We start from the raw sequence: 48,370 nt of genomic DNA, 5'->3' as shown, positions 1-48,370 counted from the left end.
ATCGACCGGTTGAATCCGCAGCTGATCTCGGACGTCTCCCGGACGTCAAAGGCGAGCATGGCGCTCGCCCGTCCGCTCAGCACCGAAGATCACATGCGAGTTTATATTTCCAGACTGCACGCACGCTGGCGTTGGAGTGGTGGACGACTTATACGGAAAGGTCGATTTTTTGAGATGGCGAAGTCAAGCGTACCTCATCTGGCGCAACGGCGGCAGACTCATATCGGTGCGCGCCGGCACGCTCAATGGGGAATTCGGCCATCGGCAACAATCGACCCTAAACGGTGCTTGCTGGCCGCCCGGAGCAGTCGTTCGCTATCGTTACATAAGCTTCCCCGGATCGCTTCGACTCACTCGAACTTGCCGAAATCCGCGTCTTCTTTGACGAATTTCCCTGTCGACAGGAGTGCCTGTTCGATGTCCGCGACGATGGACGCGTTGTTGATCGACGCGGTGACGAACAGCCCCCAGATATCGTCGTCTATTTCATAGTGGCCCCGAGCATACGCCCAATAGCTGAAATAGCGGTCCTGAGACAAGGCGCCCCGGGGATCGTCGAGGCCGTCCGGATGCGGGACCTGGACAGCATGCAGTGCATCTTGCAGGATCGCGGCGACGCTTGGGAAATCAACGGCGCGATGATCTTCAAGTACCTCGACCAGAAGATCGCTACCGTGAAATACCGGCCGAACGCGGAATCGAATCAGATTTGTCATGGCTCGTTTGTCTGTATCCGTGCGCCGGGGTCAAACGACCGCTGCTAGCCGCGCCCTGACGCTGGGGCATGTAACGGTCGCGAGCTCCAGTTGTCCATGCGCATCATGAAGCGTAGCCACACCGGGGAGTCTCTTTCCGTTTAGCCCGGTGGGTTCAGAAAGTCAGCGGGTAAGCTATCCGAAAACCCGAGCCCATGCCGCCCGAAGGCGTCGCGCGCGGTCTTCGAAGAGATATGAGGCCGCCAGCGTCAAGAGACCTGAAATTGCCCCCGTCACGATGTGCTCGACGTAGGGGATACGGTAGTGACTCGTGTGCGAGTAGGCGTCGCCCAACGTTGTCAGGAGGCCAACGACCAGCGCATTGCCGTATCGATGCGCGTAGAGTTTCGCAGCAGGCGTGAAAGTCAAAAATACAGCCAGGAGTCCAGTAAGCAGACCTGTATGAAATGCAATGGTCCAGTGGGCAAGGCTCATGATATTGCCCCAGCTCCCCGGCATGCAGGTCATGCACGCACTGGTCGGCTGCCAAAAACGCTGGATAAACAGTCTGACGCGATGCTTCCACTCGGTTGACATGATGCGTTCCCATCAATGCCGTCGTCACGGCCGACGCTGCCACACGTATCGTTGAAGCAGTTTCCAAACCCTTTGGCGAGCTTGCCGCCCTCGTCACGGATGGGTCGGCTATGCGCCGGAGAGACCGAGCAAAACTTGGACATGGGGGAATACTACTCCACGATCAGGCAGCCGCTGTTTCGACCAAGACCGGAATCAACTCTTGCGTTTATCGGTGCGGTCCCGCCCATAACGGGTTGAATCCGCAACCCAAAACTGCCTTTGGGACCTGGAGAAAGCAGCCCTTTAACGTCGGAGATGACCAGCGGACAGTAGGTGGGCGAAGCCCGCCGATAAGACGTCCGCGTCGATCGACCTGCTAGGTAGCCGGGCGCGGTCGCCTCATAGGGTCTCATCAGACGGATCATGCTACTGGTGCGCGAAACGACAATCCGAACTCGTTTTCATAGATAGCCCGCAGGTAGTTCGAGACTGTCCTCGTTTGTTCCGCAAGAAGAATGTCAAGGTCAGACGGTCTCCCCTCGTGCAGCAATTCACTTCTCAACCCGTACGCGTGATCGAGACTCTTCCAAGCGTCGAGATCGTCGGGAAACCACCGGCGGCAATGCCTTTTCAAAGCTTGCCGTACCGATTCACGCTTCAGTTGAAGCAGCCTTCCTTTCAGAGAGTCCTTGAGATCTGCCGGGATACTTGCGTTCGTAGAAAGCTCAATAGCTAGCGCATCAACGACGTCCGACACCTCAGGCCCAAGAGAATCCTGGACCGCAAGCGGCTCGAGTGCCGATACGGTCATCACAAACCGGGCACGGTCGTTTGACTCCAATGCGGCTGATGCAAAGAGCTCCACCGATAGCAACAACCTTCGATCCCGTAGTGGCGTCTCAATCGCCTTCCAGAACTCAGAAAGCACCACGTCTTGCGGCCAGTTGGTGTACCCAGTGGCAAGACCGAACATACCCGCGGAAAGCGTTCTATCAAAGACCGTCGGCGGCTCATGAGACATGTAGCTAAGGCGCAGGCCGAAATCCAGGCTGACCGCACACAGCAACAGCGCTTGCGCCATCTGCATTCCCGCCGCTTCCGCATCGCTCGCTGTGGGAAAACCTTCAACCGTCAGGTCGTAGGACTTGCCACCTTCAACTTCGAAGTCGAATGCATCGTCGGGCTGAATGGTCGCCACTGATCCATCAGGCAGAAGCAGCGTGACTCTCTCAAGCTCGCCGATGTGAGCCGCGCGCCGAACTTGAAACGTGAGCCGCACGCCGTACTTTCGTCGATGATCCTTCGCGAGGATCAGTTTCCGCTCAACAGCGGGTGGCTTTCGCGACATCGCAACCCCTCCCCCAGAAGTAGCGCGCATCACTAGTCATTGATCGTATGAGTCCAGCGAGGCACACCCGCTTTAGAGAGATATTCGACCAGCTTCCTGTCGCCAAAGAACTTGATCCGTCCGGCCTCTTGGAAAGCCAGTGCGGATTGGTCAATTTTCTGACCCGCGGCTCTTGCCTTAGCTGTCAACCGTGCGAGTACTTCTGAATTGGCAGAATCAGTTCCGCTGGTTGAACGTGCCTCAAAGACAGCAAAATCGATCCAACCACCTGAGGTGGACCGCTCGCGCAAGTGTGCATAGTTGATTTGCATCGTGTTGTCCGGTTCAAGTTACAGCCTTACGTCGCCTGTGAACTATGCTGTGTAAAAAACCACAACATTAACATTCCATGAAACCAGTATTGAACCTCTGCCACCGTTGCGCTCGGTCAAGGTTTTGGACCAATTGCGTGAGCGCCTCCGGTACCAACGCTACAGCTTAAGCACAGAGCAAGTATATGTCTATTGGGTACGCTCTTTTATTCGCTTTCACGAACCGGCACATTGCAGCACACGGGCATTAGCTGACCGCTATCGGGTAGCAAGCTGAGTTGACCGCTTTTGGCCATCTCGGACGTCAAAGGTGGCGTGGCGCTCGCCCGTCCGGTCTGTACCGAAGGAATCACATGAGAGTTTATATTTCCAGAGCGCGAGCGTTCAGGCGCCTGAGCAACTGACAACGTACACTAGTCGCTCGATATTCTGACCCGACCAGCATTGGTTTAAATACTCGGAGCGCAGGGACCTTGGCCTAGGAATGGTTGACGACTTATTCGGGCCGGTCGATTTTCTGAAGCAGCGGGCTCGGGCACGACCGCAGGTCGAAATCGGCGCGCGCCGGCACGCTCAATGGACAGTTCGCCCTTCCCATCCTCGCGCTTATTACCCATCGCGCTCACGGATATCTGACGATGCATTTGAATTTGCTGACGCTGACTCGTGGTGTTCAAGCGGGTGTGCAGATCCGGCCACGCTGGCCCGCGCGGCACGTCCGCGTGGATGCGCGCGTCCTCGGTAAGCTGCAGGCGATCCAGGCCGAGTTGCCCGCGCAGATCAACCTGATCCTGACGCGAGGCTACGAGCCGCAAGCGTCCAGTCTTGGTTTTGCCCGTCGCCGGTTTCGCGCCCTGGGAATCGGCGTGTTCCGCTTACTCTATCCCGCCCGATGCGACGAGTTGGCCGATATTTTCGGCAGCAATGGACACGATGTCGATGGAACGCATATCGACGTTTCATTTAGTTTGAACGGTCGTCGCGTACGGATGTTGCCGCTGGGCGTATTCACGCCGCCTTTCTGGCAGCGGCGCCGCGTACGGCGATGCGCTTCGGCCCTTGCAGAGCTCCATGCCGCGCTGATACGGCAAGGGTTTCAGATTCACCGCAACGCAACGGAAAGCCTGCAGATTCATTGTGATCTGATGCACTAGCGCAGATGATCACAGGCGCCACCGCAAACGCTCCGTAAAACGATCGAACTGCCGACCTTCCGTAAATCGGGCGCTCGAAACATTCACGCACCGCCTTCGCGTGCAGGAGCCGAGCGCCCAGCGCCTGCCGCTCCGCTACCCGTGCCAACAAGCAAGGCCTGCCCGATCGCTCGATCATGCAGCCGGGACATGAGAATTGAACACGGTTGCCGATGCGAGTTCGAGCGTCGTCGGATCTTCGAATTCCTTTTCCATGAAGTCGAACATGGCAGGCGAAACCTCAAACGAAAACGTATCGCCCTTTTCTGAATTCCTTGTCAGAACACGACCGCGCCGGATGTCATGCGGCGCGGTGACATAGTGCAGCTCACTCGAAATACCGGCGTCCCTGGCTCGATCAGCAAACGCCGAACGACTTCGCGCCTTCATGAAACCGAGATCCAGAATGACGTTCCCGCCATTTTTCGCGATCTGCTCGGCAGTGCGCCAGATTTGACTCTCGCAGCGCTGCACTCGCTCCATGAGCCAGTTCAATTCAACCGGCTCCGGAAGATCCGGGCCGTACAGCTGTGCCATCCACTCATCGATCGAGAAACGCGTCGCGCCGGACGAGACTGCGAGCGTACGCGCGTAAGTAGACTTGCCGGCACCTTGCGGCCCAAAAACGATATGTACCACTGCCATGAAATTCCCTGCCTCCAGGTCGAGCGCCGAAGTGGCGCTGGTTAATTGGCCCGGCGTTGTCGCGGCAGCGCGACCCGATCGCCGGATGTCATTGATTTCGATGCCGCGGTCGAACCGCCCACGTCAGCCCCGGCGCAAACCCAACGCGGGATGCGTCACTCGAAGGCAAACGCCCGGCGCGCTCATTCGGCTTGCGCGAAATTCAACTCGACGCCATTGCCTGCCGGATCGCGGCAAAAAATCTGAATCTGGCCCGTGAGCGGAACGTACTCACGCGTGAATTCCACGTTGGCCTCGGTCAGATGAAGCGCCATTTCGCTGGGACCGTCGCAGGAAAACGCTACGTGATCAAACGTATTGGCAACGTTTGACGGGCGCGACTCGCCCGGCCACGCTTCCGTCAGATGCAGCACGGTCTGCGTGCCCGCATACAACCAATACCCGAAGCTCTTGAACGGCGGGCGAAACCCTTCCTGCAAGCCGACGATGTCGACATAGAAATCGCGGAGCACATCGAGTGTCGACCGATCTGCCCGCAGATTGTAGTGATTGAATCCGGTAACTGGCATGACGTGTGGCTCGTGTTGGCGCAACGTGACATGAAATGGCATCGCGCCGGGCATTGTCGCTTCGGGCACGATCCGCGCGAAAACGGCAAGCCGGCAGCGGCGAGCAGTCGCAGCCGACCATCGACATCGGCGTCGCACTACCGCAACCGACCGTTGGTCGATAAAGCGCATGCCAGTATATTGCGGCCGTGCGGAAACCGGGCACCGGTATGACAGAGGCCACCGCGCGACGCGGCAAAATGCCCCTACGAAAATCGCATCGGCGGCCGACCCGATTTTCAGGTACAAATCGGGGACGCTGAAATTCCCCGCAGGCTATCGGAGACCCTCGCTCATGACTCGGCAAAACGCACCGGATATCGCAACGGCAACCCTCACGAACCCCGGCGACAACCCATCCGCGCCGATTCGCGCCATCGTGCCGTCAAGCACCGCGTTGCTCGTCATGCATTACCAGACCGACATCCTCGGACTCTTTCCGTCGGCCGCACCCGAATTGCTCGCCAATACGCGCCGGCTATGCGACGCGGCGCGGGCCGGCGGCGTCGGCGTCTGGTTCGCCAATCTCCGGTTCAGCCCCGGTTATCCGGAAGTCAGCCCGCGCAACAAGAACGGGCAAGGCATCAAGCAGCTCGGCCTCTTCATCGACGACGGCCCGTCGCCGGAGCTGGGCCGGCGGGCCGACGAGCCGCTGATCGTCGCGCACCGCGCCAGCGTGTTTTTCGGCACCGATCTGCAGGCACGGCTGGTCGCGCAAGGCGTCGATTCGCTGATCATGGTCGGCATCGCGTCGACCGGCGTGATGCTGTCGTCGATCGGCTACGCGAGCGACGCGGACTTCCGCCTGTATACGGTCAAGGACTGCTGCTACGACCCGGACCCGGTCGTCCACGAGCACCTGTTCTCCACCGCGTTCGAATCGCGCACGACGGTACTGTCGCTCGCGGACGCGTTGCGGCTGCTCGGGTAACGAACCCGCAGCATCTCCCGGAACCGCCCGCACAAAAACGGCTTACCGGGCGGTTCCAATGCCCGCCAGAATGAAATCGATGCCGGCCAGGAACTGCTCGCGCTCGTCGCCCGAAACCGGTGTATATTGCCGACCGATATGCCTGCATGCGCGCCGTCGACGGCGCGCCCGACCTCACCGAATGCCCAGCCCATCCGCCCTGCCGACGCCTGCCGAGTTGAACCGCACGCTACCGTTCGCGGCCGGCGCGCGGCCGTGGCGGCTCGTCCGTTATGCGTGCGTCGACTGGCTCGGCATCCTGCTGTGCTGGGCCGCGATCCGCTTCGTGCCGAATCCGTTCGTCTATGTCGCCGCCGTGCTGCTGATCGCGGGCCGGCTGCAGGCATTCGGCGTGATCCTGCACGACGCGTGCCATATTCCCGCGCGGCGCATGACGCTGCCGCTCGCGCTCGTCGAGGCGCTCGCCGGCTGGACGATCGGCTCGTCGATCGCCGCGATGCGCTATCACCACCTGCGCCATCACCGCGCGGTCGGCACCGCCGAAGATCCGTACCTGCACCGGCTGGCCGCACGCGGCGGCTGGGCGCAACGCGCGATGATGCTGCGCGGCGCGCTGCTGCCGGTCTGGTGGCCGCTGCGCGCGCTGATGGCGCCGCTCGCGCTCGCATGGCCCGCGTTCCGGCCGTGGTACGCACGCGGCTTCATGCAGGACCGCTCGCGTCAGGATCTGCGTCGTCACCCCGAAGTCATCGCATGCGCGCGCGCCGACCTGCCGCATTGCGCGGGTTATCTGCTCGCGATCGCCGCCGTCGTGCACTGGGACCTGCCGTTCTTCACGTACTACGGACTGCCGTGGATCGTCGGCGGCATCATGAACGCGAACCGCGTGCTGCTCGAACACGACCACGTCGAGATCGACGAACGCTCGCCGGAATCGATCTGGCGGATGACGCGCACGATGACGTTCGGCTGGATCGGCAAGCTCGTGCTGTATCCGCGCAACATCGGCTATCACCAGGTGCATCACGCGTATCCGGCACTCGCGCTCGAGCATCTGCCGGCCGTGCACCGCCATCTGACGGACGGCATCGCGTTCGCGCCGCCCCGGCCGGACCCGGCTGGCCCCGCGCTCTAGACGCTCTCACCACGCGGCCCCGCATGCCGCGCCTACAGCTCGAACCGCATCACTTTCTCGCCGCACTGTTCGGCCGGCAGCGGCTCGCCGCGTTTCACCGCGTCGAGCAGCCGGTCGATCGCGACATGCACGATATCGGCGCGCACGTTGTGCGGGCGGAACCCCGACGCGTTGTCGAGGCCCTGCCGGTGCGCGCGCATGATCCGCACGTCCTGCTGGATCACGAGGTGCGTATACAGATTCAGCAGCGGCCGCAGCGCGCGCAGCAGCCAGTGCGGCAGCCGGAAGCGATACGCGATATAGGTGTAGACGCGCGAGCGGCGCGCATCGATCGGCGTGATCTGGCTGACGATCAGGAACCCGGAACGCTCGCCCCACAGGTAGTCGCAGCGCGTCACGTTCGGCGCGATGAAGCGGTCGACGTGCGCGAGCGGCACGCGATCGGGGTTCGTGAGCCAGTCGAGGCAGAAGCCGATCTTGTCGTCGCCGTCGTGGTAGGTGACGGCGACGCTGTCCGGCATCGCCGCGACCGTCGCTTCCATCGCCTGGCCGCGGCTGCTGCGGAAGATCCCGTCGTGAACGAACACCGTATGCGGCACGTCCATGAAGTTCTGCGCGAGCATCGCGATGTCGCCGTCGAACGTGTTGACCATGTAGTACGACTGCCACGGCGCGGCGTCGCGGAACGGCATCCGGAAGATCGCGCGCGCCGACGGGTCGCCAGCGCCGAGATACACCCAGACTAGCCCGTCGAGCAGCTGCACGGGCAACGTGCGCTGCCGGAACGGATAACGGCCGGGCGTGCCGGTCGGCCGCGTGCCGTCGATGCTCGGCACATGGACGACCTGCCCTTCGCCGTCGTAGCGCCAGCCGTGATACGGGCAAACGAGCGCATCGCCGTCGACCTTGCCGGCCGACAGGCGCGTGCCGCGATGCACGCACTGGTCGATCAGCGCGGCGATCCGGCCGTCGCGCTGCCGGAACAGCACGATGCCGGTATCGAGAATCCGGACGCCGAGCGGCTTGTCGCGCGGAAGCTCACGTTCGGTGCATGCGACGAACCATTGCTCGTGCAGGCCGTCGGCCGGCGGCACAGGTTCGTGCGCGTGCGCCGCGTCGCGCGACGGGCAATCCTGCCCGCATCCGCTTGGTTCGATCATGTCGTTCATCGGGTCATTCATCCGTCATCGCGAGCAGCGCGTCGGCCACCGGCAGCCGCGTCACGAGCACGCACGGCTTCACGTCGCCCGCGCGGATGCCGGCGCGTTCGGCCGCATGCTGCAGCAAGTCGCCGAGCCGCGTCGGCGATTCGCCCAGCCGTCGCACGCGCAGCGGGCCAAGCTGGCCGATGCGGCGTGCATGCGCGTAATGGAACGCCTGCGCCAGCGCCGCTTCGACGGCCGCGCATAACGCGTCGGCTGCGTCATCGCCAATCTCGCCTGCGATACACAACACATAGTGCGGCTGCGCTTCCCGCGTAGTGCATGGCACGATGCACGCGCCGAGTTCGCCGTGCTGCGCGCGCGCCTCATTCAGCGCATCGGCCGCAATCTGCTCGTCGAGCTTCTCGCCGACGAGATCGACGCTCGCCGCCGCGCGCCCGACGAACGCAATGCGCGGCGTGCGCGCGGTCATGCCGACCACGCGGACACGATCGCCGAGCGCATAGCGCATGAGCCCGCCACCCGTGGTCAGCAGAACCTGTACTTCATCGCCGGATTGCAGCCCTTCAGCGTCGCACACGCTGCCGTCGTCGCGCACGAACTCAAGGTAGTGGCTGCCGATCGCGAGCGGGCAGCCGTCGCCCGCGCCGAACGGAATGCTGGCGACGCCTTCGGTCGCGAACAGCCCCTTCGGTAGCCATTGCACACCCGGGAACCGCAGACGCAACGCATCGGCGTAGTGCTTGCTCGGGCCGTCCAGCCAGCAGCTCACGGCAGCCAAACGCGGCCACAGCGCGCGGCAATCGCCATCCGCGATCGCACGGCGCAGCGCCGCGCGGCGCGCGGCCGGCAACGATGCATCGACCCATGCAAGGTCGCGCGCGCCGTCGGCATCGTCGCGATCGAACAGTGGACGCAGCACGCTCGTCAGGAACGTCGGGCTCCACACGCTGATGAGCGCGAGCGTTTCGTCGGCGACCAGCGCGCGCAGCGTCTCGCGCCGCCACGTCGACACGTCGCCGGTCAGCGGCGGCACCAGCAGCGTCGACGCGAGCGCGGCCGCGCTGCTGTCGCCGAGGTAATCGAGATCGCTCGCCGAGCCGACCGGAATGCCGTTCGGCGCAACGCCGGGCCCCTGCAACGGTGGCGACATCGACCAGTACGCACGCCCTTCCCCGAGCGCCGGGCACGCGCGATGCATGTCGGCCAGCCACACGATCATCGCGGCCTGCAATTCGCGCAGGAACGCGGGGGTGTACGGAATCAGCTTCTGGCGCGCAGTGCTGCCGCTCGTCCGTTCGAGGAACACCGGGCGCTCGGCGGTCAGCACCGGTTCCGGTTCGTGCGACACACGTTCGAGCCACGGCAGGAAATCGGCGGCCGCATGCACCGGCACGCGCTCGCGGAACTGCGCGGGGCTGTCGATCCGGTCGAAGCCGAAGCGGCGTCCGAACGCCGTATCGCGGTTCGCGGCGAGCAGCGCCATCAGCCGTTGCGCCTGCGCGTCGCCCGGCGCCTCGAGGCTCGCCAGCCAGCGGTCGACGTCCGGCTGCGCGGCGCGCGCGAACGTGCGCCATGCGTCGGCCGGGCTGCGGGCGGAGGCGTCCATCAGAAATAGGTCTTGTCGAGTTGCGCGAGATCGTCGGGCAGCCGGCGCGGCGGCGCGAAGATCGTGAGCCAGCCGTACCACAGCGGTCGCGTCTCGCGCTGGTCCGACGCCGCATGCATGTCCTGCCAGCGCAGCGCGGGCCGGCGATGGTGCGTCAGGTTGTAGTTGAAGTTCAGCAGCAGCCAGCGCACGGGCGTCGGCGCGCGCATGTTGTACGTGCCTTCGACGACGTCGAGCGGTGTGCGCATGTGGTACACCCACTGCAGCGACGACCACGAGAACGCGAACGCGACATACGCGATCAGCACCGCCGACGCCGACCAGTCGAGCAACCAGCCGGCCAGCAGCCACGCGCCGACGGCGGCCAGCGTTTCGTAGCGGATGCGGCGGAAGTCGGCCGTCGTGAATTCCTTGAAGGCGGCCGCGTAGGTGTTGTCGTCGCCGCGCGCGGCAAGCTGCTGCATCGTGCGGCCGGGCACCAGCGCGAGCACGAAGCTGCCGACGAAACTGCCGAGCCAGATGCCGCCGAGGATCGCCGCGTAGTATTCGATACGCTTGCGCAGCAGCGATTCGTCCGCCGTCGCGAAATCAGCGCGCTCGGCGCGCGTGCGGTTGCGCACGTGATGGCCGAGATGGTTCACGTGAATGAGCGTCGCGGCTGCACCGAACATCGTGGACGCCCACCACATCATCATATAATTCGCGATCGGCCGGCGATGCCCGAACCCGTGAAAGGTTTCGTGCATCATCGAGAATACGCCCTGCATCACGAGGCAGAACGGGATGAGCACGAGCCACTTGATCGCACCGGCACTCGTATGCGAAAGCCAGGTGAGCGTGCCGGCCCACACCATGCTCTGCAGCGCGAGCACCCACAGGTTCGCGCGATCGTAACGTCGGGTCTGCGCCGCAGCGGCCTGCGCGCTCGGTCGGTTCATGGCTCGGAATGGCGGTTGTTTGCACGGGAGGATACAACAGATGCGTCAGCCGCCGAAAACGGCTCGCGCCCCGTCCCCGACGGGGCCGAACTAGCATGCGTCCGTTTCGCCGCGCCCCCGCCGCCAACGCCGCGTCGCGCATGCCGCCGCGCGACGTGCACTTCGCGATCGACGCACGCATTCCGCGCTTCTGGTATCGCGGCACCTGCCATGTCACGCGCTTCTTCGACGCGTTTTCCGTGATGTTCCCGCTCGGCGAGCGCTTCTTCATCGAAAGCGTGCGGCCGTTTCGCGACCGCGTCGGCGGCGATGCGTCGCTCGCGGCCGACGTCGACGCGTTCGTGCGGCAGGAGGCGTCGCATATACGCGTGCACCGGCTCTACAACGCGCGCCTCGCGTCGCAGCGCGTGCCGGTCGACGCGCTCGAAGCGCTGCTCGAAAAACGCCAGCGCAACGCCGCGCGCCAGGTGTCGCCCGTCACGCGGCTCGCGCTGACGGCGTGCCTCGAACACTACACGACGATCCTCGCGCACCGCCTGCTGAGTGACCCGGCGATCCTCGACGGCGCCGATCCGACGATGGCGGCCGTGTGGCGCTGGCATGCGATCGAGGAAACCGAACACAAGACCGTCGCGTTCGACGTGTTCACGGCGGCGATGCCGAACGCGGCGCGGCGCTATGTCGTGCGCTGCGCGGCGATGCTCGGGATCTCGGTCTACTTCGTGGTCGACCTGATCTTTTTCGTGCACCGGCTCGTCGCGGTCGACGGTCAGACGTGGAATGTGCGCGGCTGGCTGCAATTGCTGCGCTGGCTGTTCGTCGCGCCGGGCATCTTCACGCGCGTGATGCCGCTGTGGCTGGCCTGGTTCTCGCCGCGCTTCCATCCCGATCGCATCGATAGCGACGCGGCGCTGCGCGCGGCGCGCATCGCGCTCGAACCGTATCTGGCCACCTCCGAACGCGAACCGGAGTCGCACGCATGACGCGCGCGCCGTGGACGCCCGACGGGTTCGACGACTGGCGCCGCCACTATCCTGCGACGCCGTTCGCACGAGCTGAAGCGCCGCTCGACCGGACCGACGCGTTCATCGACGGCTGGACGCGACGCACCGCCCGGCTGCCACTGACGACGACGATCGTGCTCGTCGCCGGCCTGTATTCGGAATGGCTGCCCGGCTGCAATCGCGGCGCGCGGCAGACGCTCGGCGCGGCCGGCTATCGCGTGCTGACGGTGCCGGTGCGTTCCGCGCGCGGCGTGTTCGATCAAGGTGCGCATATCGGACCGTACCTGCGCACGCACCTGCCGGCCGGCGGCGAATTCGTCGCGCTCGCGCACAGCAAGGGCGGCATCGATACGCTCGCCGCGCTGGTCGGCGATCCGGCGCTGTCGGCGCGTTGCGCGGGCATCGCGCTCGTGCAGCCGCCGTGCGGCCCGTCCGCGATCGTCGACACGATCTTCCGTCACGGCGTGCCGCTGCACGTGGCCGCGCCGTGGCCCGACCGCATCGCGCAGCGCCTGCTGCGCACGCGCTGGGCGAACGCCGGCACGCGCGACATCAGCAGCCGGCGCGATCCTCGTGTCGGCGCGATGCTCGCGGCGCTGCCGCGCGACCTGCATCTCGTGCATGGCGTGAGCTGGTCCGTCGAAGCGTCCACGCGTTTCGATTCGCACCATGGGCGGCTGAACGGCCATCGTCCCGGCTGCGCGCACGACGGGCAGTTTTATCTCGAACATCAGGTGATGGCCGGCATCCCGCAAATCTGCCTGCCGCGGCTCGATCACGGCCAGCCCGTGCTCGGCGGGCTCGGCTTCGACGCCGGCCGCTTCTGGCTCGCGCTCGCCGACCTGCTGCACGTCACGCGCGGTCAGACGAGGTAGATCTCGAAGCCCGGCACGCGGCCGGCCAGCAGGCCGTCGATCGGCTCGGCCGGCTCGCCGGTCGACAGCGTATAGAGATCCATCGGCGTACGCGCCGCGCGATAGCGCGCGAGCGCGGGCCATAGCGGATCGTCGTCGTACAGGCACAGCTGCATCAGCGCATGACCGTTGCGCACGCGCAGCCACGCGGCATCGAGCAGCGCCGCGAACACGGACGGATCGCGGTCGCGCACCTGCAGGTGCGTCAGGTAGACATCGCGCAGCGGCTCGCCGGGTGCCGCGATGCGCGGGCGGCGCAACGCGGGCGCAAGCGCGTTGAATGCGACACGGATCGCCTGCAGCGGCAACGGCAGCCGTTCGAGCACGATCCGCTTGATGTCGCCGGCATCCCACGGCGCGACGCAGCCGAGCACGTTGCCGCGCGCGTCGAGCGCCAGCAGGAATGAACCGATGCCGAACGCCGGCCACGTGTCGAGCCGGCGCGCGAACTCGTCCGCGGAAAACACGCTACCGAACGGCTGGCGACGCGATTCGGCATCGAGAAACGCGCGCAGCGCGTCCGCGTGATGCGGCTGCGCGTCGACGATCCGGACGCCGAGCGCGTTGTGCGGCGCGGACGACAACCCGCGCTGCGCGTAGACCGACACATTCTCGTAGCCGTGCCAATGAGAAAAGCGCAACCGGTTCTCGCGCCGCGACCGCGCAAGCGACTGCACCGCGAGCCGGTTGTCGCGAATCATGCAGCAGTACGCGTGCTGCACGCCGGCTTCGGCGCGCAGCGTCGCGAAGCGGTCGCGCACCGAGTCGGTCCACTCGCGCGACAGGTGCCGGTCGGGCATCAGGCGCAGATCGCCCAGATAGGCGACCGGCTGCGCGCGCTCGCCGAGATAACCGTCGCGCACGACGAGGCTCGCGAGCCCCTTCAGCGCCGCCTGCTCGCCCTCCGCGAGCCATACCTCATGATGCGGCGCGTGGCAGCGATGCAGCGCGAAGTAGTCGGGTGCGCGATCGAAGCGCAGCGGCAGGCTGCCCTGCATCGCATGGCGCGCCTGGAAATCGAGGATGCGCGCGTTGTCGGCCGGTTGCGCGAGACGGATCCGCATGCGTGCGGCTCACGCGCCGTCGAACAGCCGGCGCGCGAGCGGCCGCAGGTTCGACGCGGACAGTTCGCACAGGCACACGAGTTCGTTGCCCTGCGCATAGCCGGGGTTGCGGGCAAGGAAGTAGTCGACGTCGGCGAGCCGCCGGTGCGCGACCGGCACCTCCGCGAGCGTGGGTGTCAGCCGGCCCTGCGGCATGTCGAAAGACAGGAGACCGGTGGCCGGATCGTACGCGTGCCCGTAGCGGCTGGCGGCCAGGTAATCCATCAGGTCCTGCGTCGCCGGTGCGGTCAAATTGTCGGCGCGCGGCGCGTAGTCGCGCGCGAACGCGCGCAGGTAGCGATAGGTGCGATGCCCCTTGCAGATCAGGAACCAGTACAGCGGCACGGCCGGCGCCTGCCGCCACACGTCGCCCGCGTGGCGGATCCACGCGAACGCGAGATGCTGCGTGCCCCAGTGAGCGGGATCGATGATCGTATCGCCGGAAAAGATCACGCGGATCGACGCGTCGCGCCAGTGCGTCTCGTACTGCTTCAGCGTCGAGAAGCCCTGGATCGCGCCGCCGCTGTCGCGCAGCACGATGCAGTGCGTCTTGTCGCCGAGGTCGCGGTCGAACTGCGCACGCACCGTGTCGCAATACGATGCCGCATACAACGAGAACATCCGGTCGATGTCGTCCGGGCCCAAGGCCGCACGTTCGACGGCAGTGGCACGCAACTCCATCGGGGCACTCCTGCAAGACTGAACACCTTGCTATGATAGCCCGTTACCCGCCCGCTCCCGCCATGTCCCAGGTCCTTGCCCGCCAGGATGCGAACGACACGCCGATCGCCCGGCCATGGCTGCTGCTCATCGCCTATCTCGTCGTGACGGGTGCGCTCTACCGCTTCGTCACGCACATGCCGCTCGGGCCGGTTACGGCGATTTCGGCGAGCGCATTCGATCGCGCGATTCCGGTGCTGCCCGGCACCGTACCGCTCTACCTGAGCTACCTCTTCGTGATGCCCGCGCTGGTATGGCTCGGACGCGGCCGCGCATGGCTGCTGCCGGCGTTCTTCGCCGGCGCGCTCGCGGCGGGCCTTTGCCTCGTATCCCATCTGTTGCATCCGACCGCCGTCGCATGGCCGGCCGCCGACAGCGACTGGATCGCGTGGCTGCAACGAATCGACACGCCGCTTGCCGCGTCGCCGAGCGGGCACGTCGCGCTGCCGGTCGCGATCGCAATCGTGCTGCTGGCGCTGCGACGGCGAACCGCCGTGCTTTTCGTCGCATGGAGCGCGCTGCTGATGGTGACGGTGCTGACCACCGGCCAGCATCGCGCCGTGGAGGTCGCATGGGGCGGCGCGGTCGGCATCGCGGCCGGCGCGGCGACGCTCGCTTTGCGTCGCGCGAACGCCGACCTGCGCACGATGGCAGCCGCGCTGCTCGAATGGGCGTGCATCGTCGTTGCGATCCGCGTGGCCGTCGCGCTCGGCGCGTGGTACCTGTATGCGCTTGCCGTGCTCGTCGTCGCGACGCGGCAGCACGCGCTGTTCATCCTGTATCACGACGCGGCCCACTATCACGTCACGCGCCGCCGCGGTGTCAACGATTTCCTGATCAACCTGGCGATCGGCGTGCCGGGGCTCGTACCCGTCGAGTTCTACCGGCCGCTGCATCTCGCGCATCACCGCCATCTCGGCACCGCGCAGGATCCCGAGCGCCAGTTCCTCTATCACGACCAGCCGTGGCGATTCCGGCCGCTCGATGCGTGGCCGCTCGCGCGGCAGTTCCTCGGCGATCTGTTCGTGCTGAACATGGTGCGCAACATGGCGGCATTCCGGCGCGCGGGCGGGCAGAACACGCGGCTCGGCCAGCCGTTTCAGTTGGCCGCGGCCGGTTGGGTGGCGATCGTCGTGCTGCTCGTGTGGGCCTGTTCCGCGCGGACGATCCTGCTGGTCGCGGCGCTGTGGTTCGCGCCGCTGCTCACGCTGTCGGTGCTGCTGCAGAAGATCCGCAGCATGGCCGAGCACAGCGGCGGCCCGCATGCGACACCGGGCTGGGCCGACTGGACGTATTCATGGCGAACCGGATGGATCGGCCGCGTGTTCGTGTGGCCGTATCACATCAACCTGCATCTGCAGCATCACCGCAACCCGGCGGTGCCATGGCATGCGTTGCCCGACACGGTCGCGGGCGACGAGCATCAGCTCGACGCACCGGAACTGGCCGGGCTGCTGTGGTCGGGCATTCCGCCGAAGCGGTGACCGACGACGACGTGCGCGATGTCGCGCACGCCGATGCAGGTTGGACAGCGCCGACCACCTTCCCCGTTACTTCGCGATATACACACCCGACGTCGGGCACGTGCCCTGCGTATTGCCGTCCGTCACGAGCGACGCGGCACTCGGGAACTGTGTGGTCGCGCTCGTCTTCACCGCGATCCACGCTTCGGTGAAATAGCTGACGCCATTCGTCTTCGTGCACTTCAGCGACACCGCGCTGCGCGTATTGCTGCCGAACGCGCCTTCGAACGCGGACAGCAACTGGTTGCGCGTCACCGTCTTGCCCGCGTTCGCCTGCAGGTACGCGTTGAACGACGTGTTGCCGAGGCGGCTGATCATGCCGGCCGCCTGGTTCCAGTATGCATCGGGCGACGCCGAGTCCGAACAGGTGCCGTGCTTGAACCATTCGTGCTTGTCGAGGCACGACGCGACGCCCGGCATGTACGTCGACAGCGTGTTGCGCGTCGCGCTGCTGAGCGGGTACGCATCCATGCTGCACCACTGGTGCGCGTTGTCGAGGTCGATGTCGCTCTGCGGCACGCCGCAGTAGAACGGCTGGTTGCCGTCATAGCGGTTCGGCCACAGCCCATGCAGCGACAGGCTCGTCGCCGCATACGAGCCGGCGAGGTTCGTGCATTCGGGCGTGTCGTGCGACGCGCAGAAGCCGGGCTCCCACGAGGCGGCGAGCAGCAAGTAGTCGTAGCTGGACTGCGCGGTGGCGTGCAGCGAGGCGGATGCGACAGCGAGTGCGGCAGCGGCGCGGGCGAGCGTCTTGAGCATGGCGTTTCCTCGGAAAAGGCTTGCGGTCGCGGGATGCGCCGCAAGATTGTCGAATGTCTGCCCGCGATTGTTGCAACCGCAACATGGCACGAATGTGAAGGTGGCCGAATTATGTGCTGTGGCGCGGTCACACGCTGGCGTTCCGCTCGATACCCGAGCGGAACGCCAGCGCAGGAACCGATTCCGCGTCCTGCCCGATACGGCACACCGTTGACGCGTGCCGCCGTTCAGGCAGCACGCCGTCGCTCACGATCCGGCGCCCAGTTGCGTGCACGCACGCGCCGAGGATTCGGGGCCTTCGAGCGCGAGGATCTGCCATACGCCGACGCTGACGCGCTGGCGCGCCGCCGGCGACGCATCGGCCAGCAACGCCTCGACGCGCGGCGCCGCGTCCGGTGCCTTCTGCTTCAGCGCCGCATGATGCCGTGCGCGCGACGCCGGCTCGGATTCGTAGACGTCGCACAAGCGCACCATGCCGGCCAGGCCCGCGAGATCGTCGTCCTTGTCGATCGCGGCGGGCTCGACGGGCACGAGGCCCTTGCGCTCCGCCGCGGGCAGCCTGTCGCGCGCGCCTTCGTCGATCGACGTGGCGGCGGCCGGCGGCAGGCCGCCGATCGCCGCGACGATCCGGCTGCCCGCGGCGATCATGTCGCCCTGGCACTCGATCTTGTCGTCGGCCGCGACGTTCGAGCAGAACGACACCGACGTCCGGTACACGTCGTTGCTCATGCGCGGCACCTCGTCTTCGGCCGCATGCGCGAGGCCGGCGCTCGCCAGCGCCAGCGAAACGGGAATCAGGATGCGGAAAGCTCTCGTCTTGTTCATTTTTGTTCGTCTGTGGGTTTTTATAACGGGCAACATCGCCGGGCCGTAAAGTGGCTAGCCCTGCGGCGCCGGGCCCTCGTCCGGCGCCACGCGATCACTTCATCGACGCCGCCTCCGATCCGCCGGACGACAGCGCCGCGCTGTCCTGCTCGCGCCACGCGCGGCGCGACGCCATGATCGCCTTCACCGCCGAGCGTGCAACCTTCCACCACGCGAACGGCCGCGGGTCGGCGAGCATGCTGAGCGCGCGCGCATAGTCGAGCGTGAGCCCGGGCGTCCATGCCATCGTCACCGCGCGCTTGCGGATCTGTGCGGCGACCCACAGCTCGGGCGTGAGCAGCAGCCGCACGAACGCGCCCCACCCGGCACCCGCACCCTTCAGCCGCCACACCGCGCCGTCGAGCGCCGCTTCGAGCGCGTTCGACACGGTGCTCGAGCAGTTGCGGTAAGTGAGGTTGTACGTCACGTTCTGCCGGTACGACGACCAGAATGCGTCCAGCTTCGCCGGATCGTAGTTGCGGATGCGCACGCGCACGGTGGACGGGCACCACGCGTTCGACTCGGTCGCGTAGTCGGGCTGGAACAGGCCCGGCACGTCGTTTTCACGGGTTGCGCGCAGGATACGCGTGAATTCGTCCGGAGAACGATCGATCTCGACGCCCGGATACAGGCTGATGTAGATGCCCTCCGGCGACTCCAGCGCCGCATGTCCGGTCGAGATCACGCCGTTGACGTCCACCGCCGCGATGTAGCGGTCGATCACCGGATAGCGCTGCGCTTCGGCCTTCGACGTGCCGGCCGGCGTCCACACGTGCACGGTGAGCGCATGCTCGCCGTCGGCCGGCGGGCCGTCCCATTCCGATTGCGCGAAACGCGGCCGGTCGCGCGCATCGTCGAGGTCGGGTGCAAGCGCCGGCGCGGGCGACGTCGCGAATGCGGGATTGCGCGTCAGCCGCCGCACGCGCGCGGCGAGACTCAGCATGTGCATCCCGCCGAATATCAGCAGCAGTCCGAGGCAGTACGGCACGGTGCCCACGTAGTGCGTCGGGTACGGCTGGAAGAAGAACACGGCCAGCAGGATCTCGACCACACCCCACGCAAACGCGACGTTCCAGCGGCGGTAGCGCACCATCCATGCGGATGTGCACTGCAGCAATCCGTCGACGAGGAACAGCGTGCCGAAGATCATCGACAGCAGGAAGTGGCCGTGGTGATGCCCCGCGAACACGAGCCCCGCGGCCACCACGACCACGATCCCCTTCACGTAGCGCAGGATGCGCTGCCCGCCGACGCCGCTGCCGGCCACCGCGAGCGTCGCGAGCCCCTCGATCAGGAACAGCCATGCAAACAGCTCGATCGGGAAATGCAGCGCGCCGTCGAGCGCGTCGACGAAGATGACGACGCCGGCGACGACCCACAGCCAACCGAGCACGGTCAGCCCGCGCCAGCGGGTGCGCAGATATTCGATGCCCAGCAGCAGCAGGATCAGTCGTACCATCGCGCCCTCGTCTCATTTTTCAGGAAACGCGCGGCCTCGCGTTTCCTGTCGTGTCGATCGCGCGCCGTGCAACGCATCGCTCGAAAGGCGGCAATACGGGCCGGCGCGTCATGCCATCGACATGACCGATGGCGGCCGGCACGTGCCGCTCTCGCCGAATAATAAGATATGGCGGAGCCGGTTGAAAGCCTGAAGAAAACGTTTTCGGCGGGCCTGCAGCGCCTGATACGGTGCAATCGGCAATGCTGCCGTGGCAGATTTCCCGTTCGACAATGCACGGCGGATACGCGAGAATCCGGCTTCCGAGGGCGAAAGCCACTGAACCGAGCCGCACCGGACGGGACAACAAGAAATGAGCACATCGATCACGCGCCGGCGCCTGCTGGCCGCCAGCGTCGCCGCGAGCAGCCTTGCGCTGTCGGGCTGTTTCACGCCGAAGCTGTACAAGGACGACGCATACAGCGAATACGTATCCGGATTCATGATTTCCGAGGACGGCAAGAAACTGGTCGTCCTCGGCATGCGCTACCACTACATCTTTGATCTGCCGGCCCAATTGCGGCCAGTACTGCTGTCTGGCTACCGGAAATCGGTGCACACGACGTTTGCCGGCTTTCATGCGACCGGCGGCAGCGTCACCGGCCACTACCGGATCGTGTTGCCGAAGGACGCGTCGGACGACGATCGACAGGCGGCCGCCGCCGACGGATTCGTCGCCGAACCAGCCGGTCTCGTGCTCGAAGGCGACATCGACGGCAAACGCTACTCGACGGAAGGCTTCGCCACGAAGGACAAGGGAGTCACGCAGCCGTTCAACAAGCAGTACTCGGTATCCATCAAGGAATCGCCATCCGTCGTCGGCATGGGCCTGCGAATTCTCGCCACGCCGATCACCGTTGCCGCCGACGGCGTGCTCGTGCTGGGCGGGATCGTGCTCGTGCCGTTCGCGGCCATCGCGATCCACGCAAACGGCGGCCTCCGGATCATGTAACGGCGCGCGCGGCGCTCCTGCCGTGCCGACGTCGACAGCCCGCGGCACGCGAGCGCACACAACGACCGCAACCGGAGCATCGCCATGACCGCAGCACCGCTTCACGCGCCCTTGCTCGGCCCGCAACTGAAACGCTGGCGCCTGCTGCACCGCGTGAAGCAGAACCACGCAGCCGAGTTGTTCGGCGTCGCGCAATCGACGATCTCGCGCTGGGAGGCCGGCATCCAGCAGATGTCGCCCGACGAGCGCGCGACGGCCGAGCGGCTGCTCGCCGCGCGCCTCGATTCCGCGGGCGACCACGCGCTTGCGCGGCTCATCGCGGGCAGCACGGGCCGCATGCATCTCGTGTGCGACCTCACGCATCGCCTGCTCGCCTCTTCACCCGCGCGCGCGGCCGAGTTCTCGCAGCCGCTGCCGATGCTGCTCGGCACGTCGCTGTGGCGCTACGCGACGCCGGAGATCGTCCACATGGAGGCCGCGCTCGACACGCTCGGCTGGCACGACCACGCGGGGCCGCCAAGCGTCGAGTTCGACACCGGCGCGAATGCGTCGCGCGTCGTGCCGATCCGCGGCAGCCTGTGCCGCTGGACGCGGATGACGCTGTCGGATGGTTCGGCCGCGCGGCTCGTCGAGACGCTCTAGCGCGCCGCGCATATTTCATGCGTGGACGAATTGCGCGCGGCCGGCTTACGCTTGCGTGCTCATCGCAAGGACTCCGATCATGAATCCCAATACGATCCACGCGCGGCTCGCTTTCCTGCGCGAAGCCGAACGCTTGAAGGATGTGCTGCGCAGCGGCCACACGTCGGCCGGACGCGCGGAAAGCACGGCCGAGCACAGCTGGCGGCTGTGCCTGATGGCACTCGTGTTCGCCGACGCGCTGCCCGGCATCGATACGCTGAAGCTGCTGAAGCTGTGCGTCGTCCACGATCTCGGCGAGGCGCTGCACGGCGACATCCCCGCGATCGAGCAAGCCGCGCACCCCGACAAAAGCGCGCAAGAACGCGATGATCTGCTGACGCTGACGGCGCCGCTCGATCGCGTGCTACGCGACGAGATCGTCGCGCTGTGGGACGAATACGAGGCGGCCGCGTCGCCGGAAGCGCGCGCGGCGAAGGCGCTCGACAAGCTGGAAACGATCCTGCAGCACAACCAGGGCAGCAATCCGCCCGATTTCGACTACGCGTTCAATCTCGGCTACGGCCGGCGCTATACCGACGCCGCGCCGCTGTTCAGTGCGATCCGCGACATCGTCGACGCCGATACGCAACGCAGGATCGACGCGGGCAGGCACCCCGCGTAAGCTCGCGGTATCGGGCGCGCGACACCGCGCGTCCTGCTCGCCCGAGGCCCTCCGCATGACGCAGAATATCTACGACGACCCGGCCTTCTTCGAAGGCTACAGCCGCCTGAACCGCTCGATCCACGGCCTCGACGGCGCGCCCGAATGGCCCGCGCTGCGTGCGCTGCTGCCGGACCTGCGCGGCCGCAACGTCCTCGATCTCGGTTGCGGCTACGGGTGGTTCAGCCGCTGGGCAGCCGACCAGGGCGCGGCGAGCGTGCTCGGCGTCGACGTGTCCGAACGCATGCTCGAACGCGCGGCGTCGACCGCATCGCACCCGGCGATCACGTACCGCCGCGCCGACCTCGAAACGCTCGCGCTGCCGGATGCCGCGTTCGATCTCGCGTACAGCTCGCTCGCGTTCCACTACATCGCGCACCTCGACACGCTGCTGCGCACGATCCGTCGCGCGCTCGTGCCGGGCGGACGGCTCGTGTTCTCGATCGAGCATCCGGTCTACACGGCGCCGCGCCGGCCCGGCTTCGTCGTCGATGCGCAGGGCAACCGGTGCTGGCCGCTCGACGGCTACCAGCGCGAAGGCGAACGCGTGACCGACTGGCTCGCGCCGGGCGTCGTCAAGCAGCACCGTACGCTCGGCACGCTCGTGAACCTGCTGATCGGCAGCGGCTTCACGCTCACGCACCTGGACGAATGGGGGCCGACGCCGGAACAGGTCGCAGCGATGCCCGCGCTCGACGAGGAACGCGACCGGCCGATGATGGCGATCGTCGCCGCGCAGCGGTAACGCGGAGCGCGGTACGCGCGCGGGCCTTCGCTCGCTGCCTTCACTGATCGCAACTATGACGCCGCCCGGCCCCTGCTCCGTGGCGGTATTCGCACAATTCAGCACAACTCCCACACGACTTAAGCGCCGTGATGCTCTTGAGTCGGCGCGTCTTCCCGAACCATTGTGATAAAACAAAAAATCAATCTCAAATTAATTTAACAAAATTTGCAATTTGACGCTTAGAAACAATTCATCAATCTCAAAAAAATAATTGATTGAAAAACCACCTAACATTCTTCAAATTAAAAAAATCACACCCGAGGCACCTCCATGAGCCCCAACACATCTCATACAAAAGTACTTCACGTGACATTTTCAGAGGCTGCCTTCGACGCCGCCTCATCTGTAGTTTCAACAAAAAAACAAACTGATTCATGCATTCTCATTAATGGGGACTGGCACTTCGGGCCACTCAAGAACCGCAGCACCCAAACGTTTACATCGTGGTTTATCGAACATTTTGGCTATACGCCCAAAAATCCAATAACTGACAACCCGCCTACTTCCCTCGATGAGCCCAAGGAAATTTACGCGTGGATACACGCATCTTCATCCGATGAGTATGCAAATTTTCTACACTGGGTGAGCACAAGCAGGCCGCGTCAATTCTCCTTGATTCCGCACAACAGCACTCACTTTACGTCGACATCACCGAGCTCCGAGAATCCTATCGAATCCCTCGATCACGCCGTTATAAATGGGGCGAGAGAAATTGACGCGTACATTCAAGAATGGAATACGTTGATCAATGAAAATTCCGATTTCAGGTTAATCAACCCTACTGGAAAACTCCAGTCCTTCGCGTCATCAAGTTTCGACAAATACATCATCGATTCCGTTGCAATCGACTGGGAGCCCTCTCCGTTACCAGTACTGCGCGCAATGGAACACCTCCATGCCGAGCGCCGGCAATTTCCAGGCGACATTTTTCTGTACCAGCGACTTGAGCAGCTAGCCACGAAAGGCATCATAGAAAAACAGACTGACTCAGACATTACACAAACCCAGATACGGCTGGCGCCCCCGTAAATCACACTTCCGCGCAATCGCACGGACCACGATAGTCAACTACCATGCCAGGAAATTCGAAATTACAGGCAGCGTTGCTTCTGGCCACCGTCCTCGCCGTCATGCACAGCGCTTCATTTGCTGATCAAGAAGCGAAATCGAAGCAGGTCCTGCAAGAGAAATTTCCCGATCTAAAAATAGAAGGCGTTCGCAAATCTCCAATCATTGGCCTATACGAAGTAATCGCCAACTCTCGAGTTTTCTACAGTGACCAGATGGGCAGGCGCGTGATACTTGAACTCGCTCGCCAATTCCACCCATTGCACCGATGACAGCGCTCAGCATTCGATCCGACAGTGCCGTTCGCACAATTCAGCACAATTTCCACACGATTTGTCGTGAATTCCTCGCTTACCATGAGCGCCTGATTCGAATCGGCACGCCCGCGCGATGCGTACGCGGCTGCCGTCGCGGGCAACGCGCCCGACATGCGACGCCGACCGGATCGTCCCGGTCGGCCGCACGCATCGCCGGCGCCCGCTTCATCCTCGCTGCGCTCTCATGATCCAGAAGACCCATCGCCGCCGGCGCATCGTGCTGGCTTCCCTCGCCGTCATCGCGATCGCCGTCGGTGTCACGCTGAAGGCCTGCGCGCCCGACAAGCATCCGCAATACCTGTCCGCGCCCGTCACGCGCGGCGATCTCGAGAACGCGGTGCTCGCGACCGGCGCGCTGCAGGCATTCAAGCAGGTCGACGTCGGCGCGCAGGTATCGGGGCAGTTGAAGACGCTGAAGGTGAAGCTCGGCGACAAGGTCGCGAAGGGCCAGTGGCTCGCCGAAATCGACCCGGTGATCTCGGAAAACGCGCTGCGCCAGGCGCGCGCCAGCGAAGAAAGCCTGCGCGCGCAGCAGCAATCGACCGCCGCGCAATTGACACAGGCGGAACTCGCGTTCCGGCGCCAGCAGGCGATGCTGCCCGACGATGCGACGTCGCGCGAATCGTTCGAGGCCGCGCGCGCGACGCTCGACGTGCAGCGCGCGACCCTCGCGTCGCTCGCCGCGCAGATCCGCTCGGCCCGCATCCAGATCGAAACCGCGCAGGCCAACCTCGGCTACACGCGCATCGTCGCGCCGATCGACGGCGAAGTCGTCGCGATCGTCACGCAGGAAGGCCAGACCGTGATCGCGCAGCAGCAGGCGCCGGTGATCCTGAAGCTCGCGGATCTCGACACGATGACCGTGAAGGCGCAGGTGTCGGAAGCCGACGTGATCCGCGTGAGTGCCGGCCAGACCGCGTATTTCACGATCCTCGGCGAACCGGACAAGCGCCACTACGGCAAGCTGCGCGCGATCGAGCCGGCGCCGCAGAACTTCGCCGACGCGCAGAGCGCGCTCGGCGGCGGCGCGGGCGGCGGCTCGAAACCGAACGCCGCCGTGTTCTACAACGCGCTGTTCGAAGTGCCGAATCCCGAGCATCGGCTGCGCATCTCGATGACCGCGCAGATCAGCATCGTGCTCGGCAACGCGCGCAATGCGCTCAGCATCCCGGCCGCCGCACTCGGCGAGAAGCACAAGGACGGCACCTATGCAGTGCGCGTGCTGCGCGCCGACGGCAGCACGGAAACGCGCAAGGTTCGCATCGGCATCAACAACAACGTGCGCGTCGAAGTGCTGGCCGGCCTGAAGGACGGCGAGCGCGTCGTGATCGGCGAAGCTGCCGCGGACGAACACGCGCCGCTGGCGGACGTGGTGTGACGATGAGCCAGCCCCTGCTGAAACTCTCGAGCGTCACGCGGCGCTTTCCGGCCGGCGACAAGGACGTCGTCGTCCTGAACAACGTCAACCTGTCGATCCACGCGGGCGAGATCGTCGCGATCGTCGGCGCGTCCGGTTCCGGCAAGTCGACGCTGATGAACATCCTCGGCTGCCTCGATCATCCGAGCGAAGGCACCTACACGGTCGGCGGACGCGACACGCACATGCTCGACAGCGACGAGCTCGCGCAGCTGCGCCGCGAGCACTTCGGTTTCGTGTTCCAGCGCTATCACCTGCTGCCGCACGTCGACGCGGTCGCGAACCTCGAAATGCCCGCGATCTATGCGGGCACCACGCGCACGCAGCGGCACGAACGCGCACGCGAGCTGCTCGCGCGCCTCGGACTCGCGGATCGCGCGCACCACCGGCCCGGGCAACTGTCCGGCGGCCAGCAGCAGCGCGTGAGCATCGCGCGCGCGCTGATGAACGGCGGCCAGGTGATCCTCGCCGACGAACCGACCGGCGCGCTCGACACGAAAAGCGGCCAGGACGTGATCCGCATCCTGCACGAGCTGAACGCGCTCGGCCATACGATCGTCATCGTCACGCACGACAAGGACGTTGCACGCCACGCGCGGCGCGTCATCGAGATCAGCGACGGCGAGATCGTCGCCGACCGGCCGAATCGCCACTATGCGGAAGCCCTCGCGGAAGCCGGCATCGGTGCGGACGAAGCGACGGTCGGCACGCCGTCCGCAGGCGCAAGCTACGACACACCGCCGCCCGCCGACGCCGAAACCGGCGCGCGCACGCGCCGTTTCGCGGCCGGCACCGGCCGCTTCGCCGAAGCCTGCCGGATGGCGTGGATCGCGCTCGTGTCGCACCGGCTGCGCACGCTGCTGACGATGCTCGGCATCATCATCGGCATCACGTCGGTCGTGTCGATCGTCGCGATCGGCGAAGGCGCGAAGCGTTACATGCTCGACGAGATCGGCAGCATCGGCACGAACACGATCAACATCTATCCGGGCACCGACTGGGGCGACAGCCGCGCCGACACGATCCAGACGCTCGTGCCCGCCGACGTCGCCGCGCTCACCGAGCAGCCGTACGTCGACAGCGCGACGCCCGAAACGTCGCGCACGCTGCTGCTGCGCTACCGCAACATCGACGTCAACGCGCTCGTGAGCGGCGTCGGCGACCGCTTCTTCCAGGCGCGCGGGATGCGTTTCGCGCTGGGCGTCGCGTTCGACGAGGACTCCGTGCGCCGCCAGGCGCAGGTCGCCGTGATCGACCAGAACACGCGCCGCAAGCTGTTCGGCGCGACGCGCAATCCGGTCGGCGAAGTGATCCTGGTCGACAACGTGCCGTGCGTCGTGATCGGTGTCACGGCCGACAAGAAGAGCGCGTTCGGCAGCGTGAAGAGCCTGAACGTGTGGGTGCCGTACACGACCGCGAGCGGGCGCCTGTTCGGCCAGCGCTATCTCGACAGCATCACGGTGCGCGTGCGCGACGGGCAGCCGAGCGCCGCCGCCGAGAAAAGCCTCGAGAAACTGATGACCCAGCGCCACGGCCGCAAGGACTTCTTCACGTACAACATGGACAGCGTGGTCAAGACCGTCGAGAAAACCGGCCAGTCGCTGACGCTGCTGCTGTCGCTGATCGCCGTGATCTCGCTCGTCGTCGGCGGGATCGGCGTGATGAACATCATGCTGGTGTCGGTCACCGAGCGCACGCGCGAAATCGGCATCCGGATGGCGGTCGGCGCGCGCCAGTCCGACATCCTGCAGCAGTTCCTCGTCGAGGCCGTGCTCGTCTGCCTGCTCGGCGGCACGATCGGCATCGCGTTGTCGTTCGGGCTCGGCGCCGTGTTCTCGATGTTCGTCGCGCAATGGAAGATGGTGTTCTCCGCCGGCGCGATCGTGACGGCGTTCGTCTGCTCGACGCTCACCGGTGTGATATTCGGCTTCATGCCCGCGCGCAACGCGTCGCGGCTCGATCCGATCGATGCGCTCGCGCGCGACTGACGGAGCCCTGCCATGACGCATTCCTCACCGCTTCGCCGCCTCGGCGCATTCGCATGCGCCGCCGCGCTGCTGGCCGGCTGCACGGGCGCCCGCCACGCACCGCTGCCCGCCGTCGCGATGCCCGCGAACTGGGCGGCGCCGGTCGCGGCCGATGCACCGGTCACGACGCGCGACTGGTGGCGCAGCTTCGGCGATCCGCAACTCGACCGGCTGATCGACGACGCGCTGCGCGCCAACAACGACCTGTCGATCGCGGCGATCCGCGTGTATCGCGCGCAACTGCAGGCCGGGCTCGTCGATACGAACCTGACGCCCACCGTATCGCTCGGTGCGAACGGCGCCGTGTCGCGCACGCTCGACACGCACCAGATGAGCCGGTCGAGCGGCGTCAACGGTTCGCTGAGCTATGAAATCGACCTGTGGGGCCGGCTGGCCGCGCTGCGCGACGCCGCGCGCTGGGAAGCCGAAGCGACGGCCGCCGATCTCGAGGCCGCGCGGTTGTCGCTGATCGGCACAACGGCGTCGCTGTACTGGCAGATCGGCTATCTGAACCGGCAGATCGCACTCGGCGACGCAAACATCGCGTATGCGGCACGCACGCTCTCGATCGTCCGGTCGCGTCACACGGCCGGCGCCGTGTCGGGGCTCGATCTCGCGCAGGCCGAACAGAGCCTGTCCGCGCAACGCGCCGCGCAGACGCAACTGATCCAGCAGCGCACCGAGAACCGCCACGCGCTCGCGATCCTGTTCGACCGGCCGCCGCAACAGCTCGCCGCCGAACCGGCGGCGCTGCCCGACGCGTCGCCGCCGGAAGTGGCCGCCGGGCTGCCGGCCAGCCTGCTCGGCCGGCGCCCCGACCTGCGTGCGGCGGAATTCCGGCTGCGCGAATCGCTCGCGCAGGTCGACGCGACGCGCACGAGCTTCTACCCGACCTTCACGCTCACCGGCAGCGCCGGCACGACGAGCACGAGCCTCGAGCGCGTGCTCGCGAATCCGGTCGGCACGCTCGGGCTCGGCCTCGCCTTGCCGTTCATCCAGTGGAACACGATGCAGCTGCAGATCAAGGTGTCGAAGTCGCAATACGAGGAAGCGGTGGTCGGGTTCCGTCAGCGGCTCTACACGGCGCTCGCGGAAGTCGAGAATGCGTTGTCTGCGCGCGTGCAGCTCGAACGCGAGGCCGAGCAGCGCGCGCTGTCGCTGGCGCAGGCGCAGCGCGCGGAGCAACTGGCCGCCGCACGGTTCGCGGCCGGCGCGACCGCTGTGCAGCCGTGGCTCGACCAGCAGCAGGTACTGAGGAACGCGCAAAGCGCCGACGAACTGACACGCCTGAACCGGCTCAACAACCAGATGACGCTCTATCGCGCGCTCGGCGGCGGGACGTCCTGACCGGCGGGCAAGCGCGCCGGCCAGGGCACCTCATTCGCACACGGCCGCCCCGCGCCGCGCCGGCGCGAACGCCACCGCACTCGCGGTCGCGAGCACGGCCACGCCCGCCGCGCCGTACACCATCACCCAGCCGAACCCGTGCACGAGCGCCGCGTGCAGCGCCGCGCCGGTCGGGTCGGCCTGCGCGAGCGCCGGCGCGATCTGCTGCAGCCCGTCGGTGCGGCCCGACGCGATCTCTTGCGCGAGCCTGCGCAGCGCCGCGTCGCCGATCGTGCCCGCGACACCGGCCTTCAGGCTCGCGACGATCCCCGCGACCAGCACGAAGCCCATCGCCGCGATATTCAGCGCGAGCGAGATCATCCGCGCGCTCATGTCGATACCCGATGCCATCCCGGCCCGCGAACTCGGCACCGCACCCGTCGTCGTGTTGGTGACGGGTGTATTCGTGAGCCCGAGCCCGATGCCGGCGATCACGCAGCCGGGCAGCATCGTGAGCCAGCTCGCGTGATCGGCCGCGCTGCCGAGCCGCATCAGCGCGAAGCCGGCCGCGATCGTGAACAGCCCGCCCGGAATCACGACGCCCGGCCCGTAGCGCAGCGCGAGCCGTTCGCCGAACGGCGGCGCGACCAGCGTCGGCAGCGTATACGCCAGCAGCGCGAGGCCGGCCGTTACGCTGTCGTAGCCGAGCGCGACCTGGAACCAGATCGGCAGGTAGATCATGAACGGCCAGAAGCTGAAGTTCATCCCCATCGAGCCGAAAATCGCGCCGGTGAATGCGCGGATCCGGAACACCGAGAAGTCGAACATCGGCCGCGCGCTCGCGCGTTCCGCGACGAAGAAGCCCGCGAGCGCCAGCACGGTCGCGCCGAGCACACCGAGGCCGGCCGCGCTCGTCAGCCCGAGCGCTGCGCTCTGCGTGATATAGAACGCCAGGCCGAGCACCGCGAGCGACAGCGTGACGATGCCCGCGACGTCGAGCGTGCCCGCATGCGGATCGCGCGATTCCTGCACCGCGCCGCCGATCAGCACGAGCGCGATCGCCGCGAGCGGCGCATGGACGAGGAACATCCACGGCCAGCTTGCCAGCGCGACGATCGCGCCGCCGACGATCGGCCCGAAGCCGAGCCCGATCCCGAACACGATCCCCCAGATCCCGAACGCGCGGCCGCGCTCGCGGCCCTCGCGGAACTGGTGCGACAGCACGGCAATCTGGCAGATCAGCATCGCGCCGCCGCTGGCGCCCTGCAGCAGCCGGCCCGCGACGAGCACCGGCACGTTCGGCGCGAGCCCGCACAGCAGCGACGTCGCGCCGAACAGCACGGTGCCGATCACGTACACACGCTTGCGGCCGAACCGGTCCGCGAGCGTGCCGGCCGCCATCAGCACCGTCGTGCACGCGATCGTGTACGCGTTCATGATCCACTGCATGCTGTTGAAATCGCCATGCAGCACGTGTTCGAGCGTCGGCAGGATCACCGGCACGCTCGAGATTTCGAGGCCGAACATCAGCGACGTGAGACAGACAGCCGCGAGCGCGACCGCATTCCTGCGGGAGTCGGATAGCGTCATGCGTATTGCGCCGCGGCCCGGCGACAGGCCGCGCGCCTCCAGTGAGAGGGGTTTGTTGCGTGCGGCCGGCAACGCACGCTGAACGGGAATCGGTACTATAGTGAGAATTTCCCTCCCCATTGACGCACGCATTTCTCGGAACTGGGGAATCACAGGACCCAATCAGCGCAGACTTGCGATGACCGACAGACTCGACGGCGTGACGACCTTCGTCCAGGTGGTGGAATCGGGCAGCTTCGCGCTCGCCGCGGGGCGGCTCGACATGACGCGTTCGGCGGTCGGCAAGGCGATCGCGCGGCTCGAGAAGCGGCTCGGCGCGCGGCTGCTGCAGCGCACGACGCGCAGCCAGAGCCTGACCGACGACGGCCAGGCGTACTACGACCGCTGCGTGCGCGCGCTGTCGGAACTGGAAGCGGCGGAAGCCGATCTCGACTGCGGCCGCAACGAGGCGCGCGGCAAGCTGCGGCTGAGCGTGCCGCTCGCGTTCGGGCACCACTGCGTGACGCCCATCGTGCTCGACCTCGCGCGCACCTATCCGCACCTGCGGATCGACGTGTCGATCACCGACCGCTTCGTCGATCTCGTCGAGGAAGGCATCGATCTCGCGGTGCGGATCGGCACGCTCGCGGACAGCACGAGCCTCACGGTGCGCCGGCTCGGCACCCAATACGGCAGCCTCGGCGCGGCGCCGTCGTATCTCGCGCGCTACGGGATGCCGAAGTCGCTCGACGATCTGAAGAACCACCGGACGATCGCGTATTCACGCTCGGGCGTGCCGCAGCCGTGGGACCTGCGCGCGCCGGACGGCTCGACGGTGCGCGTCGACATGCAGCACCAGCTGAGTTTCGACGACGTGCAGGCGATCGCGGCGGCCGGCGCATCGGGGTTCGGGATCGCATGGCTGCCGAGCTGGCTACTCGATCACTACGTGCAGCGCGGCGAGATGGCGGTCGTGCTCGACCGCTGCTTCGTCTGCGAAGGCGACATCCACGCAATCTGGCCGAAGACGCGTTACCTGCCGCGCAAGACGCGCTGCGTGATCGACGCGCTCGCGCAGGCGGTGCCGCCGATGATCGAGCGCCGGGATGACATCAGTGCAATGAAATGAAATCGACGCGCCGAACGGCGCGTCGGTTTATTACGCCCCGCCGAGATCGACGAGCGGATGCGCGAACAACTTCCACGGCGACGTCAGGAAATGCCGCACGCGTTCGGCACGCACCTCGACGAGCGACGCGGGCGCCCAGCGCGGCTTGCGATCCTTGTCGACGAGATGCGCGCGCACGCCCTCGCAGAAATCGCCCTCCTCGATCGCGCGCGCGACGATGCCGAGCTCCATCCGGAACGATTCGGCGAGCGTCATCTGGCGGCCGCGCAGCAGCGCCTCGCGCGTCACGGACAGCATCGTCGGCGAGTGGCCGGACAGCGCATCGAGCGTCGCCTGCAACCATTGACGGTGCTCGCGCGTCAGCTCGTCGCGTGCGAGGTCCTGGGTCAGCGCCGCGACGATCCGCTCGACGGTCGAGCGCTTGTCGAAATGACGGACGATCCACGGCATCTGGCTGTCGAGCGCCGCATGCGGCACGACGTTGCACGGCGGCTCGAACACCTTGCGCAGCGCCGGCAACGCATCGCCGTCCCACTTGACGGACTCGATGCGCGTCTCGAACGTGTCGAGCCACGCGGACGGCACGCACAGATCCGCGAGCTTCGCGCTCAGCGCGTCGGCCCCCGACAGCATCGCGCCGGTCAGCCCCACGTACAGTTCGATCTCGACCGGCATGCGCGACAGGAAATGCGTCGCGCCGACGTCCGGCACGAGACCGATGCGCGTCTCGGGCATCGCGATCTTGCTGCGCTCGGTCGCGACCCGCAGCGTTGCACCTTGCGCGAGCCCCATGCCGCCGCCCATCGTCACGCCGTCCATCAGCGCGACCACCGGCTTCGGGAACGTGTGGATCGCATAGTCGAGCCGGTATTCGTCGACGAAAAACGGCAGCCAGGTCTCGCGCTGCGCGACCATCCGGTACAGCGCGCGCACGTCGCCGCCCGCGCAGAAGCCCTTCTCGCCCGCGCCGCGCAGCACGACTGCGACGATCTGGTCGTCATGACGGCAGCGCTCGAGGAGCGCGGCCAGCTCGCCGATCATCGCGTACGACAGCGCGTTGAGCGCGGCCGGCCGGTTCAGCGTGATCAACGCCACGCGATTCACCACGCGGAACAGCACCTCGGGCGCGGCTTTCGCGAACGCGTCGGGATTCGTGACCGGCGTGCTCATCGTTGCGGCTCTCCGTCGGTATTCCACTGCGGCGCGCGCTTGCCGAGAAACGCGGCCACGCCTTCGCGCGGATCGTTCGTGTCGAACAGGTCGACGAAGCGTTCGCGCTCGACCGCGAGCGCCGCGCCGCGCGGCACGCCGCGGCGCGCGAGGCCGATCAGTTCCTTGCTGTATGCGACCGCATGCGGGCTCTGCCGCGCGACGTTTCGCGCCAGCGCCAGCGCCGCGTCGCGCGCCGCGCCGCTGTCGACCACGTCCTCAACGAGGCCAATCCTGAGCGCCGTCGCCGCGTCGACGCGCGCACCGGTCAGGATGATCTTCTTCGCCCAGCCTTCGCCGACGAGCCAAGGCAGCGTCTGCGTGCCGAGCCCGCACGGCAGAAGGCCGACCGACGGCTCGGGCAACGCCATCTGCGCATGCGTCTCGGCGATCCGCAGGTCGCACGCGAGCGCGCATTCGAGGCCGCCGCCCATCGCATAACCGTTGATCGCCGCGATCGTCACGATGCGTGCATCGTGCAGCGCCTCGAACGCCGCGCCGAAGCGCGACGCCATCGCACGCGCGACCGCGCGATCGCCGTCGGCGAACGTGTTGAGGTCGGCGCCCGCGCTGAAGAACTTCGGGCCGTCGCCGGTGATCACCAGCGCGCGCACGCGCGGGTTCGCATTCAGTTCGGCGACGGTTTCCTGCAGTTGCTGCAGGCCGTCAGCGGTAAAGGCGTTCGCGGGCGGACGCTTGAGCGTCGCGCACGCGATCGCGCCGTCGTCGACGTAGTCCAGTTCGATCATCACGCGTCCTTCTTCGTTGCCGGTTGGTACAGGCGGATCACCGCCGAGAAATCGAGCTGCCCGTCGCCGCGGCTGCTCATCGTCTGGTACAGCTGCTGCGCGAGCGCGCCGAGATAGACGGGCTGGCGCGCCTGCTTCGCGGCGTCGTTCGCGAGGCCGAGATCCTTCAGCATCAGGTCGGTGCCGAAGCCGCCCGAGTAACCGCGCGACGACGGCGCGGTGTCGATCACGCCCGGATACGGGTTGTAGGTGTCCGAGCTCCAGCAGCGGCCCGTCGACGTGTTGACGATGCCGGCCAGCACCTTCGGATCGATGCCGAGCGCGACGCCGAGCGACATCGCCTCCGACACGGCCGCCATCGAGATGCCGAGCACGAGGTTGTTGCAGACCTTCGCGACCTGCCCCATGCCGGTCGCGCCGCAATGGACGATGTTCTTGCCCATGCCCGCGAGCACCGGCTTCACGCGTTCGAAATCGGCATCGCTGCCGCCGACCATGAAGGTCAGCGTGCCGGCCGCCGCGCCGCCGGTGCCGCCCGATACCGGCGCATCGACGAACGCGCCGCCGTGCTCGCGCACCAGCGCGCCGAACGCCTGCGCGCTCGCCGGGTCGATCGTGCTCGAATCGATCACGGTCGCGCCCGCGCCGAGGCCGGCCAGCACGCCGTTCTCGCCGGACAGCACCGAGCGCACGTGCGGCGCGGCCGGCAGCATCGTGATCACGAACGTTGCGCCCGATGCCGCGTCGCGCGGCGACGCCGCTACCTGTGCGCCGGCGTCCTGCAACGCGCGCAATGCGTCCGCGCTGAGGTCGAACGCGTGCACTTCATGGCCCGCTTTCAGCAGGTTCAGCGCCATCGGCGCGCCCATGTGGCCGAGGCCGATAAAACCGATTTTCATGTTCGTGTCCTCCCGGCTCAATGCAGCCGGATCGTCGTGTTCACCGGGCCGGCCGTCGTGTCGTCGTCGAACCAGCGCGCGGTGACCGTCTTCGTCTGCGTGTAGAACTGCACGACCTGCTTGCCGTACGGGCCGAGATCGCCGAGCTTCGAACCGCGCGAACCCGTGAAGCTGAAGAACGGCACGGGCACCGGAATCGGGATGTTGATACCGACCTGGCCGATGTCGATCTCGCTCTGGAACTTGCGCGCGGCCGCGCCGCTCTGCGTGAACAGGCCCACGCCGTTGCCGAACGGGTTCGCGTTGACGAGCGCGATCGCGTCGTCGAGCGTGTCGGCTTCGAGCACGACCAGCACCGGGCCGAAGATTTCATGTGTGTAGACCGACATGCTGGTCTTCACGCCGGAGAAGATCGTCGGGCCGATGAAATTGCCGTGCTCGTAGCCGGGCACCGCCACGCCCCGGCCGTCGAGTTCGAGCTTCGCGCCTTCCTCCACGCCCGCTTCGATCAGCGACAGGATGCGTTCCTTCGCGGTCTTCGACACGACCGGGCCGACGTCGGTGCCGGTTTCCGCGCCCGCATTCACCTTCAGAAGCTTCGCCTTCGCGACGAGATCGGGCAGCCAGTCGCGCGCTTCGCCCACCAGCACCGCGACCGACGTCGCCATACAACGCTGCCCCGCCGCGCCGAAACCGGCGCCGACGAGCGCATTGATCGTCTGCTCGCGGTTCGCATCGGGCAGCACCACCGCATGATTCTTCGCGCCCATCATCGACTGCACGCGCTTGCCGTGCGCGCTGCCGAGGTTGTACACGTGCGTGCCGACCGCGGTCGAGCCAACGAACGAGATCGCCTTCACGAGCGGATGCGTGCAGATCGCGTCGACGACTTCCTTGCCGCCGTGCACGACGTTCAGCACACCTTTGGGTACACCGGCCTCGATCGCGAGCTCGACGAGCTCCATCGTCGACATCGGATCCTGCTCGGACGGCTTCAGCACGAACGTGTTGCCGCACACGATCGCCATCGGGAACATCCACAGCGGGATCATCGCGGGGAAGTTGAACGGCGTGATGCCCGCGCACACGCCGAGCGGCTGGCGCAGCGTGTAGGTGTCGACGCCGCCCGCGACGTTCTCCGCGAATTCGCCGAGCTGCAGCGAGCCGATCGAACACGCGTGCTCGACCACTTCGAGGCCGCGGAAGATGTCGCCTTCGGCATCGGGAATCGTCTTGCCCTGCTCGGCCGTCAGCGTCTTCGCGATGCGCTGCTGGTTCGTGCGCACGAGATCCTGGAACTTCAGCATGATGCGCATGCGCGCGGCGATCGGCGTGTTCTTCCACGCCGCATAGGCGGCGTGCGCGGCCTGCACGGCCGCGTCGACTTCGGCGACGGTCGCGAACGGCACGCGCGCGAGCACCTGCTGCGTCGCCGGGTTGACGATGTCGCGCCACTCGTTCGTGGCGGACTCGACGAAGGCGCCGTCGATCAGCAGCTTGACCGTCGGCACGTCTTGCCCCGTACGGGGCGTCGGATTCGCGTTCATCGATCCCATCTCCTTGCAGAAGGCCGCGATGCGGAATCCCGCGCGGCGGCCGGTTCGGTTCAATTCGGCTGCGGGCAACGGCCGCGGCATGCGGCGCGCGGCCCGCGGTCGGTCATTTCAATTCGGCGGCGAAATCTTCTTCCCAGTATTCGCCGGGCATCCGCGCGGTCGCGTCGTCACCGCGCTCGATCTCGCGGCGACGCAGCTCGACGCGGCGGATCTTCCCCGAGATCGTCTTCGGCAGTTCCGCGAACTGCAGGCGGCGGATGCGCTTGTACGGCGCGAGTTTCTCGCGCGAGAAACGAAAGATCTCCAGCGCGAGCGCCGGGCTTTCCTCGTAGCCCTGCCGCAACGTGATGAAGGTCTTCGGCACCGACAGCCGCACGGGGTCGGGGCTCGGCACGACGGCCGCCTCGGCGATCGCCGGATGCTCGATCAGCACGCTCTCGAGTTCGAACGGGCTCAGCCGGTAGTCGGACGACTTGAACACGTCGTCCGCGCGGCCGATATACACGTAATAACCGTCGTCGCGGCGCATCGCGATGTCCGACGTGCGGTAGTGGCCGTCGCGCATCGCGTAGGCCGTCGCGTCGGGGTTGTTCGCGTAGCCGGTCATCAGCCCGACCGGGCGCGTGACGTCGGCGCCGATCGGCAGCGCGACCTCGCCCTCTTCGACAGGCGCACCGTCCGGGTCGAGCAGCGTGATGCGGTAACCGGGCAGCGGCCGGCCCATCGAGCCCGCGACGACCGGCTGGCCCGGCGAGTTGCCGATCAGGCAGGTCGTCTCGGTCTGGCCGTAGCCGTCGCGGATCGCGATGCCCCACGCCTTCTTCACGCGCTCGATGATCTCGGGATTCAGCGGCTCGCCCGCGCCGACGATCTCGCGCAGCTTCACGTCGAACGACGCGAGCGGCTGCTGGACGAGCATGCGCCACACGGTCGGCGGCGCGCACAGCGTCGTCACCTGGTATTTGACGAGCGCATCGAGCACGACCTTCGGCTCGAAGCGCGCGTAGTTGAAGGCGAACACGCACGCCTGCGCATTCCACGGCGCGAAGAAGCAGCTCCACGCATGCTTCGCCCAGCCCGGCGAGCTGATGTTCCAGTGGATGTCGCCCGGCTGCAGGCCGACCCAGTACATCGTCGACAGATGGCCGACCGGATAGGTGCGGTGCGTATGCTCGACGAGCTTCGGCTTCGACGTCGTGCCCGACGTGAAGTACAGCAGCATCGGATCGCCCGCATGCGTGACGGCGTCCGGCTCGAACGCGGCGCTCGCCGCATAACCGTCGTTCATCGCGAGCCAGCCCGCGCGCGGCGCGCCGGCGACGATCTTCTGCGCGAGGCCGAGGTCGGGTTGTTCGAATTTCGCGGTTTCGTTCTCGTCGACGATCGCGTATTTCGCGCCGCCGATCTGCACGCGGTCGCGCACGTCGTCGGGCGACAGTTGCGTGGTCGCGGGCAGCACGATCGCGCCGAGCTTCATCGCGGCGAGCATCGCGTCCCACAGCTCGACACGGTTCGGCAGCATCAGCAGGATCCGGTCGCCGCGCACGACGCCGATCGAGCGCAACCAGTTCGCGATCCGCGACGAGCGCTCGGACATCTGCGCGAACGAATACGGATCGCCCGTGCCGGTCGCCGCGTCGACGATCCACAGCGCGGGCTGGTCGTTGCCGCGCGCCATCGGGTCGAAGTAGTCGAGCGCCCAGTTGAACGCATCGAGCACCGGCCACTCGAAATCGCGGTAGGCGGTTTCGTAGTCGGTGCGATGGCGCAGCAGAAAGTCGCGTGCGTCCAGGAATGCCTGTACCGTCATCGTGTCGTCTCCAGTCTCCATGCCTCGCGGTCAACCGGCGCACGCGCTGCAGCGCATGCCCGATTCCCTCTTGCGCGGCGCACGGTCACGTCGTTGCGTGCCGCGTTCACCGCCTTGCCCTCGTGCCCTTCGCGATACTGACGCCGGGATAGCCAGCACGGCTCACAGCTGCCGCGCGATCACCATCCGCTGCACTTCGCTGGTGCCTTCGTAAATCTGCGTGATGCGCGCGTCGCGATAGTGACGCTCGACTTCGTAATCGACCAGGTAGCCGTAGCCGCCGTGGATCTGGATCGCGTCGGTGCACACGCGCTCGGCCATCTCGGACGCGAACAGCTTCGCCTGCGACGCTTCCGACAGGCACGGCAGCCCGGCCGTACGCAGCTTCGCCGCGTGATGCACGAGCAGGCGCGCGGCGTTGATCTGCGTGGCCATGTCGGCGAGCTTCTGCTGGATCGCCTGATGCTCGGCGATCGGCTTGCCGAACTGCACGCGCTCGCCCGCATAACGACGCGCCTTGTCGAACGCCGCGCGCGCGATGCCGAGCGCCTGCGCGGCGATGCCGATGCGCCCGCCCTCGAGGTTCGACAGCGCGATCTTCAGCCCTTCGCCGCGATTGCCGAGCAGGTTCTCTTCCGGAATCGCGCAATTCTCGAACGTGATCGGGCACGTATCCGACGCGCGGATGCCCATCTTCTTCTCGGGCTTGCCGACGATGAAGCCCGGCGTGTCGGTCGGCACCAGGAACGCGGAAATGCCGCGCTTGCCGGCCTCCGGGTCGGTCATGGCAAAAACGATCGCGACACCCGCACGCTGGCCGTTGGTCACGAACTGCTTCGCGCCGTTCAGCACCCATTTCCCGTCGCGCAGCTCCGCACGCGTGCGCAGGTTGTTCGCCTCGGAGCCGGCCTGCGGCTCAGTCAGGCAGAACGCGCCGATCACGCGGCCGCACGCCATGTCGGCCAGCCAGCGATCCTTCTGCGCCGGCGTGCCGAAACCGAGGATCGGCCCGCAGCCGACCGAGTTGTGCACGCTCATAAGCGTCGCGCACGCGGCGTCGCCGGCGGCGATCTCCTCCATCGCCAGCGCATACGCGACGTAGTCGGTATACGAGCCGCCCAGCTCCTGCGGCACGATCATCCCGAGCAGGCCGAGCTCGCCGAGCTGCGCGACGACGGCGTCGGGCAGCTGCGCGTCGTGGTCCCACTGCGCGGCGTTCGGCGCCAGCACCTCGGTGGCAAAAGCGCGCGCGGCGTCGCGGATCATCCGCTGGTCTTCGGTGTAAAGCTCGTCCATGGTGCTGCTGTCTCCCGCGGCCGCCGGGCGCGACCGTCCTTGCGTTTCGATGCAACAAGTGTAGGCAAGCGCGCGCGACTGTTCGATGCTCGCGTCGCTCATTTACACTGAGCGTTTTTGCCACACCGGCGGCACGATGAAGCAGGAAGACAAGGGAACCGTCGCGATCAGCCTCGTCGCTTACAGCGTCGCGCTCGCCACCCGGCGCGGCGTCGCGGCCGAGCCGCTGCTCGCGCAGGCCGGCATCGCGCCCGCGCTGCTCGGGCAGCCGCGCGCACGCGTGTCCGCGCAGCAATACGGCGCGCTGTGGAACGCGATCGCGCGCGCGCTCGACGACGAGTTTTTCGGGCAGGATCGCCACCCGATGCGCAGCGGCAGCTTCATCGCGATGAGCCAGGCCGCGCTGTCCGCGCGCGACGGGCTGCACGCGATGGCGCGCGCGGTGAATTTCATGCACTGCGTGCTCGACGACCTGCACGCGGAACTCGACGCGAACCCGCAGCGCGTGCGGCTGCGCTTCGTGCACCGCAACAACGGCGCGACGCCCGCGATGTTCACGTACGCGACCTATTTCATCATCGTCTACGGGCTCACCTGCTGGCTGATCGGGCGGCGCATCCCGCTGCTGCACGCGAGCTTCCGCTGCGACACGCCGCCGGCCGACCACGAATACCCGTCGATGTTCTGCGACGACATGCGCTTCAACGAGCCCGACTCGTATGTCGATTTCGATCCCGAATTCGCGACGCTGCCGGTCGTGCAGAACGCGAAGACGCTGAAGACGTTCCTGCGCAACGCGCCGGCGAGCTTCATCGTCAAGTACCGCAACCCGAACGCGCTCGCGCAGCGGGTGCGCACGGTGCTGCGCGGGATGCCGCCCGCCGCGTGGCCGGGCGCGGGCGGGATGGCCGCGCGGCTGCACGTGGCCGAGGCCACGCTGCGCCGCAAGCTGCACCAGGAAGGCCACGCGTACCAGTCGATCAAGGACACGCTGCGGCGCGATCTCGCGTTCGAGGCGCTGGCCGACCCCGCGCGCACGATCGCCGACGTCGCGGCTGCAACCGGTTTCGCGGAGCCGAGCGCGTTCTACCGCGCGTTTCGCAAATGGAGCGGGCGCAGTCCGGCCGACTATCGCGACGAGGTGCTCGCGCGGGGCGGCGGCGCGGGCTGAAACCGGCCGCAGCAGCCCCGGTTTCGCGCTTTGCGCCGAAACCGCCTAATCTTTAAGCATCGGGCCAACGCCCTTTCCGCGAGCCAGGCGGCGCGCGGCCGCGCGCCGCCCGGACGCCCCGATGCGCTTTCACCGTCCTGAGCCGCCGCTGGCGCTTGCCGCGCCCGGCGGCCGCCCCCGTCACCCGCTGTCCGCGCGGGTCGCACGCGCCGCGCTGTTCGCGGCGCTGCTCGTCGTATGCGCGGCCGTCGCCGCGCCGCCGCCCGCCGCGGCCCAGGCAGTTGCTCGCCCGGTCGTCGTGATTCCGATCAACGGCGCAATCGGGCCGGCCAGCGCCGATTTCATCGTGCGCTCGCTGGAACGCGCGGCACGCGAGCACGCGCCGCTCGCGATCCTGCAGCTCGACACGCCCGGCGGCCTCGACACGTCGATGCGGCAGATCATCAAGGCCATCCTCGGCTCGCCGGTGCCGGTCGCAGCGTTCGTCGCGCCCGGCGGTGCACGGGCCGCCAGCGCCGGCACCTACATCGTCTACGCCAGCCACTTCGCGGCGATGGCGCCCGGCACCAATCTCGGCGCGGCGTCGCCCGTACAGTTCGGCATCGGCGGCGGCGCGCCGGGCGCGAACCCGGCTACGCCGCGACCGCCGACGGGCGGCTCGGGGGCATCGAACCCGTCCGCTACGCCCGCCACGCCGGTCGCGCTGCCGAACGACACGCAGTCGACCGAAATCCGCAAGGCGACCCAGGACGCCGCCGCGTATATCCGCGGCCTCGCGCAGTTGCGCGGGCGCAATGCCGAATGGGCCGAGCGCGCGGTGCGCGAAGCCGTCAGCCTGTCGGCGAACGAGGCGCGCGCGCAGCACGTCGTCGACCTGATCGCGCTGGACCCGGCCGACCTCGCGCGCCAGCTCGACGGCCGCAGCGCGACGACCACCGCCGGCACGCTGCGGCTCGCGACCGCGCATGCGCCGCTCGTCGTGGTCGAACCCGACTGGCGCAGCCGCTTCCTGTCGATCATCACCGATCCGAATGTCGCGCTGATCCTGCTGACGATCGGCATCTACGGGCTGTTCTTCGAATTCGCGAACCCCGGCTTCGTGCTGCCGGGCGTCGTCGGCACGATCTGCCTGCTGGTCGGACTGTTCGCGATGCAGTTGCTGCCGATCAGCTATGCGGGCCTCGGCCTCGTGCTGCTCGGTCTCGGCTGCCTCGTCGCCGAGGCGTTCCTGCCGACCTTCGGCGTGCTCGGTTTCGGCGGGATCGTGTCGTTCACGATCGGCGCGCTGATGCTGATCGACACCGACGTACCCGGCTACGGCATTCCGTGGCCCGTGATCGCGAGCCTTGCGCTCGGCGGCGGGCTGCTCGTCGCGGGCGTGTCGAGCGTCGCGCTGCGCGCGCGGCGGCGCCCGGTCGTGACCGGCGCCGAAGCGATGGTCGGCAGCATCGGCGAAGTGCTCGACGACGGCTTGCTCGCCGACCAGCCGCACGGTGCGGCCGGCCCTGCGCCATCGGCTGCGGGCTGGGCGCGCGTGCATGGCGAGCGCTGGCGCGTCGCGAGCAGCGTGCCGCTCGCCGCGGGCTGCCGCGTGCGCGTCACCGGCCGCCACGGCCTGCTGCTCACCGTCGCACCGCTCTACGACGTGCCCGCGCCAGAACAACAACACCAGGGAGCATCAACATGATGGGCTACACCTTCGGCTTCAGCAGCGTCCTGATCGTCTTCGTCGTGGTGCTCGTCGCGTCGTCGATCCGTATCTTCCGCGAGTACGAGCGCGGCGTCGTGTTCATGCTCGGCCGGTTCTGGAAAGTGAAGGGCCCGGGGCTCGTGCTGATCATCCCGATCGTCCAGCAGGTCGTACGGATCGACCTGCGCACCGTCGTGTTCGACGTGCCGCCGCAGGACGTGATCACGCGCGACAACGTGTCGGTGAAGGTCAATGCGGTCGTGTATTTCCGTGTCGTCGATCCGGAGAAGGCCGTGATCCAGGTCGCGCGCTTCTTCGACGCGACGAGCCAGCTGTCGCAGACGACGCTGCGATCGGTGCTCGGCAAGCACGAGCTCGATGCGCTGCTGGCCGAGCGCGAACAATTGAACGCCGATATCCAGAAGACGCTCGACGCGCAGACCGACGCATGGGGGATCAAGGTGTCGACGGTCGAGATCAAGCACGTCGACCTGAACGAGACGATGGTGCGCGCGATCGCGCGGCAGGCCGAGGCCGAGCGCGAACGGCGTGCGAAGGTGATTCATGCGGAAGGCGAACTGCAGGCGTCCGAGAAGCTGCTGCAAGCCGCGCAAAAACTCGCGCAGGAGCCGCAGGCGATGCAGCTGCGCTACCTGCAGACGCTGACGACGATCGCGGCGGACAAGAATTCGACGATCGTGTTTCCGCTGCCGATCGATCTGCTGGGCGCGTTGCTGGATCGGCTGGGCAAGCCGCGCGAACACTGAGACGCTCGTTCTCAGGCCCGCGCGACGCCGCCATCGCTCCCGCCGGGCGCCGTGCCGCGATGGCCCGGCGCCCGACACACGTCAGGCCAGCAGCTTGCGCTCGGTCTTGCCGTACTTGATCGACTTCTCGTCCGGGATCATCAGGCCCGTGTGCTCGTCGCGGCCCTGCAGCAGGAAACGCGCGTCCGATTTACCGATCTGCTCGGCCGCGAGCTTGCTGTCCGCGCCGATCTCGCCCTTCTTCATCCGGTTCACGATCACGCCGGCCGCGGTGTCCTTGAAGTCGCGCAGCATCCACGCGTCGCCGTCGCTGTCGCCGAACACCAGCAGCGGGCCATAGCCCTTCTTCGATTCGAGCACGTTGCGGATCCCCACCGTCTTGCCGGGCCCCCAGTTGAAATGCCAGCCGGCAGGATAGGTGCTCGTGTACTTGCCGTCGCGCATGTCGAGACGCAGGCCGATCACGTTTTCGGGCGGCACGCCGTAGCCATAGTTCGGATTACCGGCGAACACGCGCACGACATCGTCGAGCGACGCGGTGCTCACGTACACGTCGATGCCGTTCGCGCGCAGCGTATGCATCACCGCGCGGATTTCCTCATGAATGCGAATGCCGTGGAAATGCGTGTCGGCCACCACGCCGGCCTTGCCCGGCAGCGTCTTCGGGCTTTCGTAGCGGACCTTGCGCAGCGCGTCGCCGATGCCGTAGTTGTCCGACGCTTCCGCCATCGCCTGCAGCTCGGCGGTCGTCATGTTCTTGTAGAAGTAGATGATCCACTTGTAGCCGACCTCGAGCGGATGCGTGTCGCAGATCGCGTCGTACATGAAGTACAGCTTCGCGCGGAAATCCTTGAACTGGTCGGTCTCGCGAATCTCGTCGAGGCTCTTGCTGCCGCCGAAGCCCGTGTAGTTCGCGTAGAGCCAGCGATAGTCGGATTCGACGTCGGCGGCGAGGTTCTCCATCGTCACCGGCTTGCCGTCGGTCGTCGTGTAGTCCTTCATGAACGCGCCCTTCGGCACGTCCTTCCACATCACGTCGACGAATTCGTCCGGCGTCAGCTTGTACTGCAGATGGTTGATCTGGTACATCAGCAACGCCTCTTCGCAGTCGTTCATGATGCACGTGTTGTCCCAGTCGAACACCGCGTACGGGCGGCGCTTTTCGTCGTAGCGCGCGCTCGCGACGCCATGCTGGTCGAGCACCGCCTGCAGGCGCGCGGCGTTGAACGGCGACCAGCGGCCCGGGTCCAGCGCATCGGGGGCGGTTGTGCTCTTCGCGTCGGCCGTGCCGGCCTTGAACATCAGCGACGTCGCAGCGGTCGCCGCGGCAAGGGTATTCATGAACTTGCGGCGTTGCATGGTCTCTCTCCGTGGAAATAATGTCGAATCGGCTTCGATCGCCCCCCCATGCGACGCACCGGTGGCTAGGCGGCGCCGCGAAGCCGGGACGGCTTCGAATTGGGGGCGAATGATGTGACGAAATTATTTCGTCAATTTGACAACGTCACATTGCGACGCGACGCAGAGTTGATCCGGCGCGACATGCCGGGTCGTCACAACGCGGCCGCACACGCGGCCATCCGGCCCCAATCCTCGGAAACCTAGAGGCTCCCCTCCATTTCGGCCCTGCATTAGGACAAATCCTCACCCCTGGGGGATGGCGTGCCACGCCGAACCGGCTATGATCATTACATTACTCAATGACACATTAAGTGCTGACTGAATAACCCGCGACGGCGACGCCGGGGGTGCGTTCCGGACAGCGCCCGATTGGAGACGCATCATGGCCGACCACCCGCTGCCGGAAGTCCACCTCGACGAGCTGCCGCAATTCCGCGCGGTCCAGCAGCTTGCCTACCGCTGCGTCGAAACCGTCGGCGCGATGCTCTACCCCGGCATCACCGAGAAGGAAGCCGCGCGCCTCCTGACCGAATGGCTGCAGGACAACGGCGTGCACGACTGGCTGCACAAGCCGTTCGCGTGGTTCGGCGACCGCACCGCGTTCGAGGGCTTCTCGGGCCTCAAGCACATGGGCGGCTTCAATCTCGCGTTCTTCCCGAGCAACCGGCAGCTCGAGACCGACATGCCGGTGATCCTCGACGTCGCGCCCGTGCTCGACGGCATCGTCGCGGACGTCGGCTACGCGCACTGTCTCGGCGACAACCCGATCCTCGAACAGCTGCAGGACGACCTGATGGACCATCGCGACATGATCGTGCGGCTCGTGAAGGAGCGCCGGCCGATGGCCGAGGTCGCGCAGGCAGTCGATGCGCTGTGCCGCCGCCAGGGCGTCGAGCCGCGCCACAAGGCCTATCCGTTCAAGGTGCTCGCGCATCGCGTCGCGAAGATCCACAAGCTGTCGAAGCCGCGCTTCGTCGCGCGTTTCGGGCTGAACGCGACGCGCAACCTGCTGCTCGACCAGGGCCGCGCGGCGAAGCAGCAGGGCTGGTCGCCGCTGTGGTCGATCGACCGCCGCTCCGAGCATGCGCCCGTGCCGGGCCTGTGGGCCGTCGAGCCGCATCTCGGCTTCGCCGGCGTCGGCGCGAAATTCGAAGAGCTGCTCGTGATCACCGACGACGATGCGTACTGGCTCGACGACGACCTGCCGCACGTGCGCCGCTGGCAGCGCCGCCAGGCCGAGCGCACGCAGGCCGCCGCGAACGTGCCTGCCGCCGCCTGACGCGTCCGCGCGTTTCCTCCCGAATCCCTGAACGACGGACTCACGATGCAGCCTCTTTCCGACGAAGCGCCGCTGGCCCTGTTCGAATCGGTTCATAGCGAGACGGCGGTCGCCTCCGGCGACCTGACGCTCGCGGTCAGGACCTGGGGCGACCCGGCCCGCTCGCCGGTCGTGCTCGTGCACGGCTATCCCGACGACAGCAGTGTCTGGCGGCACGTCGCGCCGCTGCTCGCGCGCAAGCACTTCGTGATCGCGTACGACGTACGCGGCGCAGGCCTGTCCGGCGTGCCGAAACGCACGGCCGACTACCACCTCGCGAAGCTGACCGACGACTTCATCGCGGTGATCGACGCACTCTGCCCCGGCCGCGCGGTGCACCTGATCGCGCACGACTGGGGCTCGATCCAGGGCTGGGAATTCGTCACCGATCCGCGCCTGGCCGGCCGCATCGCGTCGTACACGTCGTGCTCGGGGCCCTGCCTCGACCACGTCGGCTTCTGGCTGCGCGAACGCGTGCTGCGCCCGACGCCCGCGTCGCTGGCCAAGCTCGGCGGCCAGCTCGTGCGCTCGTGGTACGTGTACCTGTTCCACCTGCCGTTCATCCCCGAGTTCGGCTGGCGGCTGTGGCTCGGCCGCGCATGGCCGGGCCTGCTGCGCCGGATCGAGAAGACGCCCGTCGCGTCGCGCCCGACGCAGGCCGACGACGGCGCGCGCGGCGTGCGCCTCTATCGCGCGAACTTCATCCGCTGCCTGTTCGCGCCGCGCGAACGCTACGCGCATGCACCCGTGCAGACGATCGTGCCGCTCGGCGACAAGTACGTGAGCCCCGCGCTGTCCGAGAACCTGTCGCGCTGGGTGCCGCAGTACTACCGGCGCGAGGTCGCGGCAGGCCACTGGCTGCCGCTCGCCGATCCCGCGCGCTTCGCGGGCCTCGCCGAACAACTGATCGAGGCGGTCGAATCGGGCACCGAACCGCCCGCGCTCGCGAACGCGCGCCGCCGCGCGACGAGCGGGCGCTTCAGCGGCAAGGTCGCGGTCGTCACCGGCGCGGGCAGCGGGATCGGCCGTTGCGCGGCGCTCGCGTTCGCGCGCGAAGGCGCGACGATCGTCGCGTGCGACATCGATCTCGCGAGCGCCGAGCGCACCGCGCTGCTGATCGGGCTGACCGGCGCGCAAGCCCATGCGAAACGCGTCGACGTCGGCTCCGCCGACGAGATGGAAGCGCTCGCGGCGTGGGTCGGCAGCGAACTCGGCGGCGCGGACGTCGTGATCAACAACGCGGGCATCGGCATGGCCGGCGGCATCCTCGACACGAGCACGCGGCACTGGGAGCGCATCCTGCACGTGAACCTGTGGGGCGTGATCCACGGCTCGCGGCTGTTCGCGCAGCAGATGGCCGCGCGCGGCAGCGGCGGCCACATCGTCAACACCGCGTCGGCCGCCGCGTTCGGGCCGTCGCGCGACCTGCCGGCCTATGCGACGACGAAGGCCGCCGTGCTGATGCTCAGCGAATGCATGCGCGCGGAACTCGCGGAGCAAGGCATCGGCGTGACGGCCGTGTGCCCCGGCTTCGCGGAGACCGGAATCATGGCGTCGACGCAATACGCGGGCGCCAACGCGCAGGACGAAGCACGGCTGCGCAAGCGCGCGACGAAGCTGTACCAGATGCGTGGCCTGAAGCCTGAAACCGTCGCGCAGGCGATGGTCGACGGCGTGCTGCGCAACCGCCCCGTCGTCGCGGTCGGCGGCGAAGCGCACGCGATGCGCTTCGTCGGCCGTTTCATGCCGTGGCTCGGCCGGATGATTGCCCGCGTCAGCATGGCATCGCATTGACGGCGCACGACGCCGCACAGGGAGACACAGATGACCGCAACCGCCGACTACCACAAGATCAAGGCCCGGCACGTAAAGTTCGACTTCAGCGACACGCCGATCACGTGGGTGCCGAACGACCCGGGCAGCACGCACATCATCAACACGCTGAACCTGCTGTTCCCGGAAGGCGAGCTGTGGTTCTGCCGCGTGTACAACAAGGCGCTGCCGCTGATCACCGATGCACGCCTGCGCGACGAGGCCGAAGGCTTCCTGCGGCAGGAAGCCGTGCATTCGCGTTCGCACGGCGGCGTGCTCAAGCACTACTACGACCGGCACGGGATCGACACGAAGCCGTTCACGCAGAAGCTCAACCGGCTGTTCACGCGCGTGCTCGGCGAGCAGCCGCTCGGGCTGAAGATCGGCCATACGCGTTTCTGGCTGCGGCAGCAGCTCGCGGTGATCGCGTCGCTCGAGCATTTCTTCGGCTATCTCGGCAACTGGGTGCTCAACGCGCACGGGCTCGACGAAGGAAAGGCCGACCCGACGATGGTCGACCTGCTGCGCTGGCACGGCGCCGAGGAAGTCGAGCACCGCACCGTCGCGTTCGACATCTACCGGCACCTGGGCGGCAACTATGCGGAACGCTGCGTGCACATGACGTTCGTGATCCTGCTGCTGCTCTACTACATCACGACGGGCGCGAAGTTCATGTACCAGCGCGACCCGGCGGCCGGCCGTTATCCGGGCTTCGTGCGCGCGTGGTGGCAGGGTTCGCGGCGCGGGCACCTGCCGTCGTTCTGGAAAGTGATCGGCGCGGCGCTGCGTTATTACAAGCCGAGTTATACGCCGCACCACGAGGGCTCGACCGAACAGGCGCTGGCATACCTCGCGCGCTCGCCGGCCGCGCAGGCGGCCGCGCACGGCGGCAACTGGGGCACGACGAAGGGGGCTTAAGCGGGTTTCTTGGGGGCGCGGCGGGCGGCGCCCGCCGAAATGCGTACAATCGCGGCTTCATTTCCCGGAGGTGCCGCGATGGCCATGAAGAAAACCGATCTCGAAAAGAACAAGGCGCTCAAGCTGACGCAAGCGATGAAGCAGTCGGGCGCCGCCCGTTTCGGCAAGGGCGCCGAGGACGCGGCAAAGCTCGACCGCCGTGCGCAGCGCAAGCTCGACCAGGAACAGGGGCTCGTGCCGTTCGCGTGCAAGCTCAACGCCGAACTCGTCGAACAGTTGAAGGCGCGTGCCGCAACGCAT

General features: G+C 66.8%; 45 protein-coding genes and 1 pseudogene (1 of these 46 running past the window's edge). 24 read left to right on the top strand and 22 right to left on the bottom strand.

Features of this window, described 5'->3' with window-relative positions:
• Positions 1 to 350: 350 nt before the first annotated feature.
• The 4 genes from VL15_RS05095 to VL15_RS39620 all read right to left on the bottom strand — a co-directional run bounded on the left by VL15_RS05095 (position 351) and on the right by VL15_RS39620 (position 2,933).
• A complete protein-coding gene (locus VL15_RS05095; RefSeq protein ID WP_048243641.1) occupies positions 351 to 716 on the bottom strand; it encodes a hypothetical protein in 366 nt (121 codons plus the stop codon).
• A gap of 174 nt (positions 717 to 890) precedes the next feature.
• Positions 891 to 1,292 (bottom strand): hypothetical protein, encoded by a 402-nt coding sequence (locus VL15_RS05090; protein ID WP_048243638.1) that lies wholly within the window; start codon positions 1,290 to 1,292, stop codon positions 891 to 893.
• 403 nt (positions 1,293 to 1,695) lie between these two features.
• Positions 1,696 to 2,622, bottom strand: a complete 927-nt coding sequence (locus tag VL15_RS05085; protein ID WP_155420122.1) for a hypothetical protein — start codon at positions 2,620 to 2,622, stop codon at positions 1,696 to 1,698.
• 32 nt (positions 2,623 to 2,654) lie between these two features.
• Positions 2,655 to 2,933 (bottom strand): hypothetical protein, encoded by a 279-nt coding sequence (locus VL15_RS39620; protein WP_080970723.1) that lies wholly within the window; start codon positions 2,931 to 2,933, stop codon positions 2,655 to 2,657.
• Positions 2,934 to 3,021: 88 nt separating this feature from the next.
• On the opposite strand from VL15_RS39620, the pseudogene VL15_RS39615 reads away from it, so the two are divergent.
• Both VL15_RS39615 and VL15_RS05080 read left to right on the top strand, forming a co-directional pair.
• Positions 3,022 to 3,174: pseudogene (locus VL15_RS39615) on the top strand (phage integrase N-terminal SAM-like domain-containing protein); the annotation flags it as partial.
• Positions 3,175 to 3,571: 397 nt separating this feature from the next.
• Positions 3,572 to 4,087 carry a hypothetical protein gene (locus tag VL15_RS05080; RefSeq protein WP_230684343.1) on the top strand — a complete coding sequence of 172 codons (516 nt, stop codon included), beginning with the start codon at positions 3,572 to 3,574 and terminating at the stop codon, positions 4,085 to 4,087.
• Positions 4,088 to 4,261: 174 nt separating this feature from the next.
• On the opposite strand, the gene VL15_RS05075 is transcribed toward VL15_RS05080, so the two are convergent.
• Positions 4,262 to 4,771: an AAA family ATPase gene (locus VL15_RS05075; RefSeq protein ID WP_048243628.1), complete on the bottom strand. Its 510-nt coding sequence runs from the start codon at positions 4,769 to 4,771 to the stop codon at positions 4,262 to 4,264.
• A gap of 182 nt (positions 4,772 to 4,953) precedes the next feature.
• A complete protein-coding gene (locus VL15_RS05070; protein WP_048243624.1) occupies positions 4,954 to 5,340 on the bottom strand; it encodes a VOC family protein in 387 nt (128 codons plus the stop codon).
• A gap of 334 nt (positions 5,341 to 5,674) precedes the next feature.
• On the opposite strand from VL15_RS05070, the gene VL15_RS05065 reads away from it, so the two are divergent.
• Together VL15_RS05065 and VL15_RS05060 are read left to right on the top strand one after the other, a co-directional pair.
• The gene (locus VL15_RS05065; protein ID WP_048243620.1) at positions 5,675 to 6,310 is read left to right on the top strand and encodes a cysteine hydrolase family protein; all 636 of its coding nucleotides are present in this window, start codon (positions 5,675 to 5,677) and stop codon (positions 6,308 to 6,310) included.
• Between the two features lie 181 nt (positions 6,311 to 6,491).
• The gene (locus tag VL15_RS05060) at positions 6,492 to 7,445 is read left to right on the top strand and encodes a fatty acid desaturase family protein (RefSeq protein WP_048243612.1); all 954 of its coding nucleotides are present in this window, start codon (positions 6,492 to 6,494) and stop codon (positions 7,443 to 7,445) included.
• A 32-nt stretch (positions 7,446 to 7,477) separates the two neighbouring features.
• Here the strand turns inward: VL15_RS05060 and VL15_RS05055 are convergent, their stop codons facing one another.
• The 3 genes from VL15_RS05055 to VL15_RS05045 are packed head-to-tail and all read right to left on the bottom strand — an operon-like array spanning position 7,478 to position 11,155.
• Positions 7,478 to 8,614, bottom strand: a complete 1,137-nt coding sequence (locus VL15_RS05055; RefSeq protein ID WP_230684341.1) for an aromatic ring-hydroxylating oxygenase subunit alpha — start codon at positions 8,612 to 8,614, stop codon at positions 7,478 to 7,480.
• A gap of 4 nt (positions 8,615 to 8,618) precedes the next feature.
• On the bottom strand, positions 8,619 to 10,217 hold the full coding sequence (locus tag VL15_RS05050; protein ID WP_048243611.1) for a GH3 family domain-containing protein: 1,599 nt from the start codon (positions 10,215 to 10,217) through the stop codon (positions 8,619 to 8,621).
• Positions 10,217 to 11,155, bottom strand: coding sequence for a fatty acid desaturase (locus tag VL15_RS05045; protein ID WP_048243608.1), 939 nt, complete (start codon positions 11,153 to 11,155; stop codon positions 10,217 to 10,219). The genes VL15_RS05050 and VL15_RS05045 overlap by 1 nt, the downstream gene beginning before the upstream one ends.
• A 95-nt stretch (positions 11,156 to 11,250) precedes the next feature.
• Here VL15_RS05045 and VL15_RS05040 point away from each other — a divergent pair, with 95 nt between their 5' ends.
• Both VL15_RS05040 and VL15_RS05035 read left to right on the top strand, forming a co-directional pair.
• On the top strand, positions 11,251 to 12,138 hold the full coding sequence (locus tag VL15_RS05040) for a metal-dependent hydrolase (RefSeq protein ID WP_048243606.1): 888 nt from the start codon (positions 11,251 to 11,253) through the stop codon (positions 12,136 to 12,138).
• Complete coding sequence (locus VL15_RS05035) at positions 12,135 to 13,034, top strand: hypothetical protein (RefSeq protein WP_048243605.1); 900 nt, start codon at positions 12,135 to 12,137, stop codon at positions 13,032 to 13,034. Before VL15_RS05040 ends, VL15_RS05035 begins: the two co-directional genes overlap by 4 nt.
• On the opposite strand, the gene VL15_RS05030 is transcribed toward VL15_RS05035, so the two are convergent.
• Positions 13,022 to 14,137: a hypothetical protein gene (locus VL15_RS05030; RefSeq protein ID WP_048243603.1), complete on the bottom strand. Its 1,116-nt coding sequence runs from the start codon at positions 14,135 to 14,137 to the stop codon at positions 13,022 to 13,024. The genes VL15_RS05035 and VL15_RS05030 overlap by 13 nt on opposite strands.
• A 9-nt stretch (positions 14,138 to 14,146) precedes the next feature.
• Positions 14,147 to 14,857, bottom strand: coding sequence for a hypothetical protein (locus VL15_RS05025; RefSeq protein WP_048243601.1), 711 nt, complete (start codon positions 14,855 to 14,857; stop codon positions 14,147 to 14,149).
• A 62-nt stretch (positions 14,858 to 14,919) separates the two neighbouring features.
• Here VL15_RS05025 and VL15_RS05020 point away from each other — a divergent pair, with 62 nt between their 5' ends.
• Positions 14,920 to 16,380, top strand: a complete 1,461-nt coding sequence (locus tag VL15_RS05020) for a fatty acid desaturase family protein (protein ID WP_048243599.1) — start codon at positions 14,920 to 14,922, stop codon at positions 16,378 to 16,380.
• A gap of 66 nt (positions 16,381 to 16,446) precedes the next feature.
• On the opposite strand, the gene VL15_RS05015 is transcribed toward VL15_RS05020, so the two are convergent.
• The 3 genes from VL15_RS05015 to VL15_RS05005 all read right to left on the bottom strand — a co-directional run bounded on the left by VL15_RS05015 (position 16,447) and on the right by VL15_RS05005 (position 19,501).
• Positions 16,447 to 17,178 (bottom strand): ribonuclease T2, encoded by a 732-nt coding sequence (locus VL15_RS05015; protein WP_048243597.1) that lies wholly within the window; start codon positions 17,176 to 17,178, stop codon positions 16,447 to 16,449.
• A gap of 246 nt (positions 17,179 to 17,424) precedes the next feature.
• Positions 17,425 to 18,003 carry a hypothetical protein gene (locus VL15_RS05010; protein ID WP_048243595.1) on the bottom strand — a complete coding sequence of 193 codons (579 nt, stop codon included), beginning with the start codon at positions 18,001 to 18,003 and terminating at the stop codon, positions 17,425 to 17,427.
• A gap of 94 nt (positions 18,004 to 18,097) precedes the next feature.
• Positions 18,098 to 19,501, bottom strand: coding sequence for an HdeD family acid-resistance protein (locus VL15_RS05005; RefSeq protein ID WP_048243593.1), 1,404 nt, complete (start codon positions 19,499 to 19,501; stop codon positions 18,098 to 18,100).
• A gap of 352 nt (positions 19,502 to 19,853) precedes the next feature.
• Here VL15_RS05005 and VL15_RS05000 point away from each other — a divergent pair, with 352 nt between their 5' ends.
• The 9 genes from VL15_RS05000 (at position 19,854) to VL15_RS04965 (ending at position 28,797) form a co-directional block, all read left to right on the top strand.
• Positions 19,854 to 20,492, top strand: a complete 639-nt coding sequence (locus tag VL15_RS05000) for a hypothetical protein (RefSeq protein WP_048243592.1) — start codon at positions 19,854 to 19,856, stop codon at positions 20,490 to 20,492.
• A gap of 84 nt (positions 20,493 to 20,576) precedes the next feature.
• Complete coding sequence (locus tag VL15_RS04995) at positions 20,577 to 21,134, top strand: helix-turn-helix domain-containing protein (RefSeq protein WP_048243590.1); 558 nt, start codon at positions 20,577 to 20,579, stop codon at positions 21,132 to 21,134.
• Positions 21,135 to 21,213: 79 nt separating this feature from the next.
• Positions 21,214 to 21,795 carry an HD domain-containing protein gene (locus VL15_RS04990; RefSeq protein WP_048243588.1) on the top strand — a complete coding sequence of 194 codons (582 nt, stop codon included), beginning with the start codon at positions 21,214 to 21,216 and terminating at the stop codon, positions 21,793 to 21,795.
• A gap of 55 nt (positions 21,796 to 21,850) precedes the next feature.
• On the top strand, positions 21,851 to 22,579 hold the full coding sequence (locus VL15_RS04985) for a class I SAM-dependent methyltransferase (protein WP_048243586.1): 729 nt from the start codon (positions 21,851 to 21,853) through the stop codon (positions 22,577 to 22,579).
• Positions 22,580 to 22,891: 312 nt separating this feature from the next.
• On the top strand, positions 22,892 to 23,650 hold the full coding sequence (locus VL15_RS04980; protein WP_048243584.1) for a DUF3658 domain-containing protein: 759 nt from the start codon (positions 22,892 to 22,894) through the stop codon (positions 23,648 to 23,650).
• 44 nt (positions 23,651 to 23,694) lie between these two features.
• On the top strand, positions 23,695 to 23,961 hold the full coding sequence (locus VL15_RS39610) for a disulfide isomerase DsbC N-terminal domain-containing protein (protein ID WP_080970720.1): 267 nt from the start codon (positions 23,695 to 23,697) through the stop codon (positions 23,959 to 23,961).
• 229 nt (positions 23,962 to 24,190) lie between these two features.
• Positions 24,191 to 25,384 carry an efflux RND transporter periplasmic adaptor subunit gene (locus tag VL15_RS04975; protein ID WP_048243657.1) on the top strand — a complete coding sequence of 398 codons (1,194 nt, stop codon included), beginning with the start codon at positions 24,191 to 24,193 and terminating at the stop codon, positions 25,382 to 25,384.
• Positions 25,385 to 25,386: 2 nt separating this feature from the next.
• Positions 25,387 to 27,411, top strand: coding sequence for a MacB family efflux pump subunit (locus VL15_RS04970; RefSeq protein WP_048243582.1), 2,025 nt, complete (start codon positions 25,387 to 25,389; stop codon positions 27,409 to 27,411).
• Positions 27,412 to 27,423: 12 nt separating this feature from the next.
• Positions 27,424 to 28,797, top strand: coding sequence for an efflux transporter outer membrane subunit (locus VL15_RS04965; RefSeq protein WP_048243580.1), 1,374 nt, complete (start codon positions 27,424 to 27,426; stop codon positions 28,795 to 28,797).
• Positions 28,798 to 28,827: 30 nt separating this feature from the next.
• Here the strand turns inward: VL15_RS04965 and VL15_RS04960 are convergent, their stop codons facing one another.
• Positions 28,828 to 30,366, bottom strand: a complete 1,539-nt coding sequence (locus tag VL15_RS04960; RefSeq protein ID WP_048243578.1) for an MFS transporter — start codon at positions 30,364 to 30,366, stop codon at positions 28,828 to 28,830.
• Positions 30,367 to 30,544: 178 nt separating this feature from the next.
• Between VL15_RS04960 and VL15_RS04955 the strand changes: the two genes are divergently transcribed.
• Entirely contained in the window at positions 30,545 to 31,474 is a 930-nt protein-coding gene (locus tag VL15_RS04955) for a LysR family transcriptional regulator (RefSeq protein ID WP_048243576.1), read from the top strand.
• Between the two features lie 30 nt (positions 31,475 to 31,504).
• On the opposite strand, the gene VL15_RS04950 is transcribed toward VL15_RS04955, so the two are convergent.
• The 6 genes from VL15_RS04950 to VL15_RS04925 all read right to left on the bottom strand — a co-directional run bounded on the left by VL15_RS04950 (position 31,505) and on the right by VL15_RS04925 (position 38,993).
• Entirely contained in the window at positions 31,505 to 32,644 is a 1,140-nt protein-coding gene (locus tag VL15_RS04950) for an enoyl-CoA hydratase/isomerase family protein (RefSeq protein WP_048243574.1), read from the bottom strand.
• Positions 32,641 to 33,432 carry an enoyl-CoA hydratase gene (locus VL15_RS04945; RefSeq protein WP_048243572.1) on the bottom strand — a complete coding sequence of 264 codons (792 nt, stop codon included), beginning with the start codon at positions 33,430 to 33,432 and terminating at the stop codon, positions 32,641 to 32,643. The genes VL15_RS04950 and VL15_RS04945 overlap by 4 nt, the downstream gene beginning before the upstream one ends.
• A complete protein-coding gene (gene mmsB / locus VL15_RS04940; protein ID WP_011354325.1) occupies positions 33,432 to 34,331 on the bottom strand; it encodes a 3-hydroxyisobutyrate dehydrogenase in 900 nt (299 codons plus the stop codon). Before mmsB ends, VL15_RS04945 begins: the two co-directional genes overlap by 1 nt.
• A 17-nt stretch (positions 34,332 to 34,348) precedes the next feature.
• Entirely contained in the window at positions 34,349 to 35,878 is a 1,530-nt protein-coding gene (locus VL15_RS04935) for a CoA-acylating methylmalonate-semialdehyde dehydrogenase (protein WP_048243655.1), read from the bottom strand.
• A 112-nt stretch (positions 35,879 to 35,990) separates the two neighbouring features.
• Positions 35,991 to 37,697, bottom strand: coding sequence for an AMP-binding protein (locus VL15_RS04930; RefSeq protein ID WP_048243570.1), 1,707 nt, complete (start codon positions 37,695 to 37,697; stop codon positions 35,991 to 35,993).
• Positions 37,698 to 37,859: 162 nt separating this feature from the next.
• Positions 37,860 to 38,993 (bottom strand): acyl-CoA dehydrogenase family protein, encoded by a 1,134-nt coding sequence (locus VL15_RS04925; RefSeq protein WP_048243653.1) that lies wholly within the window; start codon positions 38,991 to 38,993, stop codon positions 37,860 to 37,862.
• Positions 38,994 to 39,129: 136 nt separating this feature from the next.
• Here VL15_RS04925 and VL15_RS04920 point away from each other — a divergent pair, with 136 nt between their 5' ends.
• The 3 genes from VL15_RS04920 (at position 39,130) to VL15_RS04910 (ending at position 42,621) form a co-directional block, all read left to right on the top strand.
• Positions 39,130 to 40,164 (top strand): AraC family transcriptional regulator, encoded by a 1,035-nt coding sequence (locus VL15_RS04920; protein ID WP_048243651.1) that lies wholly within the window; start codon positions 39,130 to 39,132, stop codon positions 40,162 to 40,164.
• Positions 40,165 to 40,285: 121 nt separating this feature from the next.
• Entirely contained in the window at positions 40,286 to 41,851 is a 1,566-nt protein-coding gene (locus tag VL15_RS04915; RefSeq protein WP_048243568.1) for an NfeD family protein, read from the top strand.
• Positions 41,848 to 42,621: a slipin family protein gene (locus VL15_RS04910; protein WP_048243566.1), complete on the top strand. Its 774-nt coding sequence runs from the start codon at positions 41,848 to 41,850 to the stop codon at positions 42,619 to 42,621. The genes VL15_RS04915 and VL15_RS04910 overlap by 4 nt, the downstream gene beginning before the upstream one ends.
• A gap of 81 nt (positions 42,622 to 42,702) precedes the next feature.
• Here the strand turns inward: VL15_RS04910 and VL15_RS04905 are convergent, their stop codons facing one another.
• The gene (locus VL15_RS04905; RefSeq protein WP_048243565.1) at positions 42,703 to 43,980 is read right to left on the bottom strand and encodes a haloacid dehalogenase-like hydrolase; all 1,278 of its coding nucleotides are present in this window, start codon (positions 43,978 to 43,980) and stop codon (positions 42,703 to 42,705) included.
• Positions 43,981 to 44,404: 424 nt separating this feature from the next.
• On the opposite strand from VL15_RS04905, the gene VL15_RS04900 reads away from it, so the two are divergent.
• The 4 genes from VL15_RS04900 to VL15_RS04885 form a co-directional block, all read left to right on the top strand.
• Positions 44,405 to 45,301, top strand: coding sequence for a M24 family metallopeptidase (locus tag VL15_RS04900; RefSeq protein ID WP_048243563.1), 897 nt, complete (start codon positions 44,405 to 44,407; stop codon positions 45,299 to 45,301).
• A 45-nt stretch (positions 45,302 to 45,346) separates the two neighbouring features.
• A complete protein-coding gene (locus VL15_RS04895; RefSeq protein WP_048243561.1) occupies positions 45,347 to 47,134 on the top strand; it encodes an SDR family oxidoreductase in 1,788 nt (595 codons plus the stop codon).
• 30 nt (positions 47,135 to 47,164) lie between these two features.
• Entirely contained in the window at positions 47,165 to 48,070 is a 906-nt protein-coding gene (locus tag VL15_RS04890) for a metal-dependent hydrolase (RefSeq protein ID WP_048243559.1), read from the top strand.
• 78 nt (positions 48,071 to 48,148) lie between these two features.
• Positions 48,149 to 48,370, top strand: partial view of a hypothetical protein gene (locus VL15_RS04885; RefSeq protein WP_048243557.1) — the 5' portion only. It continues 66 nt past the right edge of the window; the window shows 222 of its 288 coding nt (coding positions 1-222); the start codon lies at positions 48,149 to 48,151; its stop codon lies off the right edge, out of view.

The sequence above is a fragment of the Burkholderia cepacia genome (assembly GCF_001039005.1).
Taxonomy (GTDB): Bacteria; Pseudomonadota; Gammaproteobacteria; order Burkholderiales; family Burkholderiaceae; genus Burkholderia; species Burkholderia theae.
This window is presented reverse-complemented; position numbering and strand designations above follow the sequence as displayed.

What these genes read in the sequence shown, in the direction of transcription:
- VL15_RS05095 (WP_048243641.1), bottom strand. Translation starts at nt 716, where the DNA reads ATGACAAATCTGATTCGATTCCGCGTTCGGCCGGTATTTCACGGTAGC.
- VL15_RS05090 (WP_048243638.1), bottom strand. Translation starts at nt 1,292, where the DNA reads ATGTCAACCGAGTGGAAGCATCGCGTCAGACTGTTTATCCAGCGTTTT.
- VL15_RS05085 (WP_155420122.1), bottom strand. Translation starts at nt 2,622, where the DNA reads ATGTCGCGAAAGCCACCCGCTGTTGAGCGGAAACTGATCCTCGCGAAG.
- VL15_RS39620 (WP_080970723.1), bottom strand. Translation starts at nt 2,933, where the DNA reads ATGCAAATCAACTATGCACACTTGCGCGAGCGGTCCACCTCAGGTGGT.
- VL15_RS05080 (WP_230684343.1), top strand. Translation starts at nt 3,572, where the DNA reads ATGCATTTGAATTTGCTGACGCTGACTCGTGGTGTTCAAGCGGGTGTG.
- VL15_RS05075 (WP_048243628.1), bottom strand. Translation starts at nt 4,771, where the DNA reads ATGGCAGTGGTACATATCGTTTTTGGGCCGCAAGGTGCCGGCAAGTCT.
- VL15_RS05070 (WP_048243624.1), bottom strand. Translation starts at nt 5,340, where the DNA reads ATGCCAGTTACCGGATTCAATCACTACAATCTGCGGGCAGATCGGTCG.
- VL15_RS05065 (WP_048243620.1), top strand. Translation starts at nt 5,675, where the DNA reads ATGACTCGGCAAAACGCACCGGATATCGCAACGGCAACCCTCACGAAC.
- VL15_RS05060 (WP_048243612.1), top strand. Translation starts at nt 6,492, where the DNA reads ATGCCCAGCCCATCCGCCCTGCCGACGCCTGCCGAGTTGAACCGCACG.
- VL15_RS05055 (WP_230684341.1), bottom strand. Translation starts at nt 8,614, where the DNA reads ATGAACGACATGATCGAACCAAGCGGATGCGGGCAGGATTGCCCGTCG.
- VL15_RS05050 (WP_048243611.1), bottom strand. Translation starts at nt 10,217, where the DNA reads ATGGACGCCTCCGCCCGCAGCCCGGCCGACGCATGGCGCACGTTCGCG.
- VL15_RS05045 (WP_048243608.1), bottom strand. Translation starts at nt 11,155, where the DNA reads ATGAACCGACCGAGCGCGCAGGCCGCTGCGGCGCAGACCCGACGTTAC.
- VL15_RS05040 (WP_048243606.1), top strand. Translation starts at nt 11,251, where the DNA reads ATGCGTCCGTTTCGCCGCGCCCCCGCCGCCAACGCCGCGTCGCGCATG.
- VL15_RS05035 (WP_048243605.1), top strand. Translation starts at nt 12,135, where the DNA reads ATGACGCGCGCGCCGTGGACGCCCGACGGGTTCGACGACTGGCGCCGC.
- VL15_RS05030 (WP_048243603.1), bottom strand. Translation starts at nt 14,137, where the DNA reads ATGCGGATCCGTCTCGCGCAACCGGCCGACAACGCGCGCATCCTCGAT.
- VL15_RS05025 (WP_048243601.1), bottom strand. Translation starts at nt 14,857, where the DNA reads ATGGAGTTGCGTGCCACTGCCGTCGAACGTGCGGCCTTGGGCCCGGAC.
- VL15_RS05020 (WP_048243599.1), top strand. Translation starts at nt 14,920, where the DNA reads ATGTCCCAGGTCCTTGCCCGCCAGGATGCGAACGACACGCCGATCGCC.
- VL15_RS05015 (WP_048243597.1), bottom strand. Translation starts at nt 17,178, where the DNA reads ATGCTCAAGACGCTCGCCCGCGCCGCTGCCGCACTCGCTGTCGCATCC.
- VL15_RS05010 (WP_048243595.1), bottom strand. Translation starts at nt 18,003, where the DNA reads ATGAACAAGACGAGAGCTTTCCGCATCCTGATTCCCGTTTCGCTGGCG.
- VL15_RS05005 (WP_048243593.1), bottom strand. Translation starts at nt 19,501, where the DNA reads ATGGTACGACTGATCCTGCTGCTGCTGGGCATCGAATATCTGCGCACC.
- VL15_RS05000 (WP_048243592.1), top strand. Translation starts at nt 19,854, where the DNA reads ATGAGCACATCGATCACGCGCCGGCGCCTGCTGGCCGCCAGCGTCGCC.
- VL15_RS04995 (WP_048243590.1), top strand. Translation starts at nt 20,577, where the DNA reads ATGACCGCAGCACCGCTTCACGCGCCCTTGCTCGGCCCGCAACTGAAA.
- VL15_RS04990 (WP_048243588.1), top strand. Translation starts at nt 21,214, where the DNA reads ATGAATCCCAATACGATCCACGCGCGGCTCGCTTTCCTGCGCGAAGCC.
- VL15_RS04985 (WP_048243586.1), top strand. Translation starts at nt 21,851, where the DNA reads ATGACGCAGAATATCTACGACGACCCGGCCTTCTTCGAAGGCTACAGC.
- VL15_RS04980 (WP_048243584.1), top strand. Translation starts at nt 22,892, where the DNA reads ATGAGCCCCAACACATCTCATACAAAAGTACTTCACGTGACATTTTCA.
- VL15_RS39610 (WP_080970720.1), top strand. Translation starts at nt 23,695, where the DNA reads ATGCCAGGAAATTCGAAATTACAGGCAGCGTTGCTTCTGGCCACCGTC.
- VL15_RS04975 (WP_048243657.1), top strand. Translation starts at nt 24,191, where the DNA reads ATGATCCAGAAGACCCATCGCCGCCGGCGCATCGTGCTGGCTTCCCTC.
- VL15_RS04970 (WP_048243582.1), top strand. Translation starts at nt 25,387, where the DNA reads ATGAGCCAGCCCCTGCTGAAACTCTCGAGCGTCACGCGGCGCTTTCCG.
- VL15_RS04965 (WP_048243580.1), top strand. Translation starts at nt 27,424, where the DNA reads ATGACGCATTCCTCACCGCTTCGCCGCCTCGGCGCATTCGCATGCGCC.
- VL15_RS04960 (WP_048243578.1), bottom strand. Translation starts at nt 30,366, where the DNA reads ATGACGCTATCCGACTCCCGCAGGAATGCGGTCGCGCTCGCGGCTGTC.
- VL15_RS04955 (WP_048243576.1), top strand. Translation starts at nt 30,545, where the DNA reads ATGACCGACAGACTCGACGGCGTGACGACCTTCGTCCAGGTGGTGGAA.
- VL15_RS04950 (WP_048243574.1), bottom strand. Translation starts at nt 32,644, where the DNA reads ATGAGCACGCCGGTCACGAATCCCGACGCGTTCGCGAAAGCCGCGCCC.
- VL15_RS04945 (WP_048243572.1), bottom strand. Translation starts at nt 33,432, where the DNA reads ATGATCGAACTGGACTACGTCGACGACGGCGCGATCGCGTGCGCGACG.
- mmsB (WP_011354325.1), bottom strand. Translation starts at nt 34,331, where the DNA reads ATGAAAATCGGTTTTATCGGCCTCGGCCACATGGGCGCGCCGATGGCG.
- VL15_RS04935 (WP_048243655.1), bottom strand. Translation starts at nt 35,878, where the DNA reads ATGAACGCGAATCCGACGCCCCGTACGGGGCAAGACGTGCCGACGGTC.
- VL15_RS04930 (WP_048243570.1), bottom strand. Translation starts at nt 37,697, where the DNA reads ATGACGGTACAGGCATTCCTGGACGCACGCGACTTTCTGCTGCGCCAT.
- VL15_RS04925 (WP_048243653.1), bottom strand. Translation starts at nt 38,993, where the DNA reads ATGGACGAGCTTTACACCGAAGACCAGCGGATGATCCGCGACGCCGCG.
- VL15_RS04920 (WP_048243651.1), top strand. Translation starts at nt 39,130, where the DNA reads ATGAAGCAGGAAGACAAGGGAACCGTCGCGATCAGCCTCGTCGCTTAC.
- VL15_RS04915 (WP_048243568.1), top strand. Translation starts at nt 40,286, where the DNA reads ATGCGCTTTCACCGTCCTGAGCCGCCGCTGGCGCTTGCCGCGCCCGGC.
- VL15_RS04910 (WP_048243566.1), top strand. Translation starts at nt 41,848, where the DNA reads ATGATGGGCTACACCTTCGGCTTCAGCAGCGTCCTGATCGTCTTCGTC.
- VL15_RS04905 (WP_048243565.1), bottom strand. Translation starts at nt 43,980, where the DNA reads ATGCAACGCCGCAAGTTCATGAATACCCTTGCCGCGGCGACCGCTGCG.
- VL15_RS04900 (WP_048243563.1), top strand. Translation starts at nt 44,405, where the DNA reads ATGGCCGACCACCCGCTGCCGGAAGTCCACCTCGACGAGCTGCCGCAA.
- VL15_RS04895 (WP_048243561.1), top strand. Translation starts at nt 45,347, where the DNA reads ATGCAGCCTCTTTCCGACGAAGCGCCGCTGGCCCTGTTCGAATCGGTT.
- VL15_RS04890 (WP_048243559.1), top strand. Translation starts at nt 47,165, where the DNA reads ATGACCGCAACCGCCGACTACCACAAGATCAAGGCCCGGCACGTAAAG.